Genomic DNA, 53,926 nt, shown 5'->3' on the forward strand with positions numbered 1-53,926 from the left:
ACAAAGGAAACGATGCAATGAGTCAGGCCGTTCCCCATGAAGACGCCCGGGCCGCCGCCCTGCTTGATCAGTCACCGAGCCCGCTGGCGCTGCTGCGCGCCAGCGCCGCCCGGCGGCCGGATCACCCTGCCCTGGTCTACCTGCGCGACGCCAGCGACGCCCGGCCGGTGAGCCTTAGCTACCAGCAACTGCTGCGGGAAGTGGAAACGCTCTGCCGGGCGCTGCGGGCACGCGGGCTGTCCCAGAACGACGGCGTTGCCCTGCTGCTGCCCCTGATTCCACAAGCCGTGTCCAGCCTGATCGCGGCGCTGACCGTGGGCGTCGCCTTCCCGGTCAACCTTCTGCTCTCCCCGGACGCCATGGCCTCCCAGTTCCGGTTGGCGCGAGTAAAGACCGTGATCGTCATGGGCCCCCACCCGGCTCTGGATGTTCACGCCAGAGTCAAAGCGGCCATCGAACAACTGGAAGCGGAGGTGGACCTGGTGGAGGTGCCGGTGGGCGAACCGGGCTCCGGCGTATCCGGCTGGTGCGAGTTGCTTAAGGACGGCGAAGGCGATGACCAGGTCACCGCCAATCCGCACGCCCCCGCGGCCCTGGTGCACACCGGCGGCACCACCGGCGCCCCCAAGCTCGCGGAGCTGACGCAGCGCAATCTGGCCGCCGGTGCCATCATGGCCGCCGGCGGGCTGGGATGGAGGGACACGGACCGTATTCTCTCCGGCCTGCCGCTATTCCATGTGGGCGGCGCCGTGGACATACTCCTTTCCGGCCTCACCGCCGGGACCACCATAATGTTTCCAACCGCTCTGGGGCTGCGCAACCCGGAGGTCATCGCCCGTTTCTGGTCACTGGTCGACGAGACCCGGGCCACCATCGTGGGGGGCGTACCCACGATGCTCTCGGCCATGGCGTCCAGTCCGCGCGGCGAGGCGACGCTGACCACCCTCAGGGGCCTGGTGACGGGCGGCTCCCCTCTGGCCCAGGAATTGAAAAGGAACGTGGAAAAACTCAGCGGACGTCCGGTCTACCAACTCTACGGCCAGACGGAAACCGCCGGCATCACCACCGCGCAGAACACCTCCGGCGGATTCGTGCCCACCACTGGCGGGCGGCCCATTCCAATGATGAGCGTGGCGATTGGCGGCCCCGGGGAAAGCTTCCGCCCTGGCGATCAGGGCGAAGTGTTCGTTTCCGGTCCAAACGTATTTCAGGGCTATCGCACCAACAACGGCCTTCAGGCCGGGCCCCGGGACGGCTGGATCAGTACCGGCGATATCGGAGAGGTCACGGCGGATGGCGAGCTTAGATTGGTCGGCCGCAGCAAGGAAATCATCATTCGTAGCGGTCACAATATCGACCCGCTTTTGATCGAAGAAGTGGCCATGCAACATCCGTTCGTTGCCCAGTCGGCGGCGATCGCCATGCCGGATGCCTATGCGGGAGAATTACCCGTTCTTTATGTGGCGCCCCCGCCCGGCGCAACGGGGGACCACACGGAGATCCTGGAGTTCGTCAACCAGCGTATCGCTGAACCGCCAGCACGCCCGAAGCATGTCTTCGTCATGCCGGAACTGCCGCTCACACCGCTGGGAAAGATTGCCCGCTATCGGCTGCGTCAGGACGCGGCCGAGTATCAGGCGCGCCGCACCCTGACCGGTCCGGGCGTGGAAAGTATCCGGTGCGACGACAATGCCGCCAAACGGATCACCGTCACCTGGACGGCGGAAGCCACGGACAACCAGAAAGCCAGCGCCGCGACCCTGCTCTCGGAAGTGGGCCTGGTCCTTGACTGATATCACGAGGTACGGCCCGGCGTCTGGCTGTGAAAGGCAGGCATAGAAAGGATGGTGCGCCAGGAGGGACTTGAACCCCCACACCTTGCGGCATCAGGACCTAAACCTGACGTGTCTACCAATTCCACCACTGGCGCAGGCGCGCCATTGTAGCAGCCGGCCGAGGGAATACCACTGGTGGGGCCGGCCCGTGCCGGCATGACCCGCCATTGGCAGTTTATGCCAACAGCGTTATCCTTGGAATCGTCATCCACTACGGAGCGCCCACCGTGCCAACGCGCAATGTGGTTCTCAGTGATCATCAACATGAGTTGGTGGAAACACTGGTCCGGTCGGGCCGGTATCAGAATGCCAGCGAGGTATTGAGGGAAGGCCTGCGCATGATCGAACTGCGCGAGCAGCAGGAGGCGGCCAGGCTGCAGCTACTCAAGGACGCCGCCGCCCGAGGGTGGTCCGACATTGAGGCCGGGCGCTATCAGGAGGTCGCCGAAGACCGTCTGGACGACTACCTGGGCCAGTTGGGACAAAGCGCCGCTCGGGAAAGAACCCGCGATTGACCATGCGCTATGTTCTCTCCGCCGCCGCGCAGGACGATATCCGCGACATTCTTGGCTGGACGCATGAGCGGTTTGGAGAAGCGGCCCGTCTGCGTTATCAGGCGCTGCTGGCTACCGCCTTGCGAGACCTTGCCCATCAACCGGCGAGGCCCGGCAGTGTGGAGCGCCCCGAACTGGGCCCTGGCGTCCGCTCCTGGCACCTTCACCTGAGTCGCGAGCGGGCGCGCACCGATACGGGTATGGTGCGGCGCCCCCGCCACTTTGTGATCTACCGTGTCGAGGCGGAGCGCATTCTGGTCGGCCGGGTCCTCCACGACGCCATGGAACTGGCTCGGCATCTGGATGCGGGCGCGCCCTGGAAATAGCCGCTCAGCCCCCTGAAGGGCTGAGCAGGTATGAGCAAGGCTGAGCGAAGCACGGGTTTTACTGCTCGATGCGGTCCAGCCGGTTGTTGACCTGCAGCCGGTACTGATCGAAGGCCTTGATGGCGTCCTCGATGTTGGAGAGGCGCTGGTTGAGCTGGTCGGCGCTGGCCTGGTTGCCCTGCAGTTTGGCCAGGGCCTGTTTCTGGGCCTGGTTCTGCTGTTCCAGCTGTTTGACGGTATCGACCACCACGTCCACCTGGGTTTCCAGCTGGCTGATCTGGGTGCGCCACTGGCCGTTGGCGTCGTTGACCGCCTTCACCGCGCTGTCCACCTTCTTCTGCAGGTCGGCGATCTGGTCGCGGGCCTGCTTGATGCTCTGGTCGTAGCCGTCCACGGTTTTCTTCAGGGCGGCGGTGGCGCTTTCGTTGTCCTTGAGGCTTTTCTGCACGCTGGCCAGGTTCTTCTGGTTTTCCTCGATCCAATCCTTGTTGCGCTTGTTGCTCACGTCCCAGAGCTTGCGGATCTCGGCGCTGTTGGTGTCGATGGCCTTGCTGTGTTCGCTGAGGGTGCCGCGCAGCTTGCCGGAGGACTGGTCCAGGGATTCGTCGGTGGCGGAGAGCCGGGCCTGCAGGTTCTCCAACTGCTCGGAGGACAGGCCCATGCGGCTTTCCATCTGCCCCTGAAGGCTGCTGATCTCGCGGTAAAAGTAAGTGCACGCTACCGCCAGCGCCACGGCCAGCACCAGCGTCAGAATGATCCAGCCGCCGGAGCCACCGCCTTCGTCGCGGCGCGGCGGCGGCGCCCGGCGCGGCGCCGGGCGTTCACCCCGCCCACCGCCGTTGCCGCCCCGGCCTCCGCCATTACCACCGGTACCGCCACCACCGCCGCCGCGGGCCGGACGGTCCTCACCGGCGGGCCGGCGCCGGGGTTCGTCCACGTTCACGTCGTCGATATCACCCAGTTTCACGTCACGCTCTTGGGTCATTGGCGAATTCCTGTGCGAAGTGAGAAAACACGCATGTTACCCGCCCGCCGGGATCGGCGCACGGTGGTGGGGGCTTGGTGCGGTAAAGACAGAGGAAAGTTCCACCCCGCCCGTCGCAACCTTTCCGCTCAAGGAGAAGGAGGGAGAGAACAAAGGGTTGTTGTTAAAAACGGTTACTTATAGCTGGAAGTGCCGGGCGCCTTCCAGCGCCGCTTCCGGCGTCGCCGGGGGTTCGCTCTCAAGGCGCGGGCTCGCAGGCGTAGCAGCGCTACGTCAAGAGACCGCAACGCGGAGAGCGGGCCCCCGGCGGCGCCCCGAAGGGCGGCCGCCAACGGCGGCCGCGGATGCGGCGATGGAAGGTGTTCGGTACTTCTTTACCCGAAGTTCTTGGCCGCGAAGTCCCAGTTGATCAGGTTCCAGATGGAAGACAGGTACTTGGGACGGGCATTGCGGTAGTCGATGTAGTAGGCGTGTTCCCACACGTCCACGGTCATCAGCGGGGTCTGGCCGTTGTCGTGGGCGATCGGGGTGTCCGCGTCGTCGGTGTTGACGATGTCCACGCCGCCATCGGAGGTTTTCACCAGCCAGGTCCAGCCGGAGCCGAAGTTGCCGGCACCCTTGGCTTCGAACTCTTCCTTGAACTTGTCGAAGGAACCGAACTTCTTGTTGATGGCGTCGGCCAGGGCGCCGGTGGGCTCGCCACCGCCGTTCGGGCTCAGGCTGTTCCAGTAGAAGGTGTGGTTCCAGACCTGGGCCGCCTGGTTGAACAGACCGCCCTTGGCGCTCTTGATGATCTCTTCCAGGGATTTCCCTTCGTCATCGGTGCCCTTGATCATGTCGTTGAGCTTGGTGACGTAGGCGTTGTGGTGCTTGCCGTGGTGGTACTCGAGGGTCTCCGCGGAGATGTGCGGTTCGAGAGCGTCTTTCTCATACGGAAGCGGCGGAAGTTCAAAAGCCATGGTCAATTCCCCTGACGGTTGGTCGAATTTAGCATTCGGACTGCGAATTTAGGCAGCATCATAACAAGCAGCTTAACCGCGAACCACTGAGGCCAGGCCCCTGTAAGCGGTACGTTTTACGCGATTTGACCCCTTGTTGAGAATGATTGCTTTTTCCATAAATTCGCGGGTATGTATTCAAAAACCCACATGGGGACCCGACCGGGTATCTCAAGTAGAATGGCCGCGTTTTTTCATCATCTATTTTGTGATCGCGGAGAAATGACATGGCCAACGAATCCGTCGTTATCGTCAACGGGGCGCGCACCGCCATGGGCGGCTTCCAGGGTGCGCTGGCGCCGATGAGCGCGCCGCAGCTGGGCGCCGCCAGCATCCGCGAGGCGGTGGCCCGGGCCGGCCTGCAAGCCGCCGATATCGAGGACGTGGTGATGGGCTGCGTGCTGCCCGCCGGCCTGAAGCAAGGCCCGGCCCGCCAGGCCATGCGTCTGGCCGGTCTGCCCGACGGCACCGGCGCCACCACCATCAACAAGCTGTGCGGCTCCGGCATGCGCGCCACCATGTTTTGTCATGACATGATCAAGGCAGGCAGCCACGACATCGTGGTCAGCGGCGGCATGGAGTCCATGAGCAACGCGCCCTACGTGCTGGACAAAGCCCGCGCCGGTTACCGCATGGGCCACGGGCAGGTGTTCGATCATATGTTCCTGGACGGTCTGGAGGACGCGGAAACCGGCCGTCTGATGGGCGCCTTCGCCCAGGACGTGGCGGACCAGCGCGGCATCAGCCGCGAGCAGATGGACGCCTTCGCCATTGAATCCCTGAAGCGTGCCCAGGCGGCCATCGCCAACGGCTGGTTCGCCGACGAGATCGTGCCGGTGACGGTGCAAACGCGCAAAGGTGAAACCGTGGTCGACACCGATGAACAGCCGGGCAACGCCAACATCGACAAAATTCCCGGGCTGAAGCCGGCCTTCAAGAAGGACGGCACGGTCACCGCCGCCAACGCCAGTTCCATCTCCGACGGCGCCTCGGCGCTGGTGCTGGCTCGCGAAAGCGTGGCCGAACAGCGCGGCCTGAAACCGCTGGCGCGGATGCTCGGCCATGCCACCAACAGCCGTCACCCCAGCGAGTTCACCGTGGCCCCCATCGGCGCCACCGAAAAACTGCTGAAAAAAGTGGGCTGGAGCGTGGACGACGTGGATCTGTTCGAGATCAACGAGGCCTTCGCCATGGTGGCGATGATGCCGATGCTCGATCTGGGCATTCCCCATGACAAGCTCAATATCCACGGCGGCGCCTGCGCCCTGGGGCACCCCATCGGCTCCACCGGATCGCGCATTATCCTGACCCTGATCCACGCCTTGAAGCGCACCGGCGGCCGGCGCGGCGTGGCCAGCCTGTGCATCGGTGGCGGCGAAGCCACGGCGGTGGCGGTGGAGCTGATCTGAGGGCGCGGTAATATCCGGTTGCAACATCAACCCCTCTGACCAATACGCAAACGTCCCGCGGACGCCTAGAATCGACCGCTCAGTCACATTCTGGGGAGTTCTATGTCCGCCCTGCCCGTCATTACCGCCATGGGTGGCATCAATGCCGCCGGCCGCACGTCCCTGCATCATGGCTTTCGCCGTTTGGTGTTCGATGCCCTGGAACCGGCCCGGCAGGACAGCACCCTGGGGGCCCTGGCGGCGCTGACCGGCACCACCGGGCGGGACGCGCTGCTCAACGGCACCCTGATCCGCGGCCTGCCGGCGGACCGCCGCCTGAATCTGGCGGTGAACGGCCACAGCGACGGGCCGGTGACCCTGGAAATGCGCAACCTGGATCTGCCCGAGCCGCTGCCGGAAGGCTGGCGGGTGGAGGCCATCAACCGCCAGCGCAGCCGGGTGACCGTGCCCGCCGGCGCCGGCCTGCGCGTGCCCACGCCCATCGCCCGCCGGGTCAGCGCCGCCGGCCAGTTGCCGGACGGCTTCGACCCGGGCGCCCTGTACGCGTCGCGCAACCACCCCCGGGCCCTGCAGATGGCGATCTATGGCGTCAGCGATGCCTTCGGCATGCTCGGTATTCCCTGGGAACAACTGCGCGGCCGGCTGGCCCCGGATCAGGTGGCGGTGTTCGCCTCCAACGCCATGGCGCAGCTGGACGACGCCGGGCTCGGCGGCATGATGCGCGCCCCGGCCCTGGGCCAGCGCACCACGTCCAAACAATGCCCGCTGGGGCTCGGCGAAATGACCGCCGACTTCATCAATGCCTATGTGCTGCGCAGCGCCGGCGGCACCGGCGGCCTGCTGGGCGCCTGCGCCACCTTCCTCTATAACCTGGAGCGCGCGGTGCACGCCATTCGCGCCGGGCGCGCCCGGCTGGTGGTGGTCGGGACCAGCGAAGCGCCGCTGGTCCCGGAGGTGATGGAAGGTTATCGCGCCATGGGCGCGCTGGCCGAGGACGAGGCCCTGGCGGCGCTGGACGGCGCCGACCGGCCGGATCTGCGCCGCGCCTGCCGGCCGTTCGGCGACAACTGCGGCTTCACCATGGCGGAGTCCGCCCAGTTCGCGGTGCTGATGGACGATGAACTGGCCCTGGAACTGGGCGCGGATATTCTCGGCGCCGTGCCGGACGTGTTCGTGCACGCCGACGGCGCCAAGAAGTCGATCTCCTCACCGGGCATCGGCAACTACCTGACCCTCGCGCGCAGCGCCCATCTGGTACGCCAGCTGATCGGCGAGGACGCCCTGCGCCACGACACCCTGGTGCACGCCCACGGCACCGGCACGCCGCAAAACCGGGTCACCGAATCCCACGTGATCAACCAGGTGGCGGAAGCCTTCGGCATCCGCGACTGGCCGGTGGCGGCGATCAAGGCCTATGTGGGCCACTCCCTGGGCAGCGCCGGCGGCGACCAGCTGGCGGCCACCCTGGGCACCTTCAGCGACGGCCTGCTGCCGGGCATCGCCACCGTGGACCGCTTCGCCGACGACCTGTACGCGGACCGCCTTTCCCTGGCCCGCGAACACCGCCAACTGCGGCCCTCGGCGGCGCTGCTCAACTCCAAGGGGTTCGGCGGCAACAACGCCACCGCCGTGGTGCTGTCGCCGGAGCGCACCACCGACCTGCTGGCCCGCCGCCACGGCGACCGGACCCTGGACGCCTGGCGCGACCGCAGCGCCGCCACCCGCCAGGCGGCGGCGGACTACGACCGCCGCGCCCTGGCCGGCCAGGTGGTGCCGGAGTATCACTTCAACGATGGCGTACTGAACGGCGACGATCTGACCGTCACCGACAAGGCCATTCGTCTGCCGGGCTGGGAGCAGCCGCTGACGTTCCAGGACGACCACGGCTTCGACGAGTACCGCTGATCGCGACTGAAGTCGCTCCTACACAGCGTGCCGTAGGAGCGGCTTCAGCCGCGCCAGGCTTTACATTCCTACCTGAAACGCCGGGGCGGCCCAGCCGCCTCGGGAGTCCCCGGCGCCGGCGTCGTCCATGGGTTCGCCACCGCTGATCACCCGGTCGGCGTCGCCGTAGCGCAGCCAGGTCAGGGTCGGCACCCGGCCCACCGGCGGCTGATCGTAATCGCAAACCCCGTCCGGGAAGACCTCGGCGACCCGCGCCGCGAACGCCTCGGAGCTGAGCACGCCGGTCAGGGGGTTCACCGGGTAATCCGCCGGGTCCACCGGCCGCAGGGCACACTTGTTGGTCAGGGTGGTGACGTCGTCACCGGCCACCGTGCGCGGCGTGCCGAAGCGGGTCTGCACCAGCAGTTGCTGCAGGTCCACCACCGGATCGGTGAGCGCCAGCAGCGGGTCCGCCAGCCCCAGCAGCGGGTTGAGAATCGGGCCCAGCAGGCCGTCCAGGCCCAGGGACCCGCCCACCGTGTCCACCAGCCCGTCCACGTCCAGTCCGCACAGCTGGCCGGTGACCGCGTCCACCACCACGCCCAGTTCCGAGGGCGGCGGCAGCAGGCCCGGGTCCAGGCCGGGGAGAATCGGATCCGGGTACAGCAGGTTGCCGGTGAACGGCACGATGGGCCCGTCCGCGCCCAGCAGCGACGACACCGACAGGCAGCGGTCGCGGGCCTGGATCGGTTTGTGCGCCACCACCTTGTCGGCCAGCGGGGCCTCGCCGTCGTCCGCTTCGATGTCGGTCAGCCAGCGGTCCATGACCAGCAGCGCCTCGGTGGTGTAGACGGTGTCGCCGGCCAGCGGCACGGCGCCGTACCAGATCACCTGGTTGTCGGCGTGGCCCCGGGCCGCCTCCAGCCGGGCGCGCATCTGCCAGGAATGGTAGGCGTCGTGGGCCAGGCCCGGGTCCGGCCCGCGCAGGTCGATGATCGGCACATCGCCCAGGTGCTCGGCGGTGTTGATGGCGCCGGTGCGGTAGGCGTTTTCCAGGGTTTTCGGGTCGGCCACGGTGCGCGCCGGCTGCGGGTCGATGTCCACGTCCAGGCCACCGATGTCCCGGTTCAGATTGATGAACTGGTCGCCGCTGATCAGCCCCTGCTGCAAGGCGCGCAGCCCGTACTGCACGCCGGTATTGTCCAGCGGAATACCGGTGAAGCCCCGAGACAAGAGCGATTCGTTGGGGCTCCACACTTCCGGCGGGCGGGTGCCGAACTGGTTCTTCATGTAATCCAGCAGGCCGCAGCGCAGGCCGTCCGGGGCGCTCTCCTTGTCGTAAACGGTGATGCCCTCCTCCAGCCCCGGGCAGTCGCTCTGGTCCGGGTAGGCGGACGGGAAGAACGCCAGATCGGACACCACCGGATTGAGCGGCAAGTGCCCGTAGAACGCGGACCACTGGGCCACCGGGATCACCCCGGAGCCGAGCAGCCGGCTGACCACCGAGACGAAGTCCTCGGGCCCTTCCGGAATCTGGTTGCCGAAATAGCGGCTGAGCAGGTTGTAGTCGGCGAACTGGGTGGCGGTGGTCCACACGTCCGGGTAGGAACACTGCACGATCAGCCCCTGGTAGATGCCCGGGTAGGCGTTGGCGATGTGCTGCTGGGCGATGGCGCCGCCGGAACAGCCGGTGCCGATGGTGTAGCGCAGTTCCCCGTACTGCTCGACGATGCGCTCCTTGGCCATCATCAGGGATTCGGCGGCGGTGACCAGATTGACGTTGTGCCCGAGATTGGCCTGGGCGGTGGACAGGGTCATGAAGCCGCGTCCCAGGGCCACGCTGATGCTGTCGCCGAGCAGCAGCTCGGCGCCGTCCGGAGCGGTGCCGGCGATGTCGCCATTGGGCGGATCGCCCATGGCGAAACTCACGCCCACGTTGCCGCCGTGGTGAATCAGCAGCTTGCCGTTCCACTGATCCTGGGGCGCGGTGGCGGTCCACGGCTCACCGGGCCGGTAAAGGGTCATGATCTGGTAGCGGTCGCGGTTCTGCACGCCGGTTTCCACGCGCACGATGAACGGCACTTGCACGCCGTCGTCGGTGGTCACCGTGGCGATGTCGCCGGCCGGCGGCGGCTGATCCGGATCGTACTCCAGGAAGCTGGCGGGCAGACCCGGGTTCATCGGGTCGAAGCCGGTGATCAGCGCTTGCAGACGGTCGGCGGGCACGTACTTGAAGCGGTATTCCGCCGGCTGATTGCACTGCGCGTCCACCGCCGCCTCATTGGTACAGCGCCAGGGTTGAATCTGCGGGCCGGAAAACACCGGGCCGCCGTTGGGGTGATTGATCACGGTGCGGTCGAGCACGGTGTCGTCGGCCAGCACCACCCGCAGCCGGTTCTCGCCCAGGGCGAGACCACTGACCAGCCCCTTGAGGGCGCCCTCCCCGTCCGCCACCAGATCCGCCCGGGCGGGCTCGCCGTCCACCAGCAGGCGCGCGCCGCGCAGATTGGCCGGATCGTCCGCTTCCACGCGGATCAAGGCGTCGCCACCGCTGATCAGGTCGGCGCGGTTGGACAGCACCTGCACGCGGCCTTCGCCGGCGGTGGGCTGGGGTTCGGGCTCGGAGGGATTGGGAGTGCCGCCGCCACCACCGCCGCCACCACCACCACTGGAAGAACCGCCACCGCCACCACAGGCGGTCAGCGCCAACAAGGCCGCCAGCAGGGCGGCCGTGGTCATTGTTTTCATTGTTATGGCTCCTGATTTCGGGCCGATGGCCCGGCAGGCTTCCAGTGTCGATGGCGGCGCATACGAACACTATTGCGCAATCGTTGTTGCCCCGTTACCCCCGTTACCGTTCTGTTACCGGCAAATTTAAAAAGGGGTAAAAAACCGGGAACCCCACAAAAGCGTATAAGGTGTTGACTCTCTTTCCTGGTTACAGTGGCTCGCAAAGGATGCCCGCAACCAAGCACGGAAGGAGAACCCCGATGGCTGAAACCCCTCGCAAACGGGACTTGCCCCTGATTCTGATCGGCCTGTTGGTCGCCCTGTTCGGCCTGGCCTACCTGGCCGGAGGCGCCTGGCTGGCGTCGCTGGGCGGCAGCTGGTACTACCTGATCGCCGGCCTCGGCCTGGTGTTGTCCGGCGCGCTGCTGGTCGCCGCCCGGCGCGCCGGCGTGGCCCTCTACGCGCTGGTCTTTCTGGGCACGGTGCTGTGGACCCTGTGGGAGGCCGGCACCAACATCTGGGGCTGGATTCCGCGCATGGACGTGATCATCGGCCTGGCGGTGCTGGTCGCCCTGGTGGCGCCACGGGTGCGGGACGGCTTCGCCCGGGGCGCCAGCTATGGCGTGGCCGGGCTGCTGGTGGTGGCGGTGCTGATCGGCTTCGGCCTGATCTTTGTGCCCTTCGGCAGCACCCACCCGAACCCGGTACCGGGCCCGGACAGCGCCGCCCTGGGCACCAACGTGGGCCAGGCGCAGACCGCCGACAACCCGGCCCGGGGCGACTGGCCGGCCTACGGCGGTGGCCACAGCGCCCAACGCTATTCCGCCCTGGACCAGATCAACCGCGACAACGTGGCGCGGCTGGAGCGGGCCTGGACCTATCGCACCGGCGACCTGCTCGAGGAGCGCTGGGGCGCCGAGACCACGCCCCTGAAGGTGGGCGACGACGTGTTCCTTTGTACGTCACGGAATATCGTGATTTCCCTGGACGCCGCCAGCGGCGCCGAGAACTGGCGCTACGACCCTCAGGTGTCCCGCAAGGCCGTGCCCTATACCGCCGCCTGCCGGGGCGTGACCTACTACGAGGTGCCGGCCGGCGCCCGCGAGCGCGGCGAAGAGAAGGCCAGCCGGGCCACCAGCGACAACGACGAAGCCGGCGACGAGCCGGTGCCGGGCGACACCGGGCCGGCCCCCACCGAAGTGGCGGCCCCGGTGACCAACGGCGACGACACGGAAATCGCCGCCGCCGACGGCTGCCGCGCGCGCATCTTCTCCGGCACCCTGGACGGCCGCATCCTGGCGCTGGACGCGGACACCGGCGAACCCTGCGCCGGCTTTGGCGACCACGGCGAAGTGGACATCAAGAAAAACATGGGCGAAACCCCGCCGGGTTATGTGTCCATCAACTCGGCGCCGGTGATCGTGCGCGACACCGTGGTCACCGGCCATCAGGTGCTGGACGGCCAGCGCCGGGACGCGCCCTCCGGGGTGATCAAGGCGTTCGACGCGGTTACCGGCGAACTGAAGTGGGCCTGGGACCCGGGCCGCCCGGAGCAAAGCGAGCCACTCACCGGCGACGCCATCTATACCCGCGGTTCGCCGAATATGTGGACCACGGCGGTGGGCGACAACCAGCTGGGCCTGGTCTATCTGCCCATGGGCAATTCCGCCGCCGATTACTGGAGCACGCCGCGCAGCGAAGCGGAGAACGAATGGGCCACCTCCCTGGTGGCCATCGATGTGACCACCGGCAAGCCGGCCTGGCACTTTCAGACCACGCACAAGGACGTGTGGGATTACGACCTGGGTTCCCAGCCCACCCTGCTGGATTTCCCCACCGATGACGGCCCGGTGCCCGCTATTCTGCTGCCCACCAAGCAGGGCGATGTCTATGTGTTCAACCGCCGCACCGGCGAGCCTTTGGTGGGCATCGAAGAACGCCCGGTGCCCCAGGGCGGCGCCGAGCCGGAACAGCGCAGCCCCACGCAACCCTACTCGCTGTACCACACGCTGCAGCAACCGCGCCTGACCGCCCACGATATGTGGGGCATGACGCCCTTCGACCAGATGTACTGCCGCATTCAATACCGCCGGGCGGACTACCGGGGCATGTACACGCCGCCCAACGCCGACCAGCCCTGGATCGAATTCACCGGCTACAACGGCGGCTCCGACTGGGGCAGCGTGGCCCTGGACCCAAGCCGGGGCGTAATGATCGCCAACTACAACATCACTCCCAACTACAACCGGCTGGTGCCCCGGGAGAAAGCCGATCAATACGGCTGGGTACCCCGCGAGGAAATGGAAGGCCGCGACCACGGCGGCGCCGAGGGCCAGGGCGACCCGCAGGCGGGCACCCCCTACGCCATCGACGTGAACGCCGGCTGGCGCGTCAAATGGACCGGCCTGCTTTGCAAGCAGCCGCCTTATGGCGGCATCCGCGCGGTGGACGTGAAAACCGGCGACACCCTGTGGGACCGGCCCTTCGGTACCGCCCGCGCCAACGGCCCCTGGGGCATTCGCAGCGGCCTGCCGTTCACCATCGGCACCCCCAATAACGGCGGCGCCGTGGTCACCGCCGGCGGCCTGATCTTTATCGCCGCCGCCACCGACGGCCTGATCCGCGCCATCGACATCGACACCGGCGAAACGGTCTGGCAGGACGTGCTGCCCGCCGGTGGCCAGGCCAACCCGCTGGTCTACGAGGCGGACGGCCGTCAGTATTTGATGATCGTCGCCACCGGGCACCATTTCATGGAAACGCCCAGCGGGGATTACGTCATTACCTACGCGTTGCCCGAGAAATAGTTGAAAGTGACAAGTTAAAAGTTGAAAGGTCGTGGCCGGCAACGGTGGGTGCCGGCCCGGCCCGCGTTTCAACTTTCGACTTTCAACTCGCCCGACTCCACGCCCTGACTTTGCATCCTGTATCCTGAACACTCGATCCCGTTGCCGACCGCCGATATCCATGCCCAAACGTCAGTCCCGCCCCCTGCGTCTTATGTGCCTGCTTCTGCTCTCCGCCTGGTTGCTCACCGCCCTTTACCATCGCTATAAACCGCTGCCGGAGGACGTGGGCCGGGCCTGGCCGGCGCGGGCGGCGGAGGACGTGGCGTTGCTGGCCGACGACACCTGGGTGAACGAAGGCGCCGGCGACGATCCGGAGCGCCATCACCAGCAGGCGATCTTCGACGAATTCTTCCGGCTGATCGGTCAGGCGGACCGGCTGATCGTGGTGGACATGTTCCTCTACAACGACATGGCCGGCGCCACCACCGGCAACCTGAGGCCACTGAGCGAACAGCTCACCGAGGCCCTGGTGACGCGCAAGCGGCAGCGTCCCCACGTGCGCGCGGTGCTGATCACCGATCCGTTCAACACCCTCTATGGCGGCGTGGAGGCGCCGCAACTGCAGCGGCTGCGCGACGCCGGCGTGGAAGTGGTGTTCACCGATCTGACCCGGCTGCGCGATTCCAATCCGGTGTGGTCCGGATTATGGCGGCTGTGCTGCCAGTGGTTCGGCAACGACACCGACGGCGGTTGGCTGCCCAATCCCACCGGCGACGGCAAGGTCACCCTGCGCACCTATCTGTCGTTGATCAACTTCAAGGCCAACCACCGCAAAACCCTGGTGGTGGACGAAGGCGACCGCTGGACCGGCCTGGTCACCTCCGCCAACGCCCACGACGCCAGCAGCGCCCACTCCAACATCGCGCTGCGCTTCAGCGGCGCGGCGGCGCTGGACCTGCTGCAATCGGAGCTGGCGGTGGCGGCCTTTTCCGGCGCCCGGCTGGGGGACAACTGGCCCACCCCGCCGGCGGCCGGCGCGGCGGACAGCGCCGAGGCGACCCTGCGGGTGCTGACCGAAGGCGCCATCCGCGACGCCCTGCTGGCGGCGGTGGACGAGGCGGAAAAAGGCGACCGGCTGGACGTGGGGGTGTTCTATCTGTCCCATCGGCCGCTGGTGGACGCCCTGGCCCGGGCCCGGCAACGGGGGGTGACGGTGCGGCTGCTGCTGGACCCGAACAAGGACGCCTTCGGCCGCGAAAAAAACGGCGTGCCCAATCGCCAGGTGGCGTCGGAATTGCACGCCGAAGGCGTGGCGGTGCGCTGGTGCGCCACCCACGGCGAGCAATGCCACACCAAGATGCTGCTGCGCGACGGCCGGCGGCCGCTGCTGATCGCCGGCTCCGCCAACTACACCCGGCGTAACCTGGACAATCTCAATCTGGAAACCAGCGTGGCGCTGCGCGCCGCCGCCGACCACCCGGCTCTGGCCGCCGCCCGCGCCCTGTTCGAACGGCGCTGGAGCAATACGGACGGCCGCCTGTTCAGCCTGCCCTACGCGGCCTATCAGGACGATTCGGCGTGGCGCAAGGCCCTGTACCGGGTGATGGAGTTCACCGGCTGGTCTACGTTCTGAACCCAAGCCGGGCGGCCACCGCGCCGTTGATCAGCCAGGCCAGGGCCACCAGGGCCCAGGCCACCGGCCAGCGCTGCGCCTCCGGCAGCAGGTCGCCGGCGGGCACCGCCAGCAGGAACAGGGGCGTCTCCAGGGCCGCCAGCAGCAGCGGCGCGATCACCGCGGCATTCCGGTGCAGCGTGACGGACCCCGCCGCCAGCAGCGCCCGCGCGCCGCTCAATGCCAGCCAGATCATGATCACACCGCCCGCCAGTACCGCCGCCATGGTTGTGTCCTCGCCGTGAAAGGCGCCCATGATGGGGCGCGGGCCCGCGTCCGGCAAGTCCGTGCCCGGCGCCGCCGGAAAACGGAACGAGTGTAAACTTCTTAAAAGAACGCTAAATGTGGCAGCTCATGGCTTCGAAAAACGGCGAACCCGCGCATACTGGGGACTCCAATTCGCCGTTAAGCATGGAGTCAGCAATGAACAGCGATACCTTGAAAGGCAAGTGGAAACAGATGATGGGCGACGCCAAGAAAAACTGGGGCAAGCTCACCGACGACGATCTCCAGCAGATCGAAGGACGCAAGGACAAGCTGGTGGGCAAGATCCAGGAGCGTTACGGCTCCACCCGCGAAGACGCCGAGCGTCAGGCGGACGACTGGCTGGGCAAATACTGAGCCCGCCGGCGGGATCGGATCCGGTCCCGCCACCGTCAAGCGAGCCGGGCGGCGCCAAGCCGCCCGGCTTTTATTTTGTCCCCCGACCCTACTCGGATAAGGCGTCCACCAGTTCCTGCTTGCTCATGCGGCTGCGCCCCGGCAGATCCCGGGCCTGCGCGCGCCGGTACAACGCCTCCCGGGATTCCTCGCTGAGCGCCGCTTCCTTGCCCGCGGTTTTCCCGCGCGCGGTCTTTTTTCGCGCCGTTTTCTTGCTCGCCGTTTTCTTGCTCGCTGATTTTTTCCCGGGCGCCGGCTCCTGGGGTTCCAGCCCTTCCTTGAGACTGCGCTTCAGCGTTTCCAGCAAATCCGGCGGCGAGGACGACGCACCGGAGCCGGTTTTGCGGGCGCCACGCTTGCGCTTCTTGCCCAGCACATCCTCGCCGGCCTTCAGCTTGCGCCGCGCCAGTTTGATCAGACGCTGGCTTTCCCGGTCTTCCAGGGCGGCCTCGTCCAGGCGTTCGGCGCGCAGCGGCTTCAGCGCGCTCTGGAACCGCTTGACCGCCGCCGTGGCCGGGGACCCGGGATCGCCCAGCCCCACATCCGCGGGGGTGCGCAGTTCGTCCTCGAAGCGCAGGGTTTCGGCGCGCAGGATGCCGCCCTGGCTGAGCAGCGCCACCAGGTATTCCTTGCCACGCATGACGAAGGTGGCGACGCCGGCGCGGCCGGTGGTCTCCATGGCCCGGGCCAGCAACCGGTAGGCCTTGGTGGCGCCTTTTTCCGGCGTCAGAAAATAGGCGCGCTCGAAGCGCATGGGGTCCAGTTCCTCCACCGGCACGAAGCGCTTGAGATCGATTTCCTGGGACTTCTCCGGCGCCAGCGCATCCAGCTCCTTGTCGGTGACCGTGACGAACCGGTCCTTCTCCACCGGATAACCGCGAATCAACTGATCCCATTCCAGCGGCTTGCCGTCCTTGGAACACACATAGCGGCGCGCCAGACGGGTGCCCTTTGCGTCGACCATGTGCAAAGACACCGGCTTGGAGCGGTGCGCCGGAAACAACCCCACCGGCAGGCTGACCAGACCAAAGGCCAGGGTGCCGGACCAGAACGGACGCGGGCCGGCGGGCCCGCCGCGTTTCTTTTTCGCCATACCAGGCTCCTTGCCGTCGGCGGTTTGCCTTACCGCTGCTTCAGACTGGCCTCCAGGGCCCGCGTCAGGTCGCTGGAGGCACGCCGCCGCTTGGGCGGCGCCTTGCGCACCTTGCCGCCGCGCCGCTTGGTGTCGATCAGATCCATCACCCGTTGCCGGTATTCGTCCTGGTATTCACCGGGGTCGAAATGGGTCTCCAGCATGCCGATCAGTTGCTTCGACATGTCCAGTTCGCGGCGGTCCAGGGCGGCGCCACCGGGGGCGGACAGCGCCGTCTGGCTGACCACCTGCTCGCGGTGCCGCAGGGTCACCAGCATCGGGTGCCCTTCGTGCACGCGCAACGCGCCCAGGTACTCCTTGTCGCGCATCACCCAGCGGGCCAGGCCCTCCCGATTGTCCCGTTCCAGGGCCGTCGCCAGCGCGTCCAGGTCGCTCCGGTCGTCGCCGTCCGGCCCCAGGTAATAGGGCCGGTCGTACCAGCGGTGGTCGATGGCGCCAAGGGGCAGCGCGCTCAGCAGCTCGATATCCCGGCTTTTGTCCGGATTCACGGTGGCCAGATCGTCGTCGGTGAGCAGCACCCGGCGGCCGTCGTCCGCCTGCCAGGCACGCAGGCTGTCCGCGTAGGGCACCGGCTTGCCGGTTCCCGGATTGACCAGCACCTGGCGCACCGGGGCCTTGTCGGTGCGATGCAGCAGACGAAAATGCACGCTCCGATCCGCCACCGCCGAGTAAAGTTTGACCGGCACCCGTTCCTTGCCGGCCACCAGCACGCCCTTCCAGATCGCCCGCGCGCTCATGGCGCCGCCTCGCCGCAATCCGGACAGACCACCCGGTCCTCCACCGCCTCGAAGCGGACACAGACCGGGCATACCGGTTGGTCGCAATGCACGCAGAAATAGCCGGCTTCGTAATGAAAATGGTGCTCGCAGAAGCGGCAGTGTTCACTGCCGGGCTCCAGCCACCAATCCGCTCGGGTCGCCATGGGCCCTCCCTTATTCCAGCCTCAATCCAACGCCAGCTCGCGCTTCATGGCGCGCGTCAGGCCGCGCCGGCAACGGTCGAAATCCGCCCAGGGGTCATCCTTCAAGGCCGCCAGACGCCGTTTCAGATTGTCCACGTCATAACGATTGGCGCGGCCCACCGTGGCCAGTTCCTCCCAGCGCAGGGGCACCGCCACCGGGGCCCCCGGCCGGGCCCGCACGGAATAGGACGCCACCGCGGTGTTACCGCGACCGTTACGCAGGTAATCAAGAAACACGCGCCCCTGCCGGCGGGCCTTGCTCATATTGACGGTGAGCCGGTCCGGGTCCTGCCCGGCGCGGCGCTCGCAGACCGCCCGGGCGAACGCCTTGGCATCGTCCCAGCCGGTGCCGCGCCGCAGCGGCACCACCAGATGCAGGCCCTTGCCGCCGGTGGTGCGCACGAACGGCGTCAGGCCCAGGCCCTCCAGGGTGTCGCCCAGGGCGCGTGCCTGCCTGACCAGTTCCCGCCAGGGCACATCCGGGCCCGGGTCCAGATCGAACACCAGCCGGTCGGGCGTCTCCACCCGGTCCACCCGGCTGCCCCAGGGGTGCAGTTCCATGACGCCGGCCTGGACCAGCGCCACCAGATGGGCGGCGGTTTCCACGTACACGTACTCGGCCCCGCCGTCGCTTTCGCGCAGACGCACCCGGGGCAGGCTGTCGGGGATCGGGCGGCGCGGGTGACGCTGGAAAAAGCACTCGGTGTCGAGCCCCTGGGGGCAGCGCAGCAACGCCAGGGGGCGCCGCTCCAGCTCCGGCAGAATGCGCTCGGCCTGGGCCTCGTAGTAGCGGGCCAGCGCCACCTTGGTGAGCCCCTGCTCCGGGTACAGCACCCGGTCCGGATGGGTGATGCGCACCCCGGCCACCCAGGCTTCGTCGCGGCGCGGCGAAGAACCGGCGGCGGCGCCGGCGGGCGCGGTGTCCGGATCACGCTCCGGATCGTCCCAGTGCACCTCGTCCGCGCTCTTGTCCTCGCGGCGCCCACGAAAAGCCGGGTGACGCAACAGCCCGTCGCGGGTGCGCTCGGTGTATTCCACCTCCACCACCAGACGCGGTGTCACCCAGTGGGTGCCCTTGGCGCCGCGCGGCGGCCCGTGGAACGGGGAGCTCCGGGTTTCCAGGGCGCGCAGTTCCCGGTGCATCGACGCCAGTTGACGCTGGTTGAAGCCGGTACCGACCCGGCCGGCATACACCAGCTTGCCGTCCTGGTCGTGCGCCCCCAGCAGCAGCGAGCCGAAGCCGCTGCGGCTGCCGCCGGGATCGGTGAAGCCCCCGACCACGAATTCCTCGTAACGGGCGCACTTCACCTTCAGCCAGTCCTTGCTGCGCTTCTGCCGGTAGACGCCGTCGGCGCGCTTGGCGATCAGGCCCTCCAGCCCCATGCGACAGAGCCGCTCCAGCAACGCCTCACCGCCCTTTTCCAGGTGGTCGGTGTAGCGCACGGTTCCTTGCGCGTCGGCGCCGGCCCCTTCCAGCAAGGCGCGCAGGGTGGCCTTGCGTTCCCGGTTGGGCACCTCGGACAGGTCCTGGCCGTTCAGGGCCGGCAGATCGAACACCTGATAGACCAGGGCGTCGGTGTCGCCCTCGCTGAGCGCTTCCTGCAGCGCCCGGAAGCTGCTGACGCCGTCGTCCATCAACGCCACCACCTCGCCGTCGAGCACCGCGTTGTCGATCTTCAGGGCGTTCAGGGCGCCGGTCAGCGCCGGGAAGCGGTCGCTCCAGTCCTTGCCGTTGCGGGTGATCAAGCGGACCCGGCCGTCCTCGAAGTGGGCCAGCAGGCGGTAGCCATCGAACTTGATTTCGTAGAACCAATCGCCGTCGGGCACCCGGTCGGTCAGGGTCGCCAGTTGGGGGGTGAAACGGTCCTGTTTCAGGGCGCGGGCGCCGGCGGGAATCGCGGGCGATCTGGCGCGCCGGGCTGTCGTCCTTTCCATGGTGACATCCTCGTCTGCGACGCTGCCCTTACCATCCGCCGACGCCGCGCCGACGGCAACGGCTGGGCGGCCCGGTTCGGTAAAAGATTGTTTGAGATTTTTCCGGCAAAAAAAAACGGCCTCCCGAAGGAGGCCGTTTTCCGGACATCGGGGCCGGGGCCCCGATCGCACCGAACCGTCGGCTTAGCCGAACTGGTTCATGGTGTTGTCCTTACCACCGGCTTTCAGCGCGGCTTCACCGGAGAAGTACTCTTTGTGGTCATCACCGATGTTGGAACCGGCCATGTCCTGGTGCTTCACGGTGGCGATGCCACGGCGGATTTCCTTACGCTGAACGCCCGCGGCGTAGGCCAGCATGCCTTCCTCACCGAAGTAGCCTTCCACCAGCTGGTCGGTGGACAGCGCCGCGGTGTGGTAGGTCGGCAGCGTGATCAGGTGGTGGAACACACCGGCTTCACGGGCGGCCTTGGCCTGGAACTCCTGGGTCCAGCGATCGGCTTCGGCGGCCAGTTCGCTGTCGTCGTACTTGGCGTTCATCAGGTCGCCACGGTCGTAGCCGGATACGTCCTTGCCTTCTTCCTTCCAGGCATCGAATACCTGCTGACGGAAGTTCAGGGTCCAGTTGAAGGACGGGCTGTTGTTGTACACCAGCTTGGCGCTCGGCTCTTGCTCGCGGATGCGGTCGACCATGTGCTTGATGTGGGCCACGTTCGGGGTCGGGGTTTCGATCCACAGCAGGTCGGCGCCGTTTTGCAGGCTGGTGACACAGTCCAGAACCACGCGGTCGATGTTGGTGTCGCGACGGAACTGGAACAGGCCGCTGGACAGCTTGGTCGGCTTGATCAGCTTGCCGTTGGTTTTCACCAGCACGTCACCGTTGGCGACCTGGGACGGATCAGTCACTTCGTCGCCTTCCAGGAACGCGTTGTACTGGTCGGCCAGATCACCTTCCTCGGTGGACACGGCGATCTGCTTGGTCAGGCCGGCGCCTTCGGAGTCGGTACGGGCAACGATCACGCCGTCGTCCACGCCCAGCTCCAGGAACGCGTAGCGAACGGCGTTCAGCTTGGCGATGAAGTCGGCATGGGGAACGGTCACTTTACCGTCCTGGTGGCCGCACTGCTTCTCGTCGGAAACCTGGTTCTCGATCTGGATGCAGCAGGCACCGGCTTCGATCAGCTTCTTGGCCAGCAGGTAGGTGGCTTCCGGGTTACCGAAGCCGGCGTCGATGTCGGCGATGATCGGCACAACGTGGGTTTCGAAGTTGTCGATCTTGCCAATGATTTCCTTCTGCTTGGCCTCGTCACCGGCGGCCTTGGCATCGTCCAGGGCACGGAACAGGTGGTTCAGTTCCCAGGCGTCCGCTTGCTTGAGGAAGGTGTACAGCTCGCGGATCAGGTCGGCGACCACGGTTTTCTCGTGCATGGACTGGTCGGGCAGCGGACCGAACTCGGAACGCAGCGCGGCAACCATCCAGCCGGACAGGTACAGGTACTTGCCCTTGGTGGCACCGAAGTGCTTCTTGATGGAAATCATCTTCTGCTGACCGATGAAACCGTGCCAGCAACCCAGGGACTGCGTGTACTTGGAGTTGTCCGCGTCATAGGCGGCCATGTCCTCGCGCATGATCTTGGCGTTGTACTTGGCGATGTCCAGATGGGTCTTGAAGCGGTTCTGCAGGCGCATGCGAACAGCGGATTCCGGGTTGATGTCGTGCCAGGTCTTATTGGCGCCAACCACGGAGTTCAGTGCTTCGATCTCTTTCAGGTACTGTGACATGGTCGATCCTTGTCAGTAGAAGAATGAACATCGACGACGCCGCCGCCACCGATTGCGCGCATTCTAGGAGCCGGCTTTTTATAAAAACAATCAATATCGATGATAGCCGGTATTTTCCTTATGAATGTTTATCGAAAACGGGCACTTAGCGACGAAAACGCCCGGCGCCCCCGGGCCACGGGGGCCGGCGACCCGCCGGTCACCGTCGCCGGGGGCGCCTCAGCGCAGAATCAGATGGGGCACGCCGGCGTGGCGGATCAGGCGGTCGGTGGTGCTGCCGATCAGAAACTCGCGAATCCGTGAGTGGCCGTAGGCCCCCATCACCACCAGATCCAGGCCGTGGGCTTCCTGGTAACGGTGCAGCTCCGCTTCCACGTCGCCGTCCAGGGTCGCCACCGTCACCGGATGGCCGCTGTTCTCCAGGCGCTCGGCCGCCCGCCGCAGATCGTCCCGGTCGGCCCCGGCGCCGTTCACCTGCACCAGATGGCAGGCCAGGCCGCGCAGCAGCGGGCTGCTGGCGAGCAGGCGCACGCCCTCGCGCATGGACGGGCTGTTGTCGTAGGCGATCATCAGCGCGGCGGGCTCCCGGAACGGCCCCACCGCCATCAGCACCGGCCGCTCCACGCCCCGGATCAGCTTCTCCACGTTGTCGCCGATCTGCTGAACACCGGTGTGGCCGGTGCCCTGCTTGCCGATCACCAGCAGCCGGGTCTGATCGCCCAGCTCACGCACCGCGTCCAGCAATTTGCCGTGGCGCTGGCGCAGCACCGGCGCCGGGTGGCCGGCGGCCACCAGCCGTTCGCTGGCGGCGTCCAGCAGCGCCCGGCCCTGTTCCAGGGCCAGCCGGTTGCGGCGCGCGTCCAGGTCCGCCAGTTCCTTGAGCAGGGCTTCCCGGGTGCCCAGCCCGATGCTGCCGCTCAGGTTGGGCTCGCTGGGGTAGCGCTCTTCATCCAGGACGTGCAGCAGCATCAGCGGCGCATCCAGCCGGCGGGCCGCCCAGGCGGCGTGGTCACACAGGGTCTCCGCCGCGGCGGACCCGTCGATACAGGCAATCACATGACTCATGGTCGATCCTCGAATCCGGGGTGGCTCAGTGGCCGCCCATGATTTTTTCCACGGCGTCCGGCTTGTCGTGAACGGCGTATTTGTCCACCAGGGTGGCGCTGGCCTGGTCCAGGCCGATCACTTCCACGTCGGTGCCCTCGCGGCGGAACTTGATCACCGCCTTGTCCAGCGCGCCGATGGCGGTGATGTCCCAGAAGCGGGCGCGGTGCACGTCGATGGTCACCTTTTGCAGGCCTTCCTTGTAGTCGAAGGCGGCCAGGAAACGGTCCGCGGAGGTAAAGAACACCTGCCCCACCACCTGGTAATGGCGCTGATAGCCGGCGTCGTCCGCGTCGCTGGTCACATAGAACACCCGGCCCACCTTGTTGGCGTAGAACAAGGCACTGAGCAGCACCCCGACGCCCACGCCGAGGGCCAGATTGTGGGTGAACACGGTGACCGCCACGGTCACCAGCATCACCACGCTGCTGCTCGGCGGGTGCCGGCGCAGGTTGAGTATCGACTCCCAGCTGAAGGTGCCGATGGACACCATGACCATCACCGCCACCAGGGCGGCCATGGGAATGCGCGACACCCAGTCGCCCAGGAACACCACCAGCACCAGCAGCACCACGCCGGCGATCAGGGTGGACAGGCGGGTGCGGCCGCCGGACTTCATGTTGATCACCGACTGGCCGATCATGGCGCAGCCGGCCATGCCGCCGAGGAAGCCGGAGGCGATGTTGGCCATGCCCTGGCCCCGGCACTCGCGGTGCTTGTCGCTGTCGGTGTCGGTCAGGTCGTCGACGATGGTGGCGGTCATCATGGATTCCAGCAGCCCCACCACCGCCATGGTCAGCGACACCGGGAAAATGATGCGCAGGGTCTCCAGGGACAGGGGAATGTCCGGCAGCAGGAACACCGGCAGGCTGTCCGGCAGCTCGCCCTTGTCGCCCACGGTGGGCATCTCCAGGCCGAAAAACACGGCCACGGCGGTAAGCACCAGGATGCACACCAGCGGCGACGGCACCGCCCGGGTCAGCAGCGGGAACAGATAGATGATGCCCAGCCCGGCGGCGGTCATGGCGTAGACGTGCCAGGTGACGCCGATCAGCTCCGGAATCTGGGCCATGAAGATCAGGATCGCCAGGGCGTTGACGAAGCCGGTGACCACCGAGCGCGACACGAAGCGCATCACCGTGGCCAGCTTGAAAATGCCGAACACGATCTGCAGCACCCCGGTGAGGATGGTGGCGGCCAGCAGGTATTGCAGGCCGTGCTCGCGCACCAGGGTCACCATCAACAGCGCCATGGCCCCGGTGGCGGCGGAGATCATCCCCGGCCGGCCGCCGGCGAAGGCGGTCACCACCGCGATACAGAACGAGGCGTACAGCCCCACCTTGGGGTCCACCTCGGCGATGATGGAGAAGGCGATGGCCTCCGGGATCAGGGCCAGCGCCACGACGAGGCCGGAGAGCACGTCGCCCCGGACATTGGAAAACCAGTTTTCTTTCAACGGCAGCAAAACGGAATCCTTCTGACAAAAATCCGCACGAAACGCGACCATGGCCACGCCGGCGCGGCAAACCAATAACACACAAGAATGACGGCCGAGGGGCCGGGTACGCCGTCCAGGAAGACGGCCGACGGGGTCACTCAGGGTGACCGGGGGGTGGGAACGCTAGGGCGGATTGGACGCCATGGACATATCGAAATCGGGGTCGGTGCCAAACAGGGCGGCGAGTCTAGCACAGCGACCCGGGCCCCGCGACCGCGCCGCCGGTGAGGTGTAGGAGCGGCTTCAGCCGCGATGGTCCGACCCCGTCGCGGGACCACCGCGGCTGAAGCCGCTCCTACTGGCGTGGCGGGGCGATCAGATCTCCCGGGTTTCGCGGAAGCGGATCTCCGGGTGGCGCTCCTGGGCCAGCTGCAGATTGACGCGGGTGGGCGCCAGATAGGTCAGGTGCCCGGCGCCGTCCCGGGCCAGGTGGTCGTAGGCCTTGCGCTCGAAGCTTTCCAGCTCCCGGTCGCTGTCCGCCTCGGTCCAGCGGGCGGTGCTCACGCTCACCGGTTCGTAGCGGCAGTCCACGCCGTACTCCCCTTTCAGGCGCGCCGCCACCACGTCGAACTGCAGGGTGCCCACGGCGCCCAGGATCACGTCGTTGTTGCGCAGCGGGAAGAACACCTGGGTGGCGCCCTCCTCGGCCAGCTGGGTGAGCCCCTTGTGCAGCTGCTTGCTCTTCAGCGGGTCATTGAGCACCACGCGCTGGAACAGTTCCGGCGCGAAGTGCGGAATACCGGTGAAGCGCAGGTCCTCGCCCTCGGTGAAGGTGTCCCCGATCTGAATGGTGCCGTGGTTGTGCAGGCCGATGATGTCACCGGCGAACGCCTCTTCCACGTTGTCCCGCTCGCCGGCCAGGAAGGTCAGGGCGTCGCTGATGCGCACGTCCTTGCCGGTGCGGCATTGCCTGAGCTTGATGCCTTTCTGGTAGCGGCCGGAACAGATGCGCAGGAATGCGATGCGGTCCCGGTGGCGCGGGTCCATGTTGGCCTGGATCTTGAACACGAAGCCGGTCATCTTGCCCTCGTCGGGCTGCACCTGACGCTCGCCGCCGTCCCGGGGCAGCGGCGCCGGCGCCCATTCCACCAGGCCGTCGAGCATATGGTCGACGCCGAAGTTGCCCAGGGCGGTGCCGAAGAACACCGGGGTGAGCTGGCCGGCGCGGAACCGCTCCAGGTCGAAGTCATGGCTGGCGCCCTGCACCAGTTCCAGGGTGTCGCGCAGCTCCTGGGCGTAGTCGGCGCCCACCGCCTCATCCAGCTCCGGGTTGTGCAGGCCCTTCACCTCGCGCACGTCCTGGATGGTGTGGCCCTGGCCGGTCTTGTACAGCACGGTGGTGTCGCGCAGCAGGTTGTAGACGCCCTTGAAGCTCTTGCCCATGCCGATCGGCCAGGTCACCGGCGCGCACTCGATCTTGAGCACGTCCTCGATCTCGTCGAGCACCTCGATGGGGTCGCGCACGTCCCGGTCCAGCTTGTTGATGAAGGTGAGGATCGGCGTATCGCGCAGCCGGCACACCTCCATCAGCTTGACGGTGCGCTCCTCCACGCCCTTGGCGGCGTCGATCACCATCAGCGCCGAGTCCACCGCCGTCAGGGTGCGGTAGGTGTCCTCGGAGAAGTCGGCGTGGCCCGGGGTGTCGAGCAGATTGACGGTGGCGTCGGCGTAGGGGAACTGCATCACCGAGGTGGTCACGGAAATGCCGCGCTCCTTTTCCATCTCCATCCAGTCGGAGGTGGCGTGCAGGCCGCTCTTCTTGCCTTTCACCGTGCCCGCCAAGCGAATCTGATTGCCGTACAGCAGCAGCTTTTCGGTAATGGTGGTCTTACCGGCGTCCGGGTGGGAGATGATGGCGAAGGTGCGCCGTTTGTGGATCTCGTCGCTGGGGTTCATACAAGCCTCGGTTTGCGTCGGCGCGCATTGTACGCCTGACCGAAGCATTCTTGTAGAAGCGCCTAGCCGGCGAGGCGGGCCCGCAGGCGGCTGATCGCCTGGCTGTGCAGCTGGCAGACCCGGGATTCGGTGACCCCGAGCACGGCGCCGATTTCCTTGAGGTTGAGCTCCTCCTGGTAATACAGCGCCAGCAGCAGCTTCTCGCGCTCCGGCAGGGTGTCGATGGCGGCGGTGAGCTGCTCGCGGCGCTCCCCTTCCAGCAGCGCCGCGAACGGATTGAGCGGCGCGCCACTACCGGCCTCCGGCTCGCCGCGCTCCTCCACCATCTCTTCGTAGGGCAGCAGATAGCCGTTGTTGGTGTCGGTGAGCAGCTGCTGGTATTCGGCCAGGTCCATGCCCATCTCGGCGGCGATTTCCCGCTCCTCGGCGGGCCGGCCCAGGCGCTGTTCCAGCCGGTGCACGCACTGGTCCAGGGCGCGGGCGTTGCGGCGCACGCTGCGCGGCAGCCAGTCGCGGGTGCGCAGCTCGTCGATCATGGCGCCGCGAATACGCTGGCTGGCGAAGGTGGCGAAGCTGGCACCGGCGTTGGCGTCGAAGCGGCGCAGGGCGTCCAGCAGGCCGACGGTGCCGGCCTGGATCAGATCGTCCAGGTCGATGCCGGACGGCAGCTTCACCTGCAACGCCAGCGCCTGGCGGCGTACCGCCGGGAGATGCTGTTCCAGCAAGGCGTTCTGATCGATTTTTCCCTGAGCCGTGTACATGGAATCGCCGGCCTCCTCATGATTTCGGGAGTGTTTCCGATAACCGTCATTATTCGGCCCGAGCGGGCCACCGGATGCGGCGAATAAGCGAGGTTGCGACGGGCTATTCGCCGCTTTGCCCCACCACCGCGCCGGTCACCGTGAGCCGCAACCGGTCCACCCGCACCGGGGCGGCGCCATCGGCCAGGCGAAACCGGAACCGCAACGGCGCGTCGGCGCGCCAGCGCGACGGCGCAGGGGCCCGCCCCCGGGCGCCGTGCAGCCGCACGCAGCGGTCCGCCTGGCACAACCAGGCCCGGGGCGGCGGACCGCCGTGCACCCGGTACGCCCAGCTGAAGCGTGCCGGGACCAGCCCGGCGGCCGGCGCCGGCGGCCTCAGAGCCTCGCTCCGGTAGTCACGGTCCGCGCCAGCCACCCGCACCGCCGCCGGCGAGGCGGTCCAACTGACGGTGGCGGCGCCGGCGGCGGTGGCCAGACACACCAGCAGCGGCGGCACCAGCCACAGGGCCCGTCTTGCTCGTCCCCGCCGCCTCATCGCCCCACGCTCACGGCGTCGGCGCCAGGTCCCGACCCAGCGCGCGCAGACTGTGGCGGGCCCGCAGCAGCGCCAGCAAACCATCCAGCAGGGTCTCCGGCTTGCGCCGCCGGCGGCCGCCGAGCAGCGCCAGCAGCTGGCCACGGGCGTCCAGGGCCCAGTCGCCGTCGTCCAGGTCCAGGCGCAGGGCCAGGGCCGCCAGCAAACCGGCGGCTTCCGGCGCCGCCACGCCCTCCTCGTCCAGGGCCTGACGGGCACGGCGTTCCAGCGCCGGCAACGCCTCGGCGCTGAGCGACGCCAGCAGCAGGGACAGGGTGCGCTCCCGGTCCTGGCCGTGGGGCGCCAGCCAGTAGCGACGGCCGATCACGGCGCCGCTGTCGAGATCGTGGACGGTGCCGAACCAGGCGCACAGCCGGGCACTGAGCGGCGCCTCGCCGCCGCCGGCCAGGGGCGCGGCCACGTCCAGGCGGCGCAGCCGCACCTGCACGGCCCGGCCGCGATGGCGCAGCAACCGGCTGTCCCAGGGGCGCGCCTCGGCCTGGCAGTCCGCCAGGGTGTGGCGGTCGCTGTGGCGCCACACCCGGGCGTTGCCGCGCACGGCGGCCAGCCAGTGGCGCTCGCCCAGGCGATGCCAGAGGGCGGCATCGGGCAGCGCCGGCAGCAGCCGGCCGCCGTCGCCTTCCGCCCGGGTCGGACCCAGCGGCAGGCCGGCGGCGTCCAGCGCCAGCCGCAGGCCGGCGTCGGCGGCGCCGTGCACCATCACCTCCGGGGCCAGGGTGGTCAGGCCGTCGGCGGCGCCATGGTCGAGCAGCCCGCGAAAGGCGGGCACGCCCTCGCGCAGCAGACGGGTGGCCGCATCCAGAGCACGACTCTGATCAAGCAGGCGATCCGCCCAGCGGCGGTCGCCGACCCGGGCGGGCGCCCCGGCCACCGCCGTGGAGGCCAGGGCGTCTTCCACCAGGGTCTCCGGGTGGGCCGGGGACAGATCCTCCGGGTTCTGGCCATTGCTCAGGAAATGCAGGCAAAGGTCCCGGCGCAGGGCCACGTCGAGCAGCGGCCCCAGGGGGCCGCCGTCGTCGCGGCGGGCGACCACCGCGTCGCGCAGGGGCGCGCCGGCGGCCCGGGCCAGGCCCTGGTAGACCGCCACGGTTTCTTCCAGGGCGTCGCGTCCGGCGCCGGCGGGCAGCAGCAACAGCGGCCGGGCGTTGCCCCCCAGGCGGCGCAGCACCGCGCCCAGATCCGGGTCGCGCAGGCCGCGCCCCCGGGTGTCGACGATGGCCAGGCCGCCGCCGGCGAACACCGAGCCCCGGTCCAGATCCAGCGGCCGCCAGCTCAGCCCCAGAGCCTCGGCGGCCCGTTGATGGGCCGGCGCCGGCTCGTCCTCGTACCACAGCCGCGTACGGCCGCCATAGCGACGCGCCAGCTTCAGCGCCAGGCTGGTCTTGCCGATGCCCGCCGGGCCCAGCAGCACCAGCACGCCGCCCTGCTCCAGTCCCTCGCCCGCCGGCAGCCGGCGCGCCAGCTGCCGGTGCAGCCAGGCGTCGGCGTCGCCGCCGGCGGCTTCCCGGGGCCAGCCGGCCAGCAGGTCGTCGCACAGGGTGTCGCTGAAGCCGGCCCCCGCCAGGCGCCGGGCCAGGCGCGCCGGCGGGGAATCGGGTCCGGCTTCCGCCCGCTCCAGGCGGGCGCGCAGATCACGCACCTCGCGCAGCAGCTGTTCGGTGGCGTCCGCCGAGGCCGACGGCCGCGCCGTCGGGCGCGAAGGCGCCGGTTCGGCCGCGGGGGCCTCCTCCAGCACCGCCAGGATTTCCACACCGTCGGCGGTGCGGCGGTTGGCCAGAATCAGAGCGTCGTCGCCCAGGGCGGCGCGCACCCGGCCCATGGCTTCGCGCTGGTTGCTGCCGGTGAAACGCTGCATCTAGCCTCCGATCAACTGGGTGACGCGCAGATGGCGGTCGTCGGGAATTTCCGCCTGGGACAGCACCGCCAGATGCTTGAGACGGCGGCGCAGGAAGCTGGCCAGCAACGGGCGCAGCCCGTGGGGCACCACCAGCACCGGCGGATCGCCGGCGTTTTCCTGGCGCTCCAGGGCGTCGGCGGCCTGGTTCATCAGGGTGTCGGCCAGGCCCGGTTCCAGGGCGCCGCCGCCGTTGAGGGCCTGACCGAGCACCTGCTCCAGCCGGTCGTCCAGGCCGATCACGCGCAGTTCGTCGCGGCCCGGGAACCACTGGGAGGTGATGGCCCGACCCAGGGCCAGACGCACCCGGGCGGTGAGATCGTGGGCGTTGTCGCCGTCGCCGGCGGCGTGTTCCGCCAGGGTATCCAGGATGGTGCGCAGGTCGCGGATCGACACGTCCTCGTCCAGCAGGCTCTGCAGAATGCGCTGCAGGGTGGTGAGCGACACCCGCTTGGGCACCACGTCCTCCACCAGACTCTTGCCGTCCTCGCCCAGTTTGTCGAGCAGCCGCTGCACTTCCTGGCGGCCCAGCATCTCGCCGGAATGGGCGTGCAGCAGATGGTTGAGGTGGGTGGCCACCACGGTGCTGGCGTCCACCACCGTGTAGCCGTACACCTGCGCCTGTTCGCGCTGGCCCTCGTCGATCCACACCGCCGGCAGGCCGAAGGCCGGATCGCGGGTGGGGGTACCGGTCACTTCGCCGCTGACCTGGCCCGGGTCGATGGCCAGCCACTGGCCGGCGAACGCCTGGCCGCGACCCACCTCGGCGCCCTTGAGGGTAATCACATAATCGTTGGCGCCCAGCTCCAGGTTGTCGCGGATGTGCACCACCGGCGGCAGAAAGCCCACGTCCTGGGCGAACTTCTTGCGCACGCTCTTGATGCGGCCGAGCAGCTCGCCGTGCTGGCGGTAATCGACCAGCGGAATGATCCGGTGCCCCACTTCCAGGCCCAGGGTGTCGATCAGCTGCACATCATCCCAGCTGGCCTCGGGCGCCTCCGGCTGCGCCGGGGCGGTCCGCGCCTCGATCTGCTCCTCGGCGAGCTGGCGGTCGTGGCGGCGGCTCAGCCACCAGCCGGCGCCGGCCAGCAGGCCGGTGAACAGCAGGAACACGAAGTTGGGCATGCCCGGCACCATGCCCAGCAGACCGAGCACGCCGGCGGACAGGAACAGCACCTTGGGATTGACCAGCAGCTGGTCGATCATCTGCTGGCCCACGTCCTGCTCGGTGTTGACCCGGGACACGGTGACGCCGGCGGCGGTGGAGATCACCAGGGCCGGAATCTGCGCCACCAGACCGTCTCCGATGGTCAGCAGCGTATAGGTACGGCCGGCGTCGGCGAACGACAGGTCATGCTGCATCATGCCGATGATCAGGCCACCGATGATGTTCACCGCCATGATCACCAGGCCGGCCACCGCGTCGCCGCGCACGAACTTGCTGGCGCCGTCCATGGAACCGTAGAAATCGGCCTCCTGGGCCACCTCGGCGCGGCGGGTTCTGGCCTCCTCCTCGCCGATCAGGCCGGCGTTGAGATCGGCGTCGATGGCCATCTGCTTGCCGGGCATGGCGTCCAGCATGAAGCGCGCGCCCACCTCGGCGATGCGCCCGGCGCCCTTGGTGATCACCATGAAGTTGATCACCACCAGAATCAGGAACACCACCAGGCCGACGGCGAAATTGCCGCCCACCAGGAACTGGCCGAAGGCTTCGATCACCTTGCCGGCGGCGGCGCCGCCTTCGTGGCCTTCCATCAGCACCACCCGGGTGGACGCCACGTTCAGGGCCAGCCTGAGCAGGGTGGTGAACAGCAGCACGGCGGGGAAGGCGGCGAAATCCAGGGCGCGCAGGGTGAACATGCTGACCAGCAGCACCATCAGCGACAGGGCGATGTTGAAGGTAAAGAACAGATCCAGAGCGAACGGCGGCAGCGGCAGAATCAGCATCGCCATGATCACCAGGATCAGCAGCGGGCCGGCCAGCACCTTGCCGTCCACGCCGGCCAGTCCGCGCGCCGGGCCCAGATACTGGGCGAGCGCCTTCACGGGGCCACCTCCAGTTCCGCCGGCACGGTCAGGTCCTCGGGCCGGGCCGGGGTCTCACCGCCCTCCTCCCGGGCGCGCTTGAGACGGAAGGCCCACACCAGCACTTCCGCCACGGCGGTGTACAGCGGCCCGGGGATCTCCCGGTCCAGATCCACGTGACGATACAGGGAGCGCGCCAGGGGCGGTGCTTCCAGCAGCGGCACCGCGTGTTCGGCGCCCAGCTCGCGGATGCGCGCCGCCACCGCGTCGGCGCCCTTGGCCACCACGCGCGGAGCGTTCATGCGCTGCTCCTCGTACTTCAGCGCCACCGCGTAATGGGTGGGGTTGGTGACGATCACGTCCGCGTCCGGCACCTGGCTCATCATGCGGTTGCGGGCCATGGCCTGCTGCTGGCCACGGATCTTGGCCTTCAGATGGGGGTCGCCCTCGCTTTCCTTGTGCTCGCGCTTGACCTCTTCCTTGCTCATGCGCAGCTTCTTGGCGGTGCTCCACAGCTGATACGGCACATCGATCAGGATCACCGCGATCAGCGACAGCACCATCAGCCCGCAGGCCAGCGCCGCCATGCGCAGAGCGTCGGCCAGGGCCTGTTGCAGGGGCTGGTCCATCAACGACATGAATTCGCCCCGATGGGCGACCATGAAGCTCACCGCCACTACCCCTACCAGGGTGGCCTTGGCGATGGCCTTGGCCAGCTCCGCCAGGGCCTGGGAGGAGAACTGCCGTTTCAGGCCCTTGATGGGATTGAGCTTGCCGGGCTGGGGCTTGAGGGATTTGGCGGAAATCAGGAAACCGCCCAGCAGATTGGGGGCGATCAGGGCGGTGACCGCCAGCAGCAGAAACAGGGGCAGCAGCCCGAACAGGGCACGGGCGCCCAGGTCGCCGGCATGCACCAGCATCACGGTGCTGTCGAACGCCTGCTGGCGGTCGAACAGAAACGCCTGCTCCATCACCGTGCCGACCCGGTCGAACAGGGCCGGGCCCAGCCCCCACAGGCCGCCCACCCCGGCGAACAACAGCAGCACCGTGGTGAGCTCCCGGGAACGGGCCACCTGCCCGTCTTCACGGGCTTTCTCCCGTTTTCGGGGCGTGGCCTCTTCGGTCTTTTCCTGATCTTCGGTCTCGTCGGCCATGACGACACTATCCGCGCGCAGTTTCTCTCGCGGATAGTGTCGGCCAACGGGGGCATGGCCGAATGGTTGATTAAGGGGTGGATTGGGCGGTTATTCGGAAGCCGCTAGAAGCCCAGCTCGTCGAGCAGGTCGTCCACCTGGTCCTGGCTGCTGACGACATCCTCGCCCTCCGGCTTGATCTGCGGGCCGTTCATCAGGCCGGCCTGCTCGCGGCGACGGGCGTCCTCGGCGGTACGGTTGTCCATGCGCTCGCGCATGGCTTCACGCTCCTCGCCCTCGGGCACGCTCTCCAGCAGCACCTGCAGCAGTTGCCGCTCCACTTCCTGGATCACTTCCATCATCTTCTTGATCACCTGGCCGGTCAGGTCCTGGAAGTCCTGGGCCATCATGATCTCCAGCAATTCCTTGCTGGTGTCCCGGGCCATGGCCGGCACCGCGCCCAGGTACTGGCGGGTCTCGGTGACCAGTTCGCGGGCGTCGTCCAGTTCCAGGGGCTGCTGGAACCAGGCGTTCCATTTCTCATCGAGGGCCTGGGCGCCGCGCTCCATTTCGTCCTGCAGGGGCTGGGCACGGTCCACCGCGTTGAGCGCCCGCTCCGCCGCCTGCTCGGTCATCGACGCCACGTAGTTGAGGCGCGCCCGGGCATCGGGGATCGCCTCGGCGGCCTTCTCCACTTCCTTGTCCAGCCCCAGCTCGCGCATGCTTTCCCGCAGCATGCGGGTCAGCTGGCCGATGCGCTGCACCAGATCGTCGTTGTGCCCCGGCTCGCCGGTAACGGACCGCGCTTCACCACTCATAATCGCTTCTCCTCGATCGCAGGGCCGGGGCGGTCATTTGCCCAGCTTCTCGAAAATCTTGTTGAGCTTTTCTTCCAGCGTCACCGCGGTGAACGGCTTGACGATGTAGCCATTGGCGCCGGCCTGGGCGGCGGCCACGATGTTGTCCTTCTTCGCCTCGGCGGTGACCATCAGCACCGGCATGGACTTCATCGATTCATCGGCGCGAATCTGCTTGAGCATCTCCAGACCGTCCAGGTTGGGCATGTTCCAGTCCGAGACCACGAAGTCGAAGCCGCCGCCCTTCAGTTTGGTCAGGGCTTCCTGGCCGTCCTCGGCCTCGTCCACGTTGGTGAAACCCAGCTCCTTGAGCAGGCTGCGAACGATGCGGCGCATGGTGGGAAAGTCGTCCACCACCAGAATACTCATGCCCTTATCCATGTTTTCCTCTCACTGCGTCGGAGCACCGGGCGGCGGCCCGGCGCGATTGGGGTTGGATCAGAATTCTTCCCAGTCATCCTCGGTGGTGACCGGCTCACGGCTCGGCTCCCGGGCGGCGGGCTGGCTTGCCGCGCGGGGCGCGCGCGGCGCGGCGGCCGGGGCCGGCTCCCGCGCCTCCGGCTCCTCGTCCAGTTCCTCCACCAGCGGCACCGCGTCCGGGGTCATCACCGGCGCCACCTCGTGCTGGTCCTCGGAGAGCCGGAAGATCGCCACCGCCTGCTCCAGGCGTTTGGCCTGCTCTTCCAGGGAGGCCGCCGCGGCACTGGCTTCTTCCACCAGGGAGGCGTTCTGCTGGGTGACCTCGTCCATCTGGCTGACCGCCTGGCTGACCTGCTCGATGCCGCCGCTCTGTTCCTGGGAGGCGGCGGAGATCTCGTCCATGATGTCGGTGACCCGCTTCACCGCGGCCACCACTTCCTTCATCGTTTCGCCGGCCTGCTCCACCAGATTGGAGCCTTCCTGCACCTCCACGGCGGAGCGTTCGATCAGTTGCTTGATCTCCCGGGCGGCGTCGGCGCTGCTGCCGGCCAGATTGCGCACTTCACCGGCCACCACCGCGAAGCCACGGCCCTGCTCGCCGGCCCGGGCCGCTTCCACCGAGGCGTTGAGCGCCAGGATATTGGTCTGGAAGGCGATGGAGTCGATCATGCTGGTGATGTCCGCCACCTTGCGGGAGCTTTCCGTGATGCCCTGCATCTTGGTGCTGACCTGTTCCATCACGTCGCCGCCCCGGGACGCGGTGCCGGAGGCGTCATTGGCCAGGCTGCTGGCCTGACGGGCGTTGTCCGCGTTCTGCTTCACGGTGGCGGTGAGCTCTTCCATGCTGGTGGCGGTCTCCTCCAGGGAGGCGGCCTGCTGTTCGGTGCGCGAGGACAGGTCGGCGTTGCCGCGGGCGATCTCGGAGCTGCCCACCAGGATCGAGTTGCTGCTGGTGCGTACGTCATCGACGATCTTGCCCAGGCTGTCCTGCACATCACGCATGGCTTTGAACAGCTGCCCCACTTCGTTGCGACCGTACACGTCGATGCGCTCGGACAGGTCGGCGCGGGCGATGCGCTGCAGGGTGCGCACCGCCTTGTCCAGCGGCTGCACCACGATCTTGCGCAGTCCCACGTAGATCAAAAGCATCACCAGGGCGGCCAGGGCCAGGGCCACCAGCGCGACGATGGCCAGCATTTCAGACTTCTGCCGATAGTTGGCCATGATCTCCGCGCCGCGCTCGTCGGCGTAGCGCGTGAAATCGGTGAGCCGTTTGTTCAGGTTGGTACCCGGGCCCAGCAGCTGCTGACGCAGCGCGCGGTAGTCACTGAGACTGCCGCTTTCCAGGCTGGTCATCTGCTGACGGCTGAGCTCCACCACCCGGCTATAGGCGGTGGTCAGCTCGCCGGCCAGCTCGGCGCCGGTCTCGGTGGTTTGCTCGGAAGCGGCGAACTGGTCGAAACGCGCCTTGGAACGGTCCAGCAGCCCGCCCACGTTCTGCACCTGGTCGGCGGCGATCATGCGCATGCCCATGTCCAGGTAGTCGGCGGCGAGATCCATCTCGATGCGCGCCTGGTTGAGCAGCGTGGTGGCGCGGCTGATCTGATTGAGCTGTTCCACGTTGACGGTATTCAGCGTACGGATGGAGTCGTCCACCATGCGGTTGGTGACAAACCGTATCGCCACCAGCACGGCGATCATCAGGGCGCAGAGAACAAGGGCGCCGGCCACCGCCGTGTTGAGCTTCAGATTACGAGGGATTTTGAACATTCCAGCGTTCCTCTCATCAGGGAGTCCGTTATTTTCATTGTCAAACCCGCTGGGCGCGCCCGGAGGCCGCGACCAGGGCCATCATTCGCTCCGCCACACGGTCCAGCGGCAGCACCTCGGTGGCGGCCTCACGGGCAATGGCCTCCCGGGGCATACCGAACACCAGTGAAGTCTCCTGATCCTGGGCCAGGGTGTGGGCACCGGCGCGGCGCATGGCCAGCAGGCCGTCGGCGCCGTCCTTGCCCATGCCGGTGAGCAGCACGCCGATGGCGTTGGCGCCGGCCTGCTGCGCCGCCGAGTGGAACAGCACGTCCACCGACGGGCGATGGCGATTCACCGGCGCGCCGTCGTCCAGCCGCACCACATAGTTGGCGCCGCTGCGCACCAGTTTCAGATGCTGCTCGCCGGGGGCGATATAAACGTGGCCGGGCAGCACCCGCTCGCCGTCCTCGGCTTCCTTCACGCTCACCCTGCACAGGCGATCCAGACGCTCGGCGAACGAGCGGGTGAAGCCGCCGGGCATGTGCTGGGCGATCAGGATCGCCGGCGAGTTGGGCGGCAGCGGTTCCAGCACCTGGCGGATCGCTTCCGGGCCGCCGGTGGAGGCACCCAGAATCACCAGCTTCTCGCTGGACACCATCACCGGGCGCAGGGCCGCCTTCTGCTCGACGGCGCGGGGCGCCAGCCGGCGCGGCCGCGACTGGGCGGCGGCGCGCACCTTCTCGGCGATAAGCTCGCCGTACTCCCGCATGCCGGTACGGATGCCCAGGGCTGGCTTCTGCAGAAAATCCACCGCGCCCAGTTCCAGCGCGCGCAGGGTGACCTCGGAGCCGGCCTGGGTCAGGGATGAGACCATCAGCACCGGCATCGGACGCAGGCGCATCAGCCGCTCCAGGAAATCCAGGCCGTCCATGCGCGGCATTTCCACGTCCAGGGTCAGCACATCCGGGTCGTGCCGTTTGATCAGATCGCGGGCCACCAGCGGGTCCGGGGCCACCGCGACCACTTCCATATCATCCTGTTCATTGATGATTTCGGTCATCAGATCCCGGATCAGCGCCGAGTCATCGACGCACAGCACCCTTATTTTTGTTCCGCCCAAGACCTGTCTCCCCCTGTCACCACGCCGGTTGCGTTCCGGTCGCTGATTACCGTTTCTATCGGCGGCGTGGTGAGGAACTTTAGTGCCCCGTGGCCGTCAGGCCCCACCCTGATCGGGCCGGCGCACCGGCCCGCCGCGTCCGCGACTCAGAACTCCGTCCAGTCGTCGTCCGAGCCGTCCCGTTGCGTCGAGGTTCCGCGCGAGGCGGCGCCTTTCCGTTCGACGGTCGGTGACAAGGCCCGGTCGTCACGGTCGGCGCCGACGGACCTGGTCGCCGGCAAGGGCTCGGCGGCGGCGCGCACCGGCGTGTGCCGATGGGCCTGATCGACCCGGAAGATCGCCACCGCCGCTTCCAGCCGCTTGGCCTGCTCCTCCAGGGACGCGGCCGCCGCGCCGGCCTGCTGAACCAGCGCCGCGTTCTGCTGGGTGACTTCGTCCATCTGGTTGACCGCCTGGCTGACCTGCTCGATGCCCGCGCTCTGCTCCTGGGAAGCGGACGATATCTCATCCATGATGTCGGTCACCCGCCGTACCGCGGCGACCACCTCGGTCATGGTCTGCCCGGCCCGTTGCACCAATTCCGAGCCCTCCACCACCTCCGCGGAGGAACGTTCGATCAGCTGCTTGATCTGGCGAGCGGCGTCGGCGCTGTTGCCGGCCAGATTGCGCACTTCACCGGCCACCACCGCGAAGCCGCGACCCTGCTCGCCGGCCCGGGCCGCTTCCACCGAGGCGTTGAGCGCCAGAATATTGGTCTGGAAAGCGATGGAGTCGATCATGGCGGTGATGTCCGCCACCTTCTTCGAGCTTTCGGTGATGCTCTGCATCTTGTTGGAGACCAGCTCCATGACCTCGCCGCCACGACCGGCGGTGCCGGACGCATCATTGGCGAGGCCGCTGGCCTGACGCGCGTTGTCGGCGTTCTGCTTCACGGTGGCGGTCAGCTCTTCCATGCTGGTGGCGGTTTCCTCCAGGGAGGCCGCCTGCTGTTCGGTGCGCGCCGAAAGGTCCGTGTTGCCTTTTGCGATTTCAGAGGTTCCGGTGAAGATGGAGTCGCTGCTGTCACGCACGCTGGTGACGATTTTCGACAGGCTCTCTTGCATATCCCGCATGGCCGCGAACAGCTTTCCGATCTCGTTGCGACCGGGCACCGAGATCGGCCGCGACAGATCGGCCCGGGCGATGCGTTGCAGGTTTTCGGCGGCGGCTTCCAAGGGCGACACCACCACCTTGCGCAGCACCCAGTAAATCGAGATCAGCAGCAACAGCGCCACCAGCACCGTGAGCCAGCCCACCTGGTCGAAGAAGCGATTCTGGTCCCGGTAGTTCCCCATCACCTCGCCGCCAACCTTGTCCGCATAGCGGGTAAACTCGGTGAGGCCCACATTCATGGCTTTGTTCACCGGAATCTGTTGCTGACGAATCTCCCAGCTCCGCGCCAGATCTCCGGCTTCAATGGCCTGATATTGACGGTTGTAAAGATCGATCAGGTTGCTCAGATTGCGCCGCAACCGGTCCGCGCTTCCATTACCGTCGTCCGCGTTGAGTGCCGCTTCAAAATTCCTGAATCGCTGTTCGCCGCGCTTCAGCAGATCCGGGACGCGCTCCAGCTGCTCCCGCGACTGGGCTTGCTGGCCCCGGTCCGCGAAGTCCACCGCCAGGTCCATGACCGAACCGGCACGGCTGAACAGAAAGGCGGCACGGCTCAGCTCGTTGAACTGCTCCACGTTCAGCCGGTTGAGCGAGACAATCGAGCCATTGGCCATGTCATTGCCGGCCAGACGCAGGGCGGAAAGCACACCGATAAGAAGGGCGCAGCACAGTAACGCCCCGGCCACCGTGGCGTTGATATTCATATTCCTTAGAAACTTCATCATTCACTCATGCTCCATGTGCACGCATTCGGGAGGGTGTGGGCAAAGCACGGTCGCGCCTTGCCCGGGCTGGCCTTCTCAGGGAAGAAATATCGGCGGAACGGACTCAGACTTTAGGGCTGACCGGGCGGTAGACGGTCTGCCCGCGCAGCTGAAAACGGTCACTGATGTAGGAGAAGCTTTCGGAATGCCCGGCGAACAACAGGCCGTCCGGCTTCAGCAAGGGCGCGAAGCGCGCCAGGATGCGCGCCTGCGTATCGCGGTCGAAGTAGATCATCACATTGCGGCAGAAGATCGCATCGAACGGCGGCTCCACCCGCCAGCCGGGCGTCACCAGATTCAACGGTTCGAAACGGACCCGCGCCGCCACTTCCGGGCGAACCCGGGCAAAGCCGGCGCGCGCGCCACTGCCACGCTGGAAGAAGCGGCGACGGCGCTGGTCGTCGAGTTTCTGTACCTGGGCCAGCGGGTAAACGCCGAGCCGGGCCCGGTTCAGGGCCTCGGTGTCGATGTCGGTGGCCAGCACCTCAAAGCTCGCCTTCTCCCCCAGGGTTTCCAGCAATGTCATCGCCAGCGAATAGGGCTCCTCCCCGGTGGAAGCACCGGCGCTCCATATCCGAATCGGCCCGGGGCGGCCTCGCACGTGCTCGGCCAGCAAGGGGAAGTGATGGGCCTCGCGGAAAAAGGCGGTGAGGTTGGTGGTCAACGTATTGGTGAACGCCTCCCATTCTTCGCCCTCCGGATTGCGTTCCAGGCGCGCCAGGTAGTCGCGAAAGCTCAGCAGACCCTGTTGCCGGACGCGCCGGCCCACGCGGCTGTAGACCATGTCCCGCTTGTGGGCCGCCAGAACGATGCCGGCCCGGCGGTAGATCAGTTCGCGAATGCGTTCGAAGTCCGCATCGCTGAACACCAGGTCCCTGTGGTCCGCGGCATTGACGGGCCCGGTGGCGTGGCGTTCCACGTTATTGTTCAAGGGGGACTCTCCAGGGTCGCACTGCGTGCTGGGGAGGCACCGACGGTTTTCGCCGGCACCGGGCTCTGGCCATCGCCAAGACGGAACACCTCCATGGAATGCGTCAACAATCGCACCTGCCGTTCCAGGGAGGTGGCGGCCACCGCCGACATCTGCACCCGATCGGCGTTCTGACGGGTGACGCCGTCCATCTGGGCCACCGCCGCGTTGATCTGGGTGATGCCGGCACTTTGCTCTTCGGAGGCGGAGCGGATTTCCGCCATGATGTCGTTGACCCGGGATACCGATGTGGACACCGAGGTAATGGCCTCTTCGGCGCGCCGCACCAGTCTGGCGCCGGTTCCGATTTGTTCGCCCGACCCGTCGATCAGATCACGGATTTGCCGCGCCGCGTCGGCGGACCGGCCCGCCAGGTTGCGGACCTCCTCGGCGACCACCGCGAACCCCTTGCCGTGTTCCCCGGCACGGGCGGCTTCCACCGAGGCGTTGAGGGCCAGGATATTGGTCTGGAAGGCGATCGAGTCGATGGTGCCGATGATCACGCTCATGCGCTCCGAACCGGCGGTGATGCGCTCCATGGTGTTCACCACCTCCCCCATCACCTCCACGCTTTCCGACGTGGATCGTGAGGCGCTGGCGGCCAGCTCGCTGGCCTGCCGGGCGTTGTCGGCGTTCTGGCCCACGGTGGCGGTCATCTGTTCCATGCTCGCCGCCGTCTGTTGCAACGAACTGGCCTGCTGCTCGGACCGGGATGACAGGTCCTCATTGCCCTCGGCGATGTCGCGGGCGGCCGGGCCCACCACGGCCATCCCGTCCTGCACATGACCGACGATGCTGCCGAGGCTGCGCCGCATCAGCTTGAGCCCCATCACCAGCATGCCCAGCTCGCCGCCCTGGCGGGCCGGGGGCCGGGCCGCGAGATTGCCGGCCGCCACCTGCAACGTGAAGCGGCCCGCCGTCAGCACCGGGGCCAGCACCGAGCGCGTGACCAGGCGGAAGCCCGCCCCCAGCAACGCGATGCCGACCAACGGCAGGGCCACCCAAAGGGCGCCTGGCGCGCCGCCGTCCGCTGTCGAATACCAGGCGGCGCCGGCGGCAAGCAGAATCATCGCGCTGCAGGCGGCGAACAGGTATCCCATGCGGCTGCTCACCGAACGGGGATCCCAACGTTTCAGGGACGCCCAGGGCCCCCGGCGACGCACTTCGCCGTTGTGCAGGTACAGATGGCCGCCGCTGCCGTCACGGAGCGCGGCATAATCCCGTTCCGCGGCGGCGATGGACGCCGGGTCCGCCTTCAGCCGCACGGAAACGAAGCCGACGATCTCCCCGTTCTCGATGATCGGCGTGACATGGGCGCGCACCCAGTAATAATCGCCATTCTTACGGCGATTCTTGACCAGGCCGATCCAGACATCGCCGCCCTTGATGCACGACCACAGATTTTCAAACGCCGCGGCGGGCATGTCCGGGTGGCGCACAATGTTGTGCGGCGCGCCCACAAGCTCTTCGTTGCTGAAGCCGCTGACCTCCACGAAGGCCGGATTGGCGTAGGTGATACGCCCCCGGAGGTTGGTTCGGGAGATCAGAAAGTCTCCCGACTCCAGCTTGTATTCGTGGCCCGTTACAGGCTGATTGTCGCGCATCAGCTACCCCGTCGCTCCGCTCTTGATTGCTCGAGTCCCGCCGGCGGCTTATTCGCCGGCTTCCTCGACCAGCGCCATTTCTTCGCTGGTCAGCAGTTTCTCGATGTCCACCAGTACCAGCATGCGATCGTCCAGATTGCCCAGACCGTGGATGTAATCCAGCGGCAACGACAGGCCGAACTCCGGCGCCGGTTTACGCTGCTCGGCGGTAAGCGTCATGACGTCGGACACCCGGTCGACGACGATGCCCACCACCCGCTCGGCGATGTTGACCACGATCACCACGGTCTGCTCGTCGTAGTTGGCCTCGGCCAGCCGGAACTTGATGCGCAGATCCACGATCGGCACGATCACGCCGCGCAGGTTGGCCACGCCCTTGATGAAGTCCGGCGCATTGGCGATCCGCGTGACGTTCTCGTAGCCACGGATTTCCTGCACCTTGAGGATATCGATGGCGTACTCTTCGTCGCCCAGGGAAAACACCAGGAACTCCTGGCTGCCGGTTTCCACGGCGACGGTGTGCTGCAATGCGGTGGCGTTGCTCATGACGGTTCTACCTCCTCTACGAGCTGGGATACGTTGCCGAAGATGCGATTGTCTTTTTTGCTTTGTGCCAGGCGGTGCAGGTCCGAGACATCAAGAATCAACGCCACGCTGCCGTCGCCGAGAATGGTGGCCGCGGACACACCGGGCACCTTGCGGTAATTGGTTTCCAGGTTCTTCACCACCACCTGCTGCTGGCCCACCAGATCGTCCACCAGCACCGCGTAGCGGCGGCCCTCCCCTTGAACGATCACGGCGATGGCGCGGGTCGGGTCGGTGATGGCGCCGGCCACGTCCATGGCATGGTGCACCGCCACCACCGGCAGGTAGTCCTCGCGCACCTTCAGCAGGGTGTCGCCACCGGCCAGGGAATAGAGGTCGTCCGCCCCCGGCTGCAGCGATTCGATCACCGCGCTCACCGGCAGAATGAACATCTCGCGGCCCACGCGGATCGACATGCCGTCGAGAATCGCCAGGGTCAGCGGCAGCACGATGCGGGTGGTGGTGCCCTGCCCCGGCTTGGAGAGAATTTCCACGTGGCCGCCCATGGCCTGGATGTTGCGTTTGACCACATCCATGCCGACGCCACGGCCGGACACGTCGCTGACCTCCTCGGCGGTGGAAAAGCCCGGCGCGAAGATCAGCTGCCAGACCTCGTCGTCGCCCATGGCGTCCGACACCGCCAGGCCGCTGCTGCGCGCCTTGGCGAGAATCCGCTCGCGGTTGAGACCGCCGCCGTCATCGGCCACCTCGATCAGGATGTTGCCGCCCTGATGCTGGGCGGACAGGGTCAGTTGCCCGGTGCGGGGCTTGCCGGCGGCCTCGCGCCGGTCCGGCGTCTCGATGCCATGGTCCAGACTGTTGCGCACCAGGTGGGTGAGCGGGTCGATGATCCGTTCGGTGAGGCCCTTGTCCAGTTCCGTGGACTTGCCCTCGGTGACCAGCTCCACGTCCTTGCCAAGCTTGCCGGCCAGATCGCGCACCAGGCGGGGGAAGCGGCTGAACACGTAGTCCATCGGCACCATGCGCACCGACATCACCGCCTCCTGCAGGTCGCGGGCGGTGCGTTGCAGCAGGTTGAGGCCGGTGACCAGGGCACCGTCCTTGACCGTATCGGAATCCTCGGCCACCTGATTGAGCATGGACTGGGTGATGATCAGTTCGCCCACCAGGTTGATGATCTGATCGACCTTGGCCACCGGCACGCGGATCGAGGTGGACTCGCCGGCGGCCTGGGGCTTGGCGGCCTTCTTCGGGGCGGCCCGGGCCCTGGAGTCGGTGTCGGCATCGGCGCGCGGCGCGGCGGCGGCCGTCTCTTCCCCGGCGCTTTTCGCCTGCACGGCGCTTTGCTCTGCCACGGCGCCGGCGCCGCTTTCTTCGTCGGGCTGCGGGTCCCCGCCGTCATCGGGGGCGCTCAGGGCCTGGATGGACAGTTGTTCGGGCTCGACGACAAAGCACATCACCGCTTCGATGTCGTCGGCGCTGAGCGAGCTTTTCAGGGTCACCCGGTATTCGGTGTCGTCACCGTCCTGGCCCTCGATGTCGCCGAGCTGGCCCAGCTCCTCGATCAGCAGGTTGCGGTCCTTGTCGGCGACGCCCAGCAGCGCCACCCGGAAGCGGCCGCCGGCCGGCGCCGGCGCGGCGGTCTCCGGGGCGGGCGCGGGCGCCGTGGCGGCGCCCGATGCGGCGGCGCCCGCGCCCTCCACATCGGCGCTTTCGCCGATCTCTTCCAGGGCCAGCCGCCGCAAGGTCTCGCAGATCCGCTCCAGGGCCTCCGGGTCGGGCTCACCGCCCTGTCGATAGGCGTCCAGTTGATCGTTCAGCATATCTTTGGCTTCCAGAAAGGTGTCGACGATGTCGCGACGCAGCTGCAGTTCGCCGCGGCGTGCGTGGTCGAGCAGGTTTTCCAGCAGGTGGGTGGTGCGCTGCAGCGCTTCGAATCCGAAGGTGCCGGCGCCGCCCTTGATCGAGTGAGCCGCGCGGAAAATCGCGTTGAGCCGCTCCTGGTCGGGCTGATCCACGTCCAGGTCGAGAAGATGGGTTTCCATCTCCGCCAGCAGCTCGTCGGCTTCCTCGAAGAAGGTGTCGTAGAAATCGGTGATATCCATGGTCAGTCCGAAACCCCTTGCGAAGGAAGATCGATGGCGTCCGGGCGGCTGCCCGCCTGCAGACGCGCGGCGGCACGGTCGGACAGCACCACCAGGGTGATGCGTCGGTTGACCGCGTCGCCGGGATTGCTGCCCGGCACCGGCACACGGTCGCCCATGCCGGTGACGCGCAGCAGCTTGTCGCTGTCCAGGCCGCCGGCCACCAGCTCGCGCCGCGAGGCGTTGGCGCGGTCACTGGACAGTTCCCAGTTGCTGTAACCGGTGTCGCCCCGGGCATAGCGCAGGCTGTCGGTATGGCCGCTGATGCTGAGGCGGTTGGGCACGTCATTGAGCAGCGGCGCCAGGCTGTGCAGCAGGCGGCGCATGACCGGCGATACCCGGTCGCTGCCCAGCTCGAACATGGGCTGGCGGTCGGTGTCCATCAGTTGCACGCGCAATCCTTCCTCGGTCATCTCGAAACGCATCTGTTCACGCAGGTCGCGCAGCCTCGGGTCCCCCTGGATCACCGTCTCCATGCGCTGGCGCAGATCAATGAACCGCTGGCGCTCCTCCGCCGGACGGCTCTGCCGTTTCAGATCGATGCGCGCGCGCTCCCCGTCGGAGTGGGCCGGGTCCGCGCCGCCACCGGGAATCACATTGGTACTGGCGGAATTGCGGTCGCCGTTGGTCAGCGCCACCTTCAGCGGTGTGCGGAAGTACTCCGCCAGCCCCTGCAGTTCCGACGGCGTGGCGGTGGACAGAATCCACAGCACCAGGAACAGCGCCATCAGCGCGGTCATGAAATCCGCCAGGGCGATCTTCCAGGCACCGCCGTGATGGGCCGCGTGCACACGCCGGGGCCGGCGGATGACGATGGCGCGACGTGAGTTGCTCATCCCTCTCCGGCGCCTCCGACCTTGGCCGAACGCACATGCTCTTCCAGTTCATCGAACGAAGGACGTTCGGCGCTGTGCAGAGCCTTGCGACCAAACTCCACCGCCAGTTGAGGCGCGTAACCGTTCAGATTGGCGAGCAGGGTGACGCGCACGCACTGCAGCATTTTCACCCCTTCCGCCACCTGCCGGTCGATGCGGCTGGCCACCGGATTGACGAAGCCATAGGCCAGCAGAATGCCGAGAAAGGTGCCGACCAGCGCGTGGGCGATCATGATGCCCATTTCGCCGGCGCCGGAATCCGCCGAGGCCAGGGCCTTCACCACCCCCAGCACCGCCGCCACGATGCCGAACGCCGGCAGCGCGTCGCCCACCTTCATAAGCGCGTCGGCGGGAATGTGGGCCTCATGCTCGAACGCCTCGATCTCATGGGTCATCAGTTCGTCCAGCTCCATGGGGTCGACGCTGCCGCTGACCATCAGACGCAGATAGTCGGTGAGGAAGCCCATGATCAGGGGGTCCTCGGAAATGCGCGGGTAGCTGGAAAAGAGCACGCTTTCCTTCGGGTTCTCGATGTCCTTCTCGACCCCCAGCACGCCCTCGCGGCGCATCTTGGTCAGCAGCTGGTACTGCAGCGCCATCAGCTCCATGTAGATGCTTTTATCGTAGCGCTTGGTCCGCTTCAGACGGCTGGCGGAACGGAACGTGGCCTTAATCGCCTTACCGTTGTTGGCGGCCACGAACGCACCGATGGCGGCACCCACGATCATCAGGATTTCGGTCGGCTGATAGAGCGGGCCCAGGTTGCCGCCCGCCAGGGAGAAACCGCCGAACACGGAAATCGCGACGATAAGAAAGCCAAGAGGTATCAGCACAACGGGTGTCCTTCCTGCCGGGGGTGACTCGCATTACTGTGTCTATCGGCAGACGGGCGTGGGGCTTGAGGGATTTTTACGGTCGGACGCCCGGTTCCGGACGTCCGATGGCGGGTCCACCGATCAGGCGCTGGCGACCTTGTCGGCGGCGGGTTTCTTGCGGGTCTTGCCGGCCCGGGAGGGCGGCTGACAGATGCCGCACACGAAATCCTGGCTGGGCGTATGGGCATGGTTGACGAAGTGCCCGCCACAACAGGTGCAGGCGGACAGTTCAAACAGATCGCTCTCGAAAAAGCGCACCAGCGTCCAGGCCCGGGTCAGCCCCAGCACCGGTTCCGCCTCGTCCAGCGCCATCTGTTCCAGATACAGACGGTAGGCTTTGACGAAGCCTTCCATGCGGGCGCAGCCGTACTGCTCGGTGAGCTGCCGGTAGTAGCCGTAAAACAGCGACGAATGGATGTTCGGCAGCCAGGTGATGAACCAGTCCGTGGAGAACGGCAGCATGCCCTTGGGCGGCGACGCGCCGCGCACTTCCTTGTACAACCGGATCAGCCGGCCCCGACTCAGGGCGATCTCCGACTCCAGCACCTGCAGTCGCGCGCCCAGTTCAATCAGTTCGATGGCGAGCTGCACCTGGTGCATCTCGTCGACCAGACTCTTCTCAGTCATTTGAGCCCCTCAGCACTGACAGGCGGCCATGAGCAGCGAGGCGTGGGTCTGGCCCAGGCCCTGCTCGCGCTTTTCCCGGGTCAGCTCACTGACCTGCCCGGCATCGTCCAGGTGCAAACGAAACAGCAACTGATTGGTGCGCGCCAGGCGGGCCAGCTGTTTGGCGGACAGCGACACCAGCACCTTGCCCAGGGCTTCATCGATCTTGAGCCGGAACAGGCCGGTGGTGAAATCCTCATTGAGAAGCCGCTGTGCCAGCAGCATGTAGGACAGATTCAAATCCTGGATTTCATTGAGAACATGGTCGAGGTTCATGACTGCGTAACTCCTTCGATAACCCCAAACCGAGAGCGAGGCCCCGGTTCCCCTGGTGAAGTAAGTGGCGACCGGGCGTTGCCATCGGGCGCCGGGTCCCGATCCGTCGGCCGGACTCCATTCTCCACCCTGAAACTAGTACCTTATCACTAGCTGCAAAATAGTTAATAAGTGTGCGACTTGTTGATCTTGTGATTGAAACGTATCACAGGATTAACACTTTGCTCATGCTTTATTGTGAACATAATCACAATGTAGACGATTTTTGTGACTTGCGTCACAAAAATTATTGGGGTTAGATGGTTGACTTATTCGTAGTTTAGGAATGGAACAACAGTACGAAGAAAGGATGGCGCGATCGTGCCATTATCGAGCGTCGCGGGCCGCTTCCCGGTCCTCCAGGTCCCGTACCCACACCAGCAGTTCCGCGATCACCTGATACAGCGCGGGAGGAATACAGGCGTCCACGTCCAGCTGCATCAGCAGGGCCACCAGTTCCGGCGCGTCGTGCACGAACACCTGGTGGCGATGGGCCTCGGCGATGATGCGCTCGGCCAGTTCCCCGTAGCCGCGCGCCAGCACCCGAGGCGCCGACTCGCCGTCCCGATAGGTGAGCGCCACCGCGCGACGCCGCTGAACGTCCTGGGGATCGCGCTCAGTCATCGGCGCCCGCCTCGTGGATGGTCAGGGTCACGCCGTCTTCCATCAACGGCGTCAGCCGCTCGCGCAGACGCTGGCCGCCGGCCCGCAGCCGCCGGGCGGTCTCCTCGGTGGCGGTCAGCTCCAGATCCAGGCGCTGGCCGGTGAGCGCCAATCGCACCCGCACCTCACCCAGGGTGGCGAGGCTCAGGGTCAGCTCGGAACGCCAGGGCGTCGCCGGTTCGTCGTCCGACCGGGAGCCGCCGCCATCCGCCTGCCCGCGGGGCGGCGTGTCGCGGGGCGGGATCTGCACCACCAGGGCCATGAACAGGCCCGACCAGACGTCCCCTTCCCAGCGCAGCACCGGCGAGGCCAGCAGCTCCAGTTGATGGCGCAGCACGCTCTGCAGCGCCTCCCGGTGCCCCTCGGGCAAGAGCGGGCGGGTGTTCCGCTCGCCGTCGCCGGCCTGGCCGCCGTCGTCCGCGCCGACCTCGGCGCTGGCCGACGACGGGGAGGCCGCAGCGGAAAGCACGGAAGCGGACGCGGCGGGGGTGGAAGGCGCGGGGGTGCCAGGCGCCGGTGTGGCGGTTGCCGGGGAGGAAGGCGCCGGGGCCGAAGCGGTCGCGGCGGCGGGCGCGCCCGGCCGCTCCCGCGCCGGGCCCGGGGTCAGGCCGGCGCCGGCGAGCGCGTCCCGGAACAGTCGCATCTGCGGCTCCCGGGCCAACTGTTCCAGGCTCCGCTCACCGCGAAACCAACCTTGCAGGTGGGATTCGTAGAACAGGCCGCTGTGCTCCAGACTGCCACGCAGGCGGGCGGCCACATCGGCGGGCGCGGCCTCGCCCAAGGCCAGCAGCGGCGCCGACGGCCGCAGCGCCGACGGCGGCGCCGGATACTGGCTGAGCAGATCGCCGATGGTACGGGCGGCGGCACTGAAATGGGTCCGGGTGGAGCCCCCCGCCGGCGGCGCGGCCGGTGCCGCTGGCGCGGCGGCGGGGCGTTCGCCGGCGGCGGCCCCCCGGGCGGTGTCGCCGGTGGGCGCCGGGCGCGGGTCCAGGCGCGAGTCGCTGCGCACCGCCGGCGGTGCCTGGCCGGGCTGCAGCGGTCGCACCGGCAGCGGCAGTTCCCGGGCCACGGGCACATCCACCCGCTTGCCCAGCACCTGGTGGAGCAGGGTATCGAGGATCGGCGTGATGCCGCTCACGGACGCCCTTTTTCGAAGCGCGGCCGGCCGTCCACCACCGCCGCCTCCTGGGGTCCGTAGGAACGCGTCAGATCACGCTGGCGACGGGACAGGCCGATCAACTGATTGAGCTCGTCGCGACGGGTCAGCAGGCAACCCAGGATGGTCTGTTCCCGCTCCAGAATCATCCCCAGCACCGCGCTTTTGCGCTCTTGCTGGGCGCGGCTCAGGCAGGCTCCGGACTCGCAGCGGGCCAGCCATTCCACGTCCACCACATAATGACTTTCTTCCTCGATCAGCGCGCCCCAGTCGCCCTCGCGAGCCAGGGTTTCCATATGCAGCGTGCGCCGTGCCAGGCCTTCGTAGACCCGCATCACTTGCTCGGCGGTGATGGTAGCGTGCGTCATTCGCCCCCCCGGGATGGTCGCGGCTCGATCTCCCGCCAGGCGGAGGCGATGTCGGCGAGCAGGCGGCCGGCCTCGTCCAGGCTGGCCTGATCATTGCGCAGATTGGCTTGCAGCAGCAGGCGGGCAATGTAGTCGTAGAGCGACGCCAGCCGCTCGGCGATCTCGCCGCCTTGGTCCCGGTCCAGGGCCGCCAGCAGACCGTTGTTGACGATGTCCAGCGCCTTGGAAATGGCCTGGCCCTTTTCCGCCGTGCGTCCGGCCTGCAGATGCATGCCGGCGGTGCGAATGGCGCTGGCCGCGCCATCGAACAGCAGGGTAATGAGCTGATGGGGGCTGGCGGACAAAACGCCGCTTTCCACTCCGACCCGGGCGTAGGCCCCGGCACCGCGACCGTAGGCGGCGGCTCCACGCGATGTTGTCATAGTCTGCTTCCTTCGCCGTGGCGGTTATTGGCCCAATTGGGCGTTCAGGGCATCGAATTGCTGGGTGAGGTAGGAACTGGTGGAGTTCATCTGCGCGATGATGCTGTCCAGCTGCTGGAACTGCTTGCGGTAACGGTCCAGTGTCGAATTAATGCGCTCCTCGGTGCGGGAGTAATGCGCCTGCAGGTTCTCGATACTGGATTCCAGCCCTTCGGTGGCGTCTTCCAGGGTGCCGCCGTCGTCGACGATCCCGGCCAGCGCCGCTTTCAGACCGGCGGCCAGGCCCTCGTTCCCGGCGCCCTCGGGGCCGCCGGCGAAGAAAGCGGACACCGCGGACAGGTGGTTCTCCAGGGCGTCGTCCAGTTCCTCATCGTCGATCTCCAGGGTGCCGTCCACGGCCAGCGTGATCCCCAGGTCGCTGAGGGTGCGCATTTCGCCCTCGGGCAGGGCGGCGCCGATCAGCCCGCGCAGCTGGGCATCGATACCCCGCAGGGTGGTGTCGCCGAGCAGTTCGCCGCGGCTGCCGGTCTTCTGGTCGTAGCGGGTCAGGCCGTCGATGGTTTCCTGGAGCTTGTTGTAGCTGTCCACGAACCCTTTCACCGCCTTCTTGATGCCGGTGCTGTCGCGGGTCACATCGATGGTGGCGCTGCCGGTTTCCACCAGATTCAGGGTCAGCCCCTGGATGGCGTCCTCCACCCGGTTGCTCTGGCTGCTCACGGCGATGCCGTTGACGGTGAGTTCGGCGTTGCGCGCCGATACTTCGGTGGCGGGGTCCAGACTGAGCGCGGCGCCCGGCCCGCCACTGAAGGTGACCTCGGCGATGGCCGCCTCGGTGCCGGTGTCCGAGGAGGACAGCACCAAGCGGTAGGGCGTGCCGCTGCCGTCGTTCATCAGCGACGCCTGCACGCCGCCACCGGCCTCGTTGATGGCGTCGCGGATGCTTTCCAGGGAGCTTTTCTTGTCGCTGATTTCCAGGTCCAGGGTGTCGCCATTGGCCAGCGTGATGCTGAGACTGCCGGCGCCCAGCCGTTCTTCCGGGTCGGCCACGCCCTGGGTGGCGATGCTGTAAGCCCGCGCGCGCTGGGTGACCTCGATGTCGTAGTTGCCGGTGAGCGCGTCATCGCCCTGCACCACCGTCAACGCATCGCCGCTCACCTGGTTTTTCACCGCCTGGAACTGCTTGGCGTCGGCCAGCTTTTCGCTGGCGTCCTGAAAGGCGGTAAGCGCGCTCTCCAGCTTGCCATAGGCGGAAATCTTCGCCTGATAGCTTTGCTGTTTCTGGGTGATCGGCGTCAGCTGCTGGCGCTCGGACGCTTCCAGCTGATCAAGCAGCCCGTTCAGGTCCAGGCCGGAGCCGATACCCAGGGAGGAAATTGAGGCCATCTGGGTTCCTTACTGTAGTCTCCGGGAATGATTGTCGCCGAGTCGGCCGCCCCGGTAGCGGCGGAATAAAGACCGGCAAGGCTCGCTTTTCCCTGATATCGGCGTGATAGCGTCGGAACTTTAATCCGCCGGCGCCGCCAGCGAGGTTTCCGGCTCCCCCCTTTTTGCCAGGGCGTCACCCTCCACCCAGCCGCCGTCGTCCGCGCGCAGCCGCAATCGCGACGGCAGGCCGCGCGAGTCCAACGCCGCCACGCGACCGATCAACCCGTCCGGATAGCGCACCAGGCTGCCCACCGGCCACACACCGAAATGGTCGCGATAGCGCGTCACCCATTCGACGTCGAACCGGCGCGGGTGCCGGTCCAGCCAGGCGTAGATGGCGTCGATGGACCAGGGTTCGCGGCCGGGCCGCTGCCGGGACAGGATGTCGATCACGTCCACCACCGACGCCAGCCGGGCCAGTTGGCTGAGCTGATCGCCGCGCCGCTGATTGGGGTAGCCGCTGCCGTCCAGCCGCTCGTTGATGTCGCCGACCACCGCGTCCAGCACCGGCCGGGAGACCCAGCCGCAGTCGCCGAGCCGCTGTTGCAACAGCGGCACATGGCCCTGCAGCCAGCGATGCTGGCGTGCGTCCAGCACCGGCAGGGCCAGCAAATCAGGGGGCAGCAGTGCCTTGCCCAGATCGTGCACCATGGCCGCCGCCGCCAGTGCCTTGCACAGCGCGCGGGGCATGGCTTCGGCCCGGGCCAGATCGAGCAGATGCACCGCCACGCCCAGGCCGTGACGCACCAGCAGCGGCTCCCGGTCCAGGCAGCGGGTGGCGAACAACAGCGCTTCCCGGTCCTCCTCCTGCAGATCCAGCAACCGGTCCGCCTGGCGGGACAATTGGGCACCGTCGATGGAGTGACCCTGGCGCAGGGTCAGCATCTGGTTGTCCAGCCAGGCCGCGCAGGGGGCCAGCCGGTCCGCCATCGGCGGCACCGGAAAACGGGAGCGGGGATTGGCCCGCAGCGGCGCCGGGGCCGCGCGGCGGAACAGGGACGACGGCGCCAGGTCGGTGCGGTGGCCGTCGGCGGTGCGCGCGGACTCCCGCTCCACTTCACGCACCAGGAACCACAGACGGCGCTCCTGCTCCTGATCGATCTCCTCGAAGGCGAAGCCCACGGTGACCGTGCCCCGCTCCGCGTCCACCCGCTGATGCGGGGATCGGGCGGTGATTTCGAAGCGGCTGCCGTCCGGAAACGCCAGGTCCAGGACCATTCGCCGGTCGCTGTCCAGACCGGCGGTGAGCCCGCTGGCCTCCAGTTCGACCCGACAACCGGTGAGCGACAGGTCCTGCAGGTCACCGAGACTGCTGGCGCCGCTTTGCGGGTCCAGCACCGTTACCGCGGCCTCCATGCCGAGGCGCAGCTCGGCGCGGAAGGCGGCGCGGCGCTGTTGCCATTCCAGATAGTCCGGATAGGGACAGCGCAGCCACCAGCGGCCTTGCTTGTCCTCCACGGACAGGGCCTTGAGCACCGGCGAGCGCACCATGCCGCCTTCACCCTGCCCCACCAGCCGGAAGCCCACGCCCCGGCGCAGCTTGCCGATGCGCTCGCCGAGGGTGGAGATGTCCAGCAGCAGGGGCTGACCGGGCCGGAAGGTCTCCAGCACCACCGGCAGCGGGTCGCTGTCGCGGTGCTCCAGCGACAGACCCGCGCCGCCGGGGCCGGACAGGATGGTCAGCAATGCCTCGATGCGGCCCGGATGCCCGACCCGCTCAAACCCCTCGGGGGAAGACGTCATGGAAAAACCCTCGTATCACGCGTGCCCCCAGTGTATCGGCTACCGGGCTGACTGCTTTATATGCAATTGCGACACGACCGCCGTACTACCCGCGTGAAGGCGTTTTTTTTTGCCCGACCCTAAAGCTCGGAGCCTTGCCGCCGAAAAACGGGGTAACGGCCCGCGCCGTTGCTCTCATACCCAAACGGTGAACACAGAGAAGGACATAGCCATGTCAGTGATCAACACCAACATCACGGCCATGATCGGCCAGCAAAATCTGGGTAAATCCCAGAGCGCCCTGCAGACCTCCATGGAGCGTCTGTCCTCCGGCCTGCGCATCAACAGCGCCGCCGACGACGCCGCCGGCCAGGCCATCGCCAACCGCATGAGCGCCCAGACCACCGGTCTGGCACAAGCTCAGCGTAACGCCAACGACGGTATCTCCGTGGCGCAGACCGCCGAAGGCGCTCTGAACCAGGTGAACGACAACCTGCAGCGCATCCGTGAGCTGACCGTTCAGGCTCAGAACGACACCAACTCCCAGAGCGACCTGAACTCCATTCAGGACGAGATCAATCAGCGCCTCGAAGAAGTGGACCGTATCTCCAAGGAAACCAACTTCAACGGCGTAAAAGTACTGGCCGAAGACAACCAGTTCTCCATCCAGGTCGGCGCCAACGATGGTGAGAAAATCACCATGAACCTGAAGGAAATCAATGCCAAGACCCTGGGTCTCGACACCTTCAACGTGAACAAGAGCCTGGCCAGCGCGGCCACCGCCGGTGACACTCTGGAAATCGGCGGCACCAGCTACACCATCACCACCGGTACCTCCGGCGCCACCGGCGCGGACTCCACCGACGTGAACATTGGCTCCATCAGCGCAGGCGCCACCGCCGGCACCCCGGTCGCCAGCGGCACCAACAGCCTGGTCATGGGTGAAGACGGCGCCGCCTACGTGAAAAACGTTTCCGGCTCCACCACCAGCTACTACAAAGCCGACCTGACCGTTACCGCGGGCACCACCAGCAGCTCCGCCGCGGTCAGCTACACCGTGGCCGCCGACGCGGAAGCGCAAACCCACATTACCGAAGACTCCACCGAAACGGCCACCAGCAACCCGCTGGCCGCTCTGGACGGTGCTCTGAGCGATGTGGACAGCCTGCGCTCCGAGCTGGGTGCCATGCAAAATCGCTTCGACTCCGCGATCAGCAACCTGAGCACCACTGAAACCAACCTTTCCGCGGCCCGTTCCCGCATCGAAGATGCCGACTACGCCGTGGAAGTGTCCAACATGACCCGCGCTCAGATCCTGCAGCAGGCCGGCACCTCGGTCCTGGCTCAGGCCAACCAGGTTCCCCAGGGCGTACTCTCCCTGCTGGGTTAACCTTCGGGAAGGGGCACTCCGGTGCCCCGGCTCCCGGCTTTCTCAAGGCCCCGCTCCGGGCACTGCTGTCCCACAGTTGGCGGCCTCACAGGGCGAACCTCATTTGAGGTTCGCCCTTTTTACTTCGCCCCGGGTCCGGATTGA

46 protein-coding genes and 1 tRNA gene are annotated in these 53,926 nt (G+C 67.2%); 9 read left to right on the plus strand and 38 right to left on the minus strand.

Annotated elements, in window-relative coordinates; translation table 11 throughout:
• Positions 1-17: 17 nt before the first annotated feature.
• Positions 18-1,793, plus strand: coding sequence for an AMP-binding protein (locus IM760_RS09120; protein WP_204428514.1), 1,776 nt, complete (start codon positions 18-20; stop codon positions 1,791-1,793).
• 52 nt (positions 1,794-1,845) lie between these two features.
• Here IM760_RS09120 and IM760_RS09125 read toward each other — a convergent pair.
• A tRNA-Leu gene (locus IM760_RS09125) sits at positions 1,846-1,930 on the minus strand.
• 132 nt (positions 1,931-2,062) lie between these two features.
• Here IM760_RS09125 and IM760_RS09130 point away from each other — a divergent pair.
• Both IM760_RS09130 and IM760_RS09135 read left to right on the plus strand, forming a co-directional pair.
• Complete coding sequence (locus IM760_RS09130; RefSeq protein WP_204428516.1) at positions 2,063-2,350, plus strand: type II toxin-antitoxin system ParD family antitoxin; 288 nt, start codon at positions 2,063-2,065, stop codon at positions 2,348-2,350.
• 2 nt (positions 2,351-2,352) lie between these two features.
• Positions 2,353-2,715, plus strand: a complete 363-nt coding sequence (locus IM760_RS09135) for a type II toxin-antitoxin system RelE/ParE family toxin (RefSeq protein WP_239549722.1) — start codon at positions 2,353-2,355, stop codon at positions 2,713-2,715.
• Between the two features lie 58 nt (positions 2,716-2,773).
• Here IM760_RS09135 and IM760_RS09140 read toward each other — a convergent pair whose 3' ends face one another.
• On the minus strand, positions 2,774-3,700 hold the full coding sequence (locus IM760_RS09140; RefSeq protein WP_204428520.1) for a coiled-coil domain-containing protein: 927 nt from the start codon (positions 3,698-3,700) through the stop codon (positions 2,774-2,776).
• Between the two features lie 374 nt (positions 3,701-4,074).
• A complete protein-coding gene (locus tag IM760_RS09145) occupies positions 4,075-4,659 on the minus strand; it encodes a superoxide dismutase (protein ID WP_204428522.1) in 585 nt (194 codons plus the stop codon).
• Positions 4,660-4,925: 266 nt separating this feature from the next.
• On the opposite strand from IM760_RS09145, the gene IM760_RS09150 reads away from it, so the two are divergent.
• Together IM760_RS09150 and IM760_RS09155 are read left to right on the plus strand one after the other, a co-directional pair.
• Positions 4,926-6,107 carry an acetyl-CoA C-acyltransferase gene (locus IM760_RS09150; RefSeq protein WP_204428524.1) on the plus strand — a complete coding sequence of 394 codons (1,182 nt, stop codon included), beginning with the start codon at positions 4,926-4,928 and terminating at the stop codon, positions 6,105-6,107.
• 102 nt (positions 6,108-6,209) lie between these two features.
• Positions 6,210-8,012, plus strand: coding sequence for a beta-ketoacyl synthase (locus tag IM760_RS09155; RefSeq protein ID WP_204428526.1), 1,803 nt, complete (start codon positions 6,210-6,212; stop codon positions 8,010-8,012).
• A gap of 60 nt (positions 8,013-8,072) precedes the next feature.
• Here IM760_RS09155 and IM760_RS09160 read toward each other — a convergent pair whose 3' ends face one another.
• A complete protein-coding gene (locus IM760_RS09160) occupies positions 8,073-10,739 on the minus strand; it encodes a DUF6351 family protein (protein ID WP_204428528.1) in 2,667 nt (888 codons plus the stop codon).
• A 242-nt stretch (positions 10,740-10,981) separates the two neighbouring features.
• Here IM760_RS09160 and IM760_RS09165 point away from each other — a divergent pair, with 242 nt between their 5' ends.
• Together IM760_RS09165 and IM760_RS09170 are read left to right on the plus strand one after the other, a co-directional pair.
• Positions 10,982-13,528, plus strand: a complete 2,547-nt coding sequence (locus IM760_RS09165) for a membrane-bound PQQ-dependent dehydrogenase, glucose/quinate/shikimate family (RefSeq protein ID WP_204428530.1) — start codon at positions 10,982-10,984, stop codon at positions 13,526-13,528.
• 160 nt (positions 13,529-13,688) lie between these two features.
• Positions 13,689-15,143 (plus strand): phospholipase D family protein, encoded by a 1,455-nt coding sequence (locus tag IM760_RS09170; protein ID WP_239549714.1) that lies wholly within the window; start codon positions 13,689-13,691, stop codon positions 15,141-15,143.
• On the opposite strand, the gene IM760_RS09175 is transcribed toward IM760_RS09170, so the two are convergent.
• A complete protein-coding gene (locus IM760_RS09175) occupies positions 15,133-15,408 on the minus strand; it encodes a hypothetical protein (RefSeq protein ID WP_204428532.1) in 276 nt (91 codons plus the stop codon). The two genes, IM760_RS09170 and IM760_RS09175, sit on opposite strands and share 11 nt — an antisense overlap.
• A 197-nt stretch (positions 15,409-15,605) precedes the next feature.
• On the opposite strand from IM760_RS09175, the gene IM760_RS09180 reads away from it, so the two are divergent.
• The gene (locus IM760_RS09180; protein ID WP_204428534.1) at positions 15,606-15,803 is read left to right on the plus strand and encodes a CsbD family protein; all 198 of its coding nucleotides are present in this window, start codon (positions 15,606-15,608) and stop codon (positions 15,801-15,803) included.
• Positions 15,804-15,891: 88 nt separating this feature from the next.
• On the opposite strand, the gene ku (IM760_RS09185) is transcribed toward IM760_RS09180, so the two are convergent.
• From ku (IM760_RS09185) to IM760_RS09340, 33 genes are all read right to left on the minus strand, one after another.
• Entirely contained in the window at positions 15,892-16,935 is a 1,044-nt protein-coding gene (gene ku / locus IM760_RS09185; protein WP_204428536.1) for a non-homologous end joining protein Ku, read from the minus strand.
• Positions 16,936-16,964: 29 nt separating this feature from the next.
• On the minus strand, positions 16,965-17,732 hold the full coding sequence (gene ku / locus IM760_RS09190) for a non-homologous end joining protein Ku (RefSeq protein ID WP_204428538.1): 768 nt from the start codon (positions 17,730-17,732) through the stop codon (positions 16,965-16,967).
• Positions 17,729-17,917 (minus strand): hypothetical protein, encoded by a 189-nt coding sequence (locus tag IM760_RS09195; protein ID WP_204428539.1) that lies wholly within the window; start codon positions 17,915-17,917, stop codon positions 17,729-17,731. Before IM760_RS09195 ends, ku (IM760_RS09190) begins: the two co-directional genes overlap by 4 nt.
• A 21-nt stretch (positions 17,918-17,938) precedes the next feature.
• Positions 17,939-19,891, minus strand: coding sequence for a DNA ligase D (gene ligD / locus IM760_RS09200; RefSeq protein ID WP_204428540.1), 1,953 nt, complete (start codon positions 19,889-19,891; stop codon positions 17,939-17,941).
• Positions 19,892-20,074: 183 nt separating this feature from the next.
• Entirely contained in the window at positions 20,075-21,670 is a 1,596-nt protein-coding gene (locus IM760_RS09205; protein WP_204428541.1) for an isocitrate lyase, read from the minus strand.
• 219 nt (positions 21,671-21,889) lie between these two features.
• A complete protein-coding gene (locus IM760_RS09210; RefSeq protein WP_204428542.1) occupies positions 21,890-22,735 on the minus strand; it encodes a universal stress protein in 846 nt (281 codons plus the stop codon).
• A gap of 25 nt (positions 22,736-22,760) precedes the next feature.
• Positions 22,761-24,281 (minus strand): SulP family inorganic anion transporter, encoded by a 1,521-nt coding sequence (locus IM760_RS09215; protein WP_204428543.1) that lies wholly within the window; start codon positions 24,279-24,281, stop codon positions 22,761-22,763.
• A gap of 306 nt (positions 24,282-24,587) precedes the next feature.
• The gene (prfC, locus tag IM760_RS09220; protein WP_204428544.1) at positions 24,588-26,168 is read right to left on the minus strand and encodes a peptide chain release factor 3; all 1,581 of its coding nucleotides are present in this window, start codon (positions 26,166-26,168) and stop codon (positions 24,588-24,590) included.
• 62 nt (positions 26,169-26,230) lie between these two features.
• Entirely contained in the window at positions 26,231-26,929 is a 699-nt protein-coding gene (locus IM760_RS09225; RefSeq protein ID WP_204428545.1) for an RNA polymerase sigma factor FliA, read from the minus strand.
• 103 nt (positions 26,930-27,032) lie between these two features.
• Entirely contained in the window at positions 27,033-27,350 is a 318-nt protein-coding gene (locus IM760_RS09230) for a flagellar protein FlhE (RefSeq protein WP_420838123.1), read from the minus strand.
• Positions 27,325-27,432: a hypothetical protein gene (locus tag IM760_RS19125; RefSeq protein ID WP_420838122.1), complete on the minus strand. Its 108-nt coding sequence runs from the start codon at positions 27,430-27,432 to the stop codon at positions 27,325-27,327. The genes IM760_RS09230 and IM760_RS19125 overlap by 26 nt, the downstream gene beginning before the upstream one ends.
• A gap of 42 nt (positions 27,433-27,474) precedes the next feature.
• Complete coding sequence (locus IM760_RS09235; protein ID WP_204428549.1) at positions 27,475-29,379, minus strand: flagellar biosynthesis protein FlhF; 1,905 nt, start codon at positions 29,377-29,379, stop codon at positions 27,475-27,477.
• Entirely contained in the window at positions 29,380-31,464 is a 2,085-nt protein-coding gene (gene flhA / locus IM760_RS09240) for a flagellar biosynthesis protein FlhA (protein ID WP_204428551.1), read from the minus strand.
• On the minus strand, positions 31,461-32,597 hold the full coding sequence (flhB, locus tag IM760_RS09245; protein WP_204428552.1) for a flagellar biosynthesis protein FlhB: 1,137 nt from the start codon (positions 32,595-32,597) through the stop codon (positions 31,461-31,463). Before flhB ends, flhA begins: the two co-directional genes overlap by 4 nt.
• A 104-nt stretch (positions 32,598-32,701) precedes the next feature.
• Positions 32,702-33,394: a protein phosphatase CheZ gene (cheZ, locus tag IM760_RS09250; protein ID WP_204428554.1), complete on the minus strand. Its 693-nt coding sequence runs from the start codon at positions 33,392-33,394 to the stop codon at positions 32,702-32,704.
• A gap of 33 nt (positions 33,395-33,427) precedes the next feature.
• The gene (cheY, locus tag IM760_RS09255) at positions 33,428-33,814 is read right to left on the minus strand and encodes a chemotaxis response regulator CheY (RefSeq protein ID WP_204428555.1); all 387 of its coding nucleotides are present in this window, start codon (positions 33,812-33,814) and stop codon (positions 33,428-33,430) included.
• Positions 33,815-33,871: 57 nt separating this feature from the next.
• Positions 33,872-35,623: a methyl-accepting chemotaxis protein gene (locus tag IM760_RS09260; RefSeq protein ID WP_204428556.1), complete on the minus strand. Its 1,752-nt coding sequence runs from the start codon at positions 35,621-35,623 to the stop codon at positions 33,872-33,874.
• 40 nt (positions 35,624-35,663) lie between these two features.
• Entirely contained in the window at positions 35,664-36,725 is a 1,062-nt protein-coding gene (locus tag IM760_RS09265; RefSeq protein WP_204428557.1) for a protein-glutamate methylesterase/protein-glutamine glutaminase, read from the minus strand.
• A gap of 146 nt (positions 36,726-36,871) precedes the next feature.
• Positions 36,872-38,602 (minus strand): methyl-accepting chemotaxis protein, encoded by a 1,731-nt coding sequence (locus tag IM760_RS19010; protein WP_204428558.1) that lies wholly within the window; start codon positions 38,600-38,602, stop codon positions 36,872-36,874.
• Positions 38,603-38,705: 103 nt separating this feature from the next.
• The gene (locus tag IM760_RS09275) at positions 38,706-39,572 is read right to left on the minus strand and encodes a CheR family methyltransferase (protein ID WP_204428559.1); all 867 of its coding nucleotides are present in this window, start codon (positions 39,570-39,572) and stop codon (positions 38,706-38,708) included.
• Complete coding sequence (locus IM760_RS09280; RefSeq protein WP_204428560.1) at positions 39,569-41,215, minus strand: methyl-accepting chemotaxis protein; 1,647 nt, start codon at positions 41,213-41,215, stop codon at positions 39,569-39,571. Before IM760_RS09280 ends, IM760_RS09275 begins: the two co-directional genes overlap by 4 nt.
• 48 nt (positions 41,216-41,263) lie before the next feature.
• Entirely contained in the window at positions 41,264-41,761 is a 498-nt protein-coding gene (locus IM760_RS09285; RefSeq protein ID WP_204428561.1) for a chemotaxis protein CheW, read from the minus strand.
• Positions 41,758-43,866, minus strand: a complete 2,109-nt coding sequence (gene cheA / locus IM760_RS09290; RefSeq protein ID WP_204428566.1) for a chemotaxis protein CheA — start codon at positions 43,864-43,866, stop codon at positions 41,758-41,760. The genes IM760_RS09285 and cheA overlap by 4 nt, the downstream gene beginning before the upstream one ends.
• Before the next feature lie 2 nt (positions 43,867-43,868).
• On the minus strand, positions 43,869-44,741 hold the full coding sequence (motB, locus tag IM760_RS09295; protein ID WP_204428568.1) for a flagellar motor protein MotB: 873 nt from the start codon (positions 44,739-44,741) through the stop codon (positions 43,869-43,871).
• The gene (gene motA, locus IM760_RS09300; protein WP_204428570.1) at positions 44,738-45,613 is read right to left on the minus strand and encodes a flagellar motor stator protein MotA; all 876 of its coding nucleotides are present in this window, start codon (positions 45,611-45,613) and stop codon (positions 44,738-44,740) included. The genes motB and motA overlap by 4 nt, the downstream gene beginning before the upstream one ends.
• A 123-nt stretch (positions 45,614-45,736) precedes the next feature.
• Positions 45,737-46,282 carry a flagellar transcriptional regulator FlhC gene (flhC, locus tag IM760_RS09305; RefSeq protein ID WP_204428572.1) on the minus strand — a complete coding sequence of 182 codons (546 nt, stop codon included), beginning with the start codon at positions 46,280-46,282 and terminating at the stop codon, positions 45,737-45,739.
• 9 nt (positions 46,283-46,291) lie between these two features.
• Positions 46,292-46,597 carry a flagellar transcriptional regulator FlhD gene (flhD, locus tag IM760_RS09310; protein ID WP_204428574.1) on the minus strand — a complete coding sequence of 102 codons (306 nt, stop codon included), beginning with the start codon at positions 46,595-46,597 and terminating at the stop codon, positions 46,292-46,294.
• Between the two features lie 366 nt (positions 46,598-46,963).
• Positions 46,964-47,260 carry an EscU/YscU/HrcU family type III secretion system export apparatus switch protein gene (locus IM760_RS09315; protein ID WP_204428576.1) on the minus strand — a complete coding sequence of 99 codons (297 nt, stop codon included), beginning with the start codon at positions 47,258-47,260 and terminating at the stop codon, positions 46,964-46,966.
• Positions 47,253-48,437 carry a flagellar hook-length control protein FliK gene (fliK, locus tag IM760_RS19085; RefSeq protein WP_204428578.1) on the minus strand — a complete coding sequence of 395 codons (1,185 nt, stop codon included), beginning with the start codon at positions 48,435-48,437 and terminating at the stop codon, positions 47,253-47,255. The genes IM760_RS09315 and fliK overlap by 8 nt, the downstream gene beginning before the upstream one ends.
• Entirely contained in the window at positions 48,434-48,823 is a 390-nt protein-coding gene (locus IM760_RS09325) for a flagellar protein FliT (RefSeq protein WP_204428580.1), read from the minus strand. Before IM760_RS09325 ends, fliK begins: the two co-directional genes overlap by 4 nt.
• Complete coding sequence (gene fliS, locus IM760_RS09330) at positions 48,820-49,245, minus strand: flagellar export chaperone FliS (protein WP_204428582.1); 426 nt, start codon at positions 49,243-49,245, stop codon at positions 48,820-48,822. The genes IM760_RS09325 and fliS overlap by 4 nt, the downstream gene beginning before the upstream one ends.
• A gap of 24 nt (positions 49,246-49,269) precedes the next feature.
• A complete protein-coding gene (gene fliD / locus IM760_RS09335) occupies positions 49,270-50,628 on the minus strand; it encodes a flagellar filament capping protein FliD (RefSeq protein ID WP_204428584.1) in 1,359 nt (452 codons plus the stop codon).
• A gap of 120 nt (positions 50,629-50,748) precedes the next feature.
• Complete coding sequence (locus IM760_RS09340; protein ID WP_204428590.1) at positions 50,749-52,413, minus strand: HD domain-containing phosphohydrolase; 1,665 nt, start codon at positions 52,411-52,413, stop codon at positions 50,749-50,751.
• Between the two features lie 211 nt (positions 52,414-52,624).
• Between IM760_RS09340 and IM760_RS09345 the strand changes: the two genes are divergently transcribed.
• Positions 52,625-53,782 carry a FliC/FljB family flagellin gene (locus IM760_RS09345; protein WP_204428591.1) on the plus strand — a complete coding sequence of 386 codons (1,158 nt, stop codon included), beginning with the start codon at positions 52,625-52,627 and terminating at the stop codon, positions 53,780-53,782.
• Positions 53,783-53,926 lie beyond the last annotated feature (144 nt).

It is taken from the genome of Alloalcanivorax marinus (genome assembly GCF_016906305.1).
Classification (GTDB): domain Bacteria; phylum Pseudomonadota; class Gammaproteobacteria; order Pseudomonadales; family Alcanivoracaceae; genus Alloalcanivorax; species Alloalcanivorax marinus.

What these genes read in the sequence shown, in the direction of transcription:
- IM760_RS09120 (WP_204428514.1), top strand. Translation starts at nt 18, where the DNA reads ATGAGTCAGGCCGTTCCCCATGAAGACGCCCGGGCCGCCGCCCTGCTT.
- IM760_RS09135 (WP_239549722.1), top strand. Translation starts at nt 2,353, where the DNA reads ATGCGCTATGTTCTCTCCGCCGCCGCGCAGGACGATATCCGCGACATT.
- IM760_RS09140 (WP_204428520.1), bottom strand. Translation starts at nt 3,700, where the DNA reads ATGACCCAAGAGCGTGACGTGAAACTGGGTGATATCGACGACGTGAAC.
- IM760_RS09145 (WP_204428522.1), bottom strand. Translation starts at nt 4,659, where the DNA reads ATGGCTTTTGAACTTCCGCCGCTTCCGTATGAGAAAGACGCTCTCGAA.
- IM760_RS09150 (WP_204428524.1), top strand. Translation starts at nt 4,926, where the DNA reads ATGGCCAACGAATCCGTCGTTATCGTCAACGGGGCGCGCACCGCCATG.
- IM760_RS09155 (WP_204428526.1), top strand. Translation starts at nt 6,210, where the DNA reads ATGTCCGCCCTGCCCGTCATTACCGCCATGGGTGGCATCAATGCCGCC.
- IM760_RS09160 (WP_204428528.1), bottom strand. Translation starts at nt 10,739, where the DNA reads ATGAAAACAATGACCACGGCCGCCCTGCTGGCGGCCTTGTTGGCGCTG.
- IM760_RS09165 (WP_204428530.1), top strand. Translation starts at nt 10,982, where the DNA reads ATGGCTGAAACCCCTCGCAAACGGGACTTGCCCCTGATTCTGATCGGC.
- IM760_RS09170 (WP_239549714.1), top strand. Translation starts at nt 13,689, where the DNA reads ATGCCCAAACGTCAGTCCCGCCCCCTGCGTCTTATGTGCCTGCTTCTG.
- IM760_RS09175 (WP_204428532.1), bottom strand. Translation starts at nt 15,408, where the DNA reads ATGGCGGCGGTACTGGCGGGCGGTGTGATCATGATCTGGCTGGCATTG.
- IM760_RS09180 (WP_204428534.1), top strand. Translation starts at nt 15,606, where the DNA reads ATGAACAGCGATACCTTGAAAGGCAAGTGGAAACAGATGATGGGCGAC.
- ku (WP_204428536.1), bottom strand. Translation starts at nt 16,935, where the DNA reads ATGGCGAAAAAGAAACGCGGCGGGCCCGCCGGCCCGCGTCCGTTCTGG.
- ku (WP_204428538.1), bottom strand. Translation starts at nt 17,732, where the DNA reads ATGAGCGCGCGGGCGATCTGGAAGGGCGTGCTGGTGGCCGGCAAGGAA.
- IM760_RS09195 (WP_204428539.1), bottom strand. Translation starts at nt 17,917, where the DNA reads ATGGCGACCCGAGCGGATTGGTGGCTGGAGCCCGGCAGTGAACACTGC.
- ligD (WP_204428540.1), bottom strand. Translation starts at nt 19,891, where the DNA reads ATGGAAAGGACGACAGCCCGGCGCGCCAGATCGCCCGCGATTCCCGCC.
- IM760_RS09205 (WP_204428541.1), bottom strand. Translation starts at nt 21,670, where the DNA reads ATGTCACAGTACCTGAAAGAGATCGAAGCACTGAACTCCGTGGTTGGC.
- IM760_RS09210 (WP_204428542.1), bottom strand. Translation starts at nt 22,735, where the DNA reads ATGAGTCATGTGATTGCCTGTATCGACGGGTCCGCCGCGGCGGAGACC.
- IM760_RS09215 (WP_204428543.1), bottom strand. Translation starts at nt 24,281, where the DNA reads ATGGTCGCGTTTCGTGCGGATTTTTGTCAGAAGGATTCCGTTTTGCTG.
- prfC (WP_204428544.1), bottom strand. Translation starts at nt 26,168, where the DNA reads ATGAACCCCAGCGACGAGATCCACAAACGGCGCACCTTCGCCATCATC.
- IM760_RS09225 (WP_204428545.1), bottom strand. Translation starts at nt 26,929, where the DNA reads ATGTACACGGCTCAGGGAAAAATCGATCAGAACGCCTTGCTGGAACAG.
- IM760_RS09235 (WP_204428549.1), bottom strand. Translation starts at nt 29,379, where the DNA reads ATGCAGCGTTTCACCGGCAGCAACCAGCGCGAAGCCATGGGCCGGGTG.
- flhB (WP_204428552.1), bottom strand. Translation starts at nt 32,597, where the DNA reads ATGGCCGACGAGACCGAAGATCAGGAAAAGACCGAAGAGGCCACGCCC.
- cheZ (WP_204428554.1), bottom strand. Translation starts at nt 33,394, where the DNA reads ATGAGTGGTGAAGCGCGGTCCGTTACCGGCGAGCCGGGGCACAACGAC.
- cheY (WP_204428555.1), bottom strand. Translation starts at nt 33,814, where the DNA reads ATGGATAAGGGCATGAGTATTCTGGTGGTGGACGACTTTCCCACCATG.
- IM760_RS09260 (WP_204428556.1), bottom strand. Translation starts at nt 35,623, where the DNA reads ATGTTCAAAATCCCTCGTAATCTGAAGCTCAACACGGCGGTGGCCGGC.
- IM760_RS19010 (WP_204428558.1), bottom strand. Translation starts at nt 38,602, where the DNA reads ATGATGAAGTTTCTAAGGAATATGAATATCAACGCCACGGTGGCCGGG.
- IM760_RS09280 (WP_204428560.1), bottom strand. Translation starts at nt 41,215, where the DNA reads ATGCGCGACAATCAGCCTGTAACGGGCCACGAATACAAGCTGGAGTCG.
- IM760_RS09285 (WP_204428561.1), bottom strand. Translation starts at nt 41,761, where the DNA reads ATGAGCAACGCCACCGCATTGCAGCACACCGTCGCCGTGGAAACCGGC.
- cheA (WP_204428566.1), bottom strand. Translation starts at nt 43,866, where the DNA reads ATGGATATCACCGATTTCTACGACACCTTCTTCGAGGAAGCCGACGAG.
- motB (WP_204428568.1), bottom strand. Translation starts at nt 44,741, where the DNA reads ATGAGCAACTCACGTCGCGCCATCGTCATCCGCCGGCCCCGGCGTGTG.
- flhC (WP_204428572.1), bottom strand. Translation starts at nt 46,282, where the DNA reads ATGACTGAGAAGAGTCTGGTCGACGAGATGCACCAGGTGCAGCTCGCC.
- flhD (WP_204428574.1), bottom strand. Translation starts at nt 46,597, where the DNA reads ATGAACCTCGACCATGTTCTCAATGAAATCCAGGATTTGAATCTGTCC.
- IM760_RS09315 (WP_204428576.1), bottom strand. Translation starts at nt 47,260, where the DNA reads ATGACTGAGCGCGATCCCCAGGACGTTCAGCGGCGTCGCGCGGTGGCG.
- IM760_RS09325 (WP_204428580.1), bottom strand. Translation starts at nt 48,823, where the DNA reads ATGACGCACGCTACCATCACCGCCGAGCAAGTGATGCGGGTCTACGAA.
- fliS (WP_204428582.1), bottom strand. Translation starts at nt 49,245, where the DNA reads ATGACAACATCGCGTGGAGCCGCCGCCTACGGTCGCGGTGCCGGGGCC.
- fliD (WP_204428584.1), bottom strand. Translation starts at nt 50,628, where the DNA reads ATGGCCTCAATTTCCTCCCTGGGTATCGGCTCCGGCCTGGACCTGAAC.
- IM760_RS09340 (WP_204428590.1), bottom strand. Translation starts at nt 52,413, where the DNA reads ATGACGTCTTCCCCCGAGGGGTTTGAGCGGGTCGGGCATCCGGGCCGC.
- IM760_RS09345 (WP_204428591.1), top strand. Translation starts at nt 52,625, where the DNA reads ATGTCAGTGATCAACACCAACATCACGGCCATGATCGGCCAGCAAAAT.